The sequence below is a fragment of the Pseudomonas sp. 58(2021) genome, from assembly GCF_017491585.1.
GTDB lineage: Bacteria > Pseudomonadota > Gammaproteobacteria > Pseudomonadales > Pseudomonadaceae > Aquipseudomonas > Aquipseudomonas fluorescens_BT.
The window spans coordinates 54,691-107,897 of the sequence record NZ_JAFGYZ010000002.1 but is presented as its reverse complement, the minus strand read 5'-3'; the positions used below and the strand labels follow the sequence as shown (position 1 = coordinate 107,897).

Below are 53,207 nucleotides of genomic sequence, written 5' to 3'. Positions count from 1 at the left end.
CTTTTTGGTTACTTTTGAGGCGTTTGTCAAAAGTGACTTGCTGTAAGAGCGAAACCGCCAGCGGCAGCTCCCGAAGCAACGGATATACACTCAAAACTCAAGCACAAACCCAAAACCCAGACAAACAAAAACGCCCGGCAAATGCCGGGCGTCTTGTATTGACTTGATTAGCGAGCGCGGTAAGTGATACGCCCTTTGCTCAAGTCATAGGGCGTCAGTTCGACGCGCACTTTGTCACCGGTAAGAATACGAATGTAGTTCTTGCGCATCTTGCCGGAGATATGCGCGGTTACGACGTGCCCATTTTCCAACTCCACACGAAACATGGTGTTGGGCAGGGTGTCGACGACAGTGCCTTCCATTTCGAAGCTGTCTTCTTTCGACATGCAGTAAAGCCCTCGGTATCCAGTGAATGGCCCGGTGCAACTGCGCCAGGCAAAAGCGGCGTGCATTGTGCCCGAAAAATGGGGTTTACGCCAAGGGGTTTAGGGTTTGCATTCAGTTCAGGATGACCCAGCGCTGGTTAATCAGCAGTTCTATGGGGCGATACTGGGTCTTGTAGTTCATCTTTTTGCAGTTTTTGATCCAGTAGCCAAGGTACACGGCTTCGAGCCCAAGGCGTCTGGCTTCGGTGATTTGCCAGAGGATGGCGTAGCGTCCGAGGCTGCGCCGTTCTTCTTCCGGCTCGTAAAAGGTGTAGACCGCCGACAGGCCGTTGGGCAGGAGGTCGGTGACGGCAACTGCCAGTAACCGTCCGTCGAGCCGGAACTCGTAAAAACGTGAGAAGGGCAGATCGCGAACCAGAAAAGTCGAGAATTGATCGCGGCTCGGTGGGTACATGTCGCCGTCGGCATGGCGTTGTTCGATGTAGCGTTGATAAAGATCAAAATATTCTTCGCTGAAACCGGGCTTGACCGGCCGCACCTGCAAATCGGCGTTGCGTTTGAAAATGCGTTTCTGCTGGCGATTGGGGTTGAACTGCGCCACCGGAATACGCGCAGGCACGCACGCATTGCAGTTCTGGCAATGCGGGCGGTACAGGTGATCGCCGCTGCGACGAAAGCCCATTTCCGACAGGTCTGCGTAGACATGCACATCCATGGGCTGGCTGGGATCGAGAAACAGGGTCGTGGCCTGCTCCTCGGGCAGATAGCTGCAAGAGTGAGGCTGAGTGGCATAGAACTTCAACCGCGCCAACTCGGTCATGATCAACCCTCGGGGGTAAGCTGGTGAATTAAGTGTAAGCCACGCACGCAAAAGTCGCTCAGCAAACCCAGGTGGCGAGGTTGGGTTGGTCAAGGTGCCGGGACAGATAATCGGCAAATGTACTGCGAGAAATGGCCCGAGCACCGAGGCTGTGCAGGTGATCGGTCGGCATCTGGCAGTCGATCAGCACGAACCCGGAGTCCTTCAGATGTTGCACCAGGGTGGCGAAACCATATTTGGAGGCGTTGTCGGCGCGGCTGAACATTGATTCACCGAAAAACAGCTGCCCCATCGCCAGGCCATAGAGGCCGCCAACCAGTTCGCCTTGATCCCATACTTCTACCGAGTGGGCAAAGCCGCGCTGGTGCAGTTCGATGTAGGCATCCTGCATGGCCTGGGTGATCCAGGTGCCATCGGCGTAATCCCTTGGTGCGGCGCAGGCACGGATGACCCCCGCGAAGTCCTGGTCAAAGGTCACTTGATAGCGCTTTTTGCGCAGCAGTTTGCCCAGGCTGCGTGAGATGTGCAGTTCGTCGGGAAACAGAACGGTGCGCGGATCCGGCGACCACCAGAGGATCGGCTGACCTTCGGAGAACCACGGAAAGCAGCCGTGACGATAAGCCTGGATCAGGCGATCGGCGGACAGGTCGCCGCCGGCTGCGAGCAATCCATTGGGATCGCGCATGGCCTTTTCCAGGGGCGGGAAAGTCAGTGAATTGCGTTGTAACCAAGTCAGCATGGCGTCCAGGCTTGCAGAAGGGGAGGGCAGTGGGCGTCTGGGCCCGATGCAAAGTGTGCCGTTAAATGAGGTGAATGTCCTCCCGAACGTGCCCGATGATTGCGCTCCTGCAACTTGGCCGTATCGATGCGGTCGTAGACGGGCGATGAGTGCGGGCGCAGATGCTTCGCTACGTTCATCAAATACACCTCATAAGCCTTTGTCACAAAAGACAATGCATGCTCAAATTGCGGCGCAGGTCGCGTCTGTTTGGCTATGCTTGAGCTTGGGATGCGAAGCATGGCATCGAGCGCGCAAACCCGTACAATGCCGGGCTGTTACAGAATATTCGCAGTGTGCCGTGTTTATAAAAGACCGGACGCAGTGTTAAAAGTAGTCTCAGTTGCGCCCGTCAATTTTTTTACCTGCCTGGAATGGGCAGTTTTTATCGTCATTCAATAGATGGACGCGCCTCTGGCGCAGGAAAAGAAGCGTTTTGAAGAAATCCACGGAAGCACCAAAAACAGTCGTTCCGCTCTGGCGTCAGCAATTGCACTACCGGCTCAAGGAAGGTGCATTGATCGCCATCGGTGCCTTGTGCCTGTTCCTGATGATGGCCTTGCTGACTTACGGCAAGGACGATCCGGGCTGGAGCCACAACAGCAAGATCGACGACGTGCAGAATTTCGGCGGCCCAGCGGGTTCCTACAGTGCCGACATCCTGTTCATGGTGCTGGGTTACTTTGCCTATATCTTCCCGCTGTTGCTGGCGGTCAAGGCCTATCAGATCTTCCGTCAGCGCCACGAGCCGTGGCAGTGGAGCGGCTGGCTGTTTTCCTGGCGCCTGATCGGTCTGGTGTTTCTGGTGCTGTCCGGTGCTGCGCTGGCGCACATTCATTTCCATGCGGCCACCGGGTTGCCGGCCGGTGCGGGTGGCGCGCTGGGTGAAAGCCTCGGTGACCTGGCCCGCAATGCCCTGAACATTCAGGGCAGCACATTGCTGTTCATCGCGCTGTTCCTGTTCGGCCTGACCGTATTCACCGATCTGTCCTGGTTCAAAGTGATGGATGTCACCGGCAAGATCACCCTCGACCTGTTCGAACTGTTCCAGGGCGCGATCAATCGCTGGTGGTCGGCGCGGACCGAGCGCAAGCAGTTGGTGGCGCAACTGCGTGAAGTCGATGACCGGGTGCACGACGTGGTCGCACCGACCGTCACCGACAAGCGCGAGCAGGCCAAGGTCAAGGAACGTCTGATCGAACGCGAGCAGGCCCTGAGCAAACACATGTCCGAGCGTGAGAAACAGGTTCCGCCGGTCATTGCCCCGGCCCCGGTCAAGGCGCCTGAACCCAGCAAGCGCGTGCAGAAAGAGAAGCAGGTGCCGTTGTTCGTCGACAGCGCCGTGGAAGGCACCTTGCCGCCGATCTCGATTCTCGATCCTGCAGAAAAGAAACAACTCAATTATTCGCCTGAATCCCTGGCGGCGGTCGGCCACTTGCTGGAGATCAAGCTCAAGGAATTCGGCGTCGAAGTCACCGTGGACTCGATCCATCCCGGCCCGGTCATTACCCGTTACGAAATCCAGCCGGCTGCCGGTGTGAAGGTCAGCCGTATCGCCAACCTGGCGAAAGACCTTGCACGTTCGCTGGCCGTGACCAGTGTGCGGGTGGTGGAAGTGATTCCGGGCAAGACCACGGTCGGTATCGAGATTCCCAACGAAGACCGGCAGATCGTGCGCTTCTCCGAAGTGCTGTCGACGCCTGAGTACGACAACTTCAAATCGCCGGTCACCCTGGCCCTGGGTCACGACATCGGCGGCAAGCCGGTCATCACCGACCTGGCGAAGATGCCGCACCTGCTGGTGGCCGGTACCACTGGTTCCGGTAAGTCGGTGGGCGTGAACGCGATGATCCTGTCGATCCTGTTCAAGTCCGGTCCGGACGACGCCAAGCTGATCATGATCGACCCGAAAATGCTCGAACTGTCGATCTACGAAGGCATTCCGCACCTGCTGTGCCCGGTCGTGACCGACATGAAAGACGCCGCCAATGCCCTGCGCTGGAGCGTTGCCGAGATGGAGCGTCGCTACAAGCTGATGGCGAAGATGGGCGTGCGAAACCTGTCCGGCTTCAACGCCAAGGTCAAGGAAGCCCAGGACGCCGGCGAACCGCTGAGCGATCCGCTGTACAAACGCGAAAGCATCCACGATGAAGCGCCGCTGCTGCAGAAGCTGCCAACCATCGTCGTGGTCGTGGACGAATTTGCCGACATGATGATGATCGTCGGCAAGAAGGTAGAAGAATTGATCGCCCGTATCGCCCAGAAGGCGCGTGCGGCCGGTATCCACTTGATCCTCGCGACCCAGCGTCCGTCGGTGGACGTGATCACCGGTCTGATCAAGGCCAACATCCCGACGCGGATGGCGTTCCAGGTATCGAGCAAGATCGACTCCCGGACCATCATTGACCAGGGCGGCGCCGAACAGTTGCTTGGTCACGGTGACATGCTCTACATGCCGCCGGGCACCAGCCTGCCGATCCGGGTTCACGGCGCATTTGTATCCGACGATGAAGTTCACCGGGTGGTGGAAGCCTGGAAGCTGCGCGGCGCGCCGGAATACAACGACGACATCCTCAACGGTGTCGAAGAGGCGGGCAGTGGTTTCGAAGGCAGCAGTGGTGGCGGTGACGGTGATGATCCGGAAGCTGACGCGCTGTACGACGAAGCCGTGCAGTTCGTGCTGGAAAGCCGTCGTGCCTCCATCTCTGCTGTACAGCGCAAGCTGAAGATCGGTTACAACCGCGCCGCGCGCATGATCGAAGCCATGGAAATGGCCGGCGTCGTGACGTCCATGAACACCAACGGTTCCCGCGAAGTCCTGGCCCCTGGCCCGGTGCGCGACTGATTCAAATGCAATGGACGGTGCATGAGGCGCCGTCCACTTTCCCACGCGTATTCAAGAGGACTCCCATGCGTCTTATCCGCATGCTGCTGCCGGTACTGGCTCTGACCACCCTCACGGCTCACGCCGATGACAAGGATGTGGCTCGCCTGACCCAATTGCTGGAAACATCCAAGACCCTGACCGCCAATTTTTCCCAGCTGACCCTCGACGGCAGCGGCACCCAGCTGCAGGAAACCACCGGCGACATGACCCTGCAGCGTCCGGGCCTGTTCTACTGGCACACCAATGCGCCGGCCGAGCAGACCATGGTCTCCGACGGCAAGAAAGTCACCCTGTGGGACCCGGATCTGGAGCAGGCCACCATCAAGAAGCTGGACGAGCGCCTGACTCAGACCCCGGCCCTGTTGCTGTCTGGTGACGTATCGAAAATCAGCCAGAGCTTCGATATCAGCGCGAAAGAGGCGGGCGGTGTGATCGATTTCACCCTGAAGCCGAAAACCAAGGACACGCTGTTCGACAGTCTGCGTCTGTCGTTCCGTAACGGTCTGGTCAATGACATGCAACTGATCGACAGTGTCGGTCAGCGCACCAACATCCTGTTCACCGGGGTGAAGGCCAACGAAGCGGTCCCGGCCTCGAAGTTCAAGTTCGACATCCCCAAGGGTGCCGATGTGATCCAGGAATAAACACAGAGGTTTCAACGCTACGTGATGGATCTGTTTCGCAGTGCACCGATTGCCCAGCCACTGGCCGCCCGTTTGCGGGCGACCAATCTGGACGAGTACGTCGGTCAGGAACATGTGCTCGCTCGCGGCAAGCCTTTGCGCGAAGCGCTGGAGCAGGGTGCCCTGCATTCGATGATCTTCTGGGGCCCGCCGGGCGTGGGCAAGACCACGCTGGCGCGGTTGCTGGCAGAAGTCTCGGATGCGCATTTCGAAACGGTGTCGGCCGTATTGGCTGGCGTCAAAGAGATCCGTCAGGCGGTGGAAATCGCCAGGCAGCAGGCCGGTCAGTACGGCAAGCGCACGATCCTGTTTGTCGATGAAGTGCACCGCTTCAACAAGTCCCAGCAGGACGCCTTTCTGCCGTACGTTGAAGACGGCACGCTGATCTTCATCGGCGCAACCACCGAAAACCCTTCCTTCGAATTGAACAACGCGTTGCTGTCGCGGGCGCGGGTCTATGTACTCAAGAGTCTCGACGAAGCAGCGTTGCGCAAACTGGTGCACCGCGCGCTCACCGAAGACCGAGGTCTGGGCAAGCGGCATCTGACCCTCAGCGATGAAGGCTTCCAGATGCTGCTGTCCGCCGCCGACGGTGATGGCCGGCGGTTGCTCAATCTGCTGGAGAACGCTTCGGACCTGGCCGAAGACAACAGCGAGATGGGCACCGAGCTGCTGCAAAGCCTGCTCGGCGATACCCGTCGGCGTTTCGACAAGGGCGGCGAAGCGTTCTACGACCAGATTTCCGCGCTGCACAAATCGGTGCGTGGCTCGAACCCGGACGGCGCGCTGTACTGGTTTGCGCGGATGATCGACGGTGGCTGCGATCCGCTGTATCTGGCCCGCCGCGTGGTGCGCATGGCCAGCGAAGACATCGGCAATGCCGACCCCCGCGCCCTGAGTCTGTGCCTGGCCGCGTGGGAAGTGCAGGAACGTCTTGGCAGCCCGGAAGGTGAGTTGGCAGTGGCTCAGGCCATCACCTACCTGGCGTGTGCGCCGAAAAGCAACGCGGTGTACATGGGCTTCAAGACCGCGCTGCGCGCCGCCGCCGAGCACGGTTCGCTGGAAGTGCCGCTGCACCTGCGCAATGCGCCGACCAAATTGATGAAGCAATTGGGTTACGGCGACGAATACCGTTATGCCCACGACGAACCGGACGCTTACGCGGCCGGCGAAGACTATTTCCCGGAAGAACTCGACCCGATTCCGTTCTACCAACCGGTGCCCCGTGGCCTGGAGTTGAAGATCGGCGAGAAGCTCAACCACCTCGCCCAACTCGATCGTTTAAGCCCTCGGCAACGGAGAAAATAGTGGTTCCATTGATTGTTGCAGTCTCCGTCGGCGGGATTGCCGGCACCTTGTTGCGCTTCGCCACTGGCAATTGGGTCAACGCCAATTGGCCGCGGCACTTCTATACCGCGACGCTGGCCGTTAATATCGTGGGCTGCCTGTTGATCGGCGTGTTGTACGGCCTGTTTTTGATACGCCCGGAAGTGCCCATCGAGGTGCGCGCCGGGTTGATGGTCGGCTTCCTTGGGGGGCTGACGACTTTTTCATCCTTTTCACTGGATACGGTGCGCCTGTTGGAAAGCGGGCAAGTGCCGCTGGCCCTGGGCTATGCGGCCATCAGCGTATTCGGCGGGCTGCTCGCGACCTGGGCCGGCCTGTCCCTGACCAAACTTTGATAACGAGAAACCGACATGCTCGATTCCAAACTGTTACGTAGCAACCTCCAGGACGTAGCGGACCGCCTGGCTTCCCGTGGCTTTGCCCTGGATGTCGCGCGCATCGAAGCGCTGGAAGAACAGCGCAAGACCGTCCAGACCCGCACCGAAGCACTGCAGGCTGAGCGTAACGCGCGTTCCAAATCCATCGGTCAGGCCAAGCAGCGCGGCGAAGACATCGCGCCGCTGATGGCGGACGTCGAGCGCATGGCGGGCGAACTGAGTGCCGGTAAAGTCGAGCTGGACGCGATCCAGACCGAACTGGATTCGATCCTGCTGGGCATTCCGAACCTGCCGCACGAATCGGTACCGGTTGGCGAAGACGAAGACGGCAACGTCGAAGTCCGTCGCTGGGGTACGCCGACTGCGTTCGACTTCCCGGTTCAGGACCACGTGGCCCTGGGCGAGAAATTCGGCTGGCTCGACTTCGAAACCGCCGCCAAGCTGTCCGGCGCACGTTTCGCCCTGCTGCGTGGCCCGATTGCCCGTCTGCACCGCGCACTGGCGCAGTTCATGATCAACCTGCACGTCACCGAGCACGGCTACGAAGAGGCTTACACGCCTTATCTGGTTCAGGCTCCTGCGCTGCAAGGCACCGGTCAACTGCCGAAGTTCGAAGAAGACCTGTTCAAGATTGGTCGCGAAGGCGAAGCCGATCTGTACCTGATCCCGACCGCCGAAGTGTCGCTGACCAACATCGTGGCCGGTGAAATCGTCGATTCGAAACAGCTGCCGATCAAGTTCGTCGCTCACACTCCGTGCTTCCGCAGCGAAGCCGGTGCGTCCGGCCGTGACACTCGCGGCATGATCCGCCAGCACCAGTTCGACAAGGTCGAGATGGTGCAGATCGTCGAGCCGTCGAAGTCGATGGAAGCGCTGGAAAGTCTGACCGCCAACGCCGAGAAAGTCCTGCAACTGCTGGGTCTGCCTTACCGTACCCTGGCACTGTGCACCGGCGACATGGGCTTCAGCGCGGTCAAGACTTACGACCTGGAAGTGTGGATCCCGAGCCAGGACAAGTACCGTGAAATCTCGTCGTGCTCCAACTGCGGCGACTTCCAGGCCCGCCGCATGCAGGCGCGTTTCCGCAACCCGGAAACCGGCAAGCCTGAGCTGGTACACACCCTGAACGGTTCCGGTCTGGCGGTCGGTCGTACGCTGGTGGCCGTGCTGGAAAACTACCAGCAGGCCGACGGTTCGATCCGCGTGCCGGACGTGCTGAAGCCGTACATGGGTGGCCTTGAGGTCATCGGCTAAATGAAATATCTGCCGCTGTTTCACAACCTGCGCGGCAGTCGTGTGTTGGTTGTCGGTGGGGGGGAGATTGCCTTGCGCAAGTCCCGCCTGCTGGCCGATGCCGGTGCGCTGCTGCGGGTGGTTGCACCTGAAATCGAAGCGCAACTGCGCGAACTGGTCGCCACCAGCGGTGGCGAGTGCCTGTTGCGTGGCTACGACGAAACGGATCTGGACGGTTGCGGGCTGATCATTGCCGCCACCGACGACGAAGCGTTGAACGCGCAAGTCTCCGCAGATGCTCATCGGCGTTGCGTGCCGGTCAATGTGGTGGACGCGCCGGCGTTGTGCAGCGTGATCTTCCCGGCGATCGTCGACCGCTCGCCGCTGATCATCGCGGTCTCAAGCGGCGGCGATGCGCCGGTGCTGGCGCGGTTGATCCGCGCCAAGATCGAAACCTGGATTCCTTCGACCTACGGCCATCTGGCCGGTCTGGCTGCACGCTTTCGTGATCAGGTCAAAGGCCTGTTTCCCGATGTGCAGCAGCGTCGCGGTTTTTGGGAAGACGTGTTCCAGGGGCCGATTGCTGATCGGCAACTGGCAGGACAGGGCGCCGAAGCCGAACGTTTGCTTCAAGCCAAGATTGACGGCGAAGCCATGGTTACGACCGGTGAGGTGTATCTGGTGGGCGCAGGGCCGGGCGATCCGGATCTGCTGACCTTCCGCGCCTTGCGTCTGATGCAGCAAGCCGACGTGGTGTTGTATGACCGCTTGGTGGCACCTGCGATTCTTGAGCTGTGCCGTCGCGATGCCGAACGGGTTTACGTCGGCAAGCGTCGCGCCGATCACGCTGTGCCGCAGGATCAGATCAACCAGCAACTGGTAGACCTGGCCAAGGCTGGCAAGCGTGTGGTGCGGTTGAAGGGCGGGGATCCGTTCATCTTCGGCCGTGGCGGTGAAGAGATCGAGGAGCTGGCGGCCCACGGCATCCCGTTCCAGGTGGTGCCGGGTATCACGGCGGCCAGCGGTTGCGCGGCCTATGCCGGGATTCCGCTGACCCATCGCGATTACGCGCAGTCAGTACGTTTCGTCGCCGGGCACTTGAAGGACGGTTCCACCGATCTGCCGTGGGCCGACCTTGTCGCGCCGGCGCAGACGCTGGTGTTCTACATGGGGCTGGTGGGGCTGCCAGTCATCTGCGAGCAGTTGATCAAGCATGGTCGTGCGGCCGATACCCCGGCAGCGTTGATCCAGCAGGGCACCACGGTCAATCAGCGGGTCTTCACCGGCACGCTGGCTGATCTGCCGCGTCTGGTGGCGGAGCATGAAGTGCATGCGCCGACGCTGGTGATCGTCGGCGAGGTGGTGCAACTGCGTGAGAAACTGGCGTGGTTCGAGGGCGCTCAGGGTCAGGTCTGACCCTGAAAAAAAGATCGTTCCCACAGGGTGGGAACGATCCGGCTCTCAACCTCTGCGCCAAACCCCCTTACCGCCCAACCGGTTCCGGTCATGGGCAACATTGAAATCCTGCTTCGGCCCCTTTGGCACAACTCCGGTCGGGTTGATGGTCTTGTGGCTGCCGTAGTAGTGATTCTTGATGTGCTGGAAATCCACGGTCTCGGCCACGCCCGGCCACTGGTACATCTCCCGCAGCCAGTTCGACAGGTTCGAATAATCGCTGATCCGCCGCAGATTGCATTTGAAGTGCCCGTGATACACCGCGTCGAAACGAATCAGCGTGGTGAACAACCGCACGTCTGCCTCGGTCAGGTATTCGCCTGTCAGATATCGATTGGCGCCCAGCAGCTGCTCCAGATGATCGAGTTCGGCAAACACGTCGTCGAACGCTTCTTCATAGGCGTTCTGCGAGGTGGCAAACCCGGCGCGGTATACGCCGTTGTTCACCGCCGGATAGATGCGTTCGTTCAGCGCATCGATCTCGCTGCGCAGTGGCGCCGGATAGAAGTCCAGATCGTTGCCGGTCAAGTCGTCGAACGCGCTGTTGAACATGCGGATGATTTCCGCCGATTCATTGCTGACGATGCGCTTGAGCTTCTTGTCCCACAGCACCGGCACGGTGACGCGGCCGGTGTAGTCGGCGGTGTCAGCGGTGTAGCGCTGGTGCATGAAGTCGAGGTGGTCGAGTTTGTCGCCGCTCGAGCCGAGGGTCTGGTCGAAGGTCCAGCCGTTTTCCAGCATCAGCCAACTGACGACTGACACGTCGATCAGACTTTCCAGGCCTTTGAGCTTGCGCAGGATCAGCGTGCGATGGGCCCACGGACAGGCTAGAGAGACATAAAGGTGATAACGCCCGGCTTCGGCGGCGAAACCGCCTTCACCGCTCGGGCCGGGCTCGCCGTTGCGCGTGACCCAGTTGCGACGCTGCGCCTGTTCGCGCTGGAACGCGCCGTCCTTGCTGCTTTCGTACCACTTGTCCTGCCAGCGGCCGTCGACGAGTAAACCCATGATCAAGACTCCATAAACCCATAATCGTTGGAGCCGAGTCTACTCCGATGAGTTCGAACAAAAAGCGCAAAGATCGGGCGTTAATGATCGGCTATATCGATCTGTTCCGTGCGGCCCAGTATTTCTCGGCGGTTTCGAAAGCCTGTTCACGGCTCTGACCGAGGCCGCGCAGCGCCAACGCCATGGTCGAAATCAGCGCCATCTGCGGATAACTGTCGACCACATCGCCGCGCCAGACGGCTTTCAGATGCTCGATATCCAGCGAAGCCGGTTTGACGTGACGCTGCGCTGACAGCTGCGGCCATTCCTCATCCCAGCTTTCTCCACCCGTAGTGCCGTACAAGTGGCTGTCGGCATCCGGGTTGATCTCGATTTCGCCGCCGTCGCCCTTGATCACGATTGCCGTATCGCCGAGCAGACCGCTCGCATCGCGGTGCACCGCTTGGTAGCCAGGGTGGAAAATGCTCTGCAAACCGCAACGCGCGCCCAACGGATTGAGAATCCGCGCCAGCGAATGGATCGGCGAGCGCAGACCGAGGGTGTTGCGCAGGTCGATCATCCGTTGCAGCTGCGGTGCCCAGTCCACCAGTGGCATGAACGCCAGACCGCCGCTGTCCAGTGAGTCGCCCACCTGTTGCCAGTTGCGGCACAGCGGGATGTTCAGCTCGCCGAGCAATTGTTCGGAATACAAGCGCCCGGCGGTATGTGCGCCGCCGCCGTGCATGAAGATGCGCACACCGTTCTGCGCCAGGCACTTGGCGGCCAGCAGATACCAGGGCAGATGACGCTTCTTGCCTGCGTAAGTCGGCCAGTCCAGATCGACCTTCAGCGCCGGTGCCTGCAAGCGTTCACGCAAGGCCTCGGTGAAGCCGGCCATTTCCTCGGCGCTTTCTTCCTTGTGCCGCAGCAACATCAGGAAGGCGCCGAGCTGGGTTTCTTCGACCGCTTCGTCGAGCACCATGCCCATGGCCTCCCGGGCTTCCTCGCGGGTCAGGTCGCGGGCACCGCGCTTGCCTTTGCCGAGGATGCGTACGAACTGGGCGAACGGATGTTCGGCGGGCGTTTCGAGGGTCAGCGCTGGATAGTCGGTCATAGGCAATTCGTCGGTTTGGGCAGGCCCGCCAGTTTCGCGGCGAGTTTGGCAGGGGTGCCTTTGAACAGTCGGTTCAGGTGCAGGCTGTTGCCTTTCTCCGCGCCGAGCTTGAGCGCGGTGTACTTGATCAGTGGCCGGGTCGCGGGGGACAGCTGGAATTCGGTGTAGAAGCTGCGCAGCAGTTCGAGGATTTCCCAGTGTTCGGCGCTCATTTCGATGTCTTCGGCAGCGGCGAGGGCGCTGGCGACTTCAGCCGACCAGTCGTTGAGGTCGACCAGGAAGCCGTCCTTGTCCAGTTCGATGGCGCGGGCGCCGACGGTCAGCGCATTCATAGCCAGCTGTTGACCTTGTCGTGGCGGATCGACAGTTCGACGAAGGCCGGATAATCGATGGCTTCGGCCCAGTCCGGAACCTGCACGGCACGGGCTTGCGCGTCTTCGGCCAGGACAAAGAGTTTCACCCGACGGGTTTCCAGCGCGCTGAACGGCGCGGTGCCGGGTTGCAGCGCATAAGCGGCATCGCCAGACAGCAACAACGCGTCGGCAGCGCCCAGCAGGCGCAGGCAACTGGTCAGGCGTTCGCCGCCGAACGGGGAGTGGGACAACACATGCAAAGTCGACATCAGAGGGTGATCACCTGGTCGTAACGGTCAATGAGGGCGGTGATTTGCTCGGCGGCCAAAGGCTGCGCCTCGTCCAGCGAGCGATCGCCGAGGCCGCGAACACTGGCGCTGTCGGCGCAGTAGAACAGCTCCTCGACACCGAACATCGGCAACGCTTGCAGGTTGGCGCTCAGGTCTTTCTGTTGCAGGGCCTTGGCGTTTTGCCCGGCGGCCAGTTGCAACACGCCGTCGTCGAGAAACAGCAGGCCGATCGGCAGATCGAAGGCGCCGCCGGCCAGCACGATGTCCAGTGCTTCGCGGGCGCCGGGGCCGGACCACGGCGATTGACGGCTGATAATCAGAAGGGATTTGGCCATGTCACGCGCCTCCGAAACAGACGAGGCGGTCGGCATCCTGCACCGCGTCATGCAACTGGCCGAGGCCGGACAATTCCCACGGCGCGCTGACGGCCACTGCATCACGCTGATAACGCCCGGCTTCCTCGGCATTCAACACGCCACGGCGCAGGGCCGCGGCGATGCACACCACGCCGTCGAGGTTTTGTTCGGCAATGAAGCTGCGCCACTGCCTGGGCAGGTCCAGTTCGTCCTGGGGCGTGACCACAGCGTCGGACGCGTTGTAGACCCCGTCCTGATAGAAAAACAGCCGGACAATCTCATGCCCGCCGGCCAGCGCGGCCTGCGCGAACAGCAGGGCGCGGCGCGAGGAGGGCGCATGGGCGGCGGAAAACAACGCAATGGCGAACTTCATGACGGACTCGATCAGCAAAACTGCGGCCATGATAAAGCTTTCTCGGCAGAGCAGCGAAGTCGATGTTGCCGCAGACTTCAGCGCGGCATGTACCCCAACTGCCAGCGCCGGGGGATTTTCAGCGAGACCAGGCCGATCAACGCCGCCAGCAAACCGCTGGCGTACAGCGCTTTGAGTCCCAGATGATGCTCCAGTACGGCGCCGAGGATGGCGCCGATGAACATGCCGCTCCACGGCACCAGTTGCACGCGCCAGCCATTGCGCCGCTCCCCCATTATCCAGCGCCCCAGACCGCGACCGAACCGCGAGAGTGCACCGGTGACATAGGTCAACCCCACCGCCAGACCGTTCACTTCCTCCACCGCCGCATTGAGCATGCCCATGGCGACGATCGCCGCCAGCAGTGCCGGCAGTTGAACATCGGACGGCCAGGCGGCAGCTCCGCAGAGCAGCGTTGCGATGCACAGCAGCAACGGCAGCGCGCGGCGCCCGCCGAGGCGACCGATCACCACGCCGAGAGCGTTGCCGAAGACGAACGTGGCGACCAGAATCACCAGTCGCACCGTCAGACTCACATCGCCATCACTGATCGCCACCGCCAGTCGCGTAGTGTTGCCGCTCATGAAGGAAACGAAGTCACCACTGGCCATGAAACCGATGGCATCGGTCATCCCGGCCAGCACCGAGAGTGCGGCCACCATTGCCAGCCCTACGCGACCGCGCCATTTCTGTGTATGCAGGTGGCCGGGGCTGGCGCGGTGAGTCGAGGCGGTTGGCAGCATTGGCGTGGATGTCCTTGCGTAGAGGTCAGGGTTCTATGCCATAAAGGTCGCAATATTCCAACCAGTCCATCCCGGCCATCTCCGCCACTTCGCGGTGCACTTCCAGGCGTTGCGCCTGATACTCCTCGGGTGTGGCTGCGGTCAGTTGCAGCGTCAGTTCCCAGGCAAACAGTCCCTGGCTTTCGGCCTCGGCTTCAAAGGCTTCGTGCAGGCGTTCTTCGCGATATTGTGCCTGTGTTTCGCCCTTGGCCTGGGCCAGCAGCGGGTTGAGATGGTCGAGGGTTTCGCGCAGCTCGGGGCGTGCATCGAGAAACAGTTTCAGAGCCTGTTCATGTCGCTGATCGGTAGGCGCCATAGGGGTTCCTTGTGGGGCTGATGACCTTTAATGTGCCGCAGCTGCCGGCCGGTGTCGCGCTCTAAATGCAGTAAAGCAGAACGATTTTGCGCGTTGCGATGATACAGTCCGCTTTTTTCCGAATGAGCGAATGCAATGCGAATGCTGATGGTGGCACTGGCGGCAACCCTGCTGGCCGGTTGCGCGGGTTCGGTGATGGAAGACGCCCGCACTCAAACCCCTTACAAGGTCCTGAACTCGGACAAACCCGAGAAAGTCGTGGCCCAGTGCGTGCAGTTCGCCTGGCAGGACGAAGCGGTGTTCGGTGTGGATGCGGCGGCGTATCTGCAACCGGGCAAGAAGGGTGGCTCGACGGTCTACACCCGTTCGGCGGAGTCGTTCGTCGACTTGACCACTGATGCGTCCGGCACGGTGCTGAATTACTACGCGCAGAAGGACGACTTTGTCGCCAAGCGGCGGTTGGCAGCGCTGGCGACCTGTCTGTAAACCTGGCGATCCGTGGGGCTCAGGCGTCCAGACGTTTCTGGAAAAACATTCGTTTGTGCCCCGGCGGGTAGTCCGCCAGCTCGCCAAACTGGCTATACCCCAGCTTTTTGTAGAACTCAGGCGCCTGGAAATCGAAGGTGTCGAGCCACGCCCCGATGCAACCTTTCTCCCGCGCCAGGTCTTCGGCCATGCGCATCAGTTTGGAGCCGATCCCCTGATGGCGACCTTGCTCCGGCACCGACAACAGATCGACGAACAACCACTGGCAGACCAACCGGCCATAGAGCCCACCCAGAATGGTGTCGTGTTCATCGCGTACCAGCAACGTGAGCGGCTCCGATACGGCAATTCCGGCCTGAGCGACGTTATAGGCGTGCAGGGGCGCCAGAATGGCCCGGCGTTCTTCTTCCGTGGAGTCTTGCGACAGCTCGATCCGTAAACTCATGTGCAACATCCTTATGGCAGTGAACCGGCAGACTATCGCGCCTCGGTCAATTGATCCATCCCGGCATCGAACAGTTGGAACCGTCGCTCCAGCGTTGGGGTCTAGCCCTTCAAAGGCGTTCATTCCGAATGCGTTTGTCGAGGAGAGTCCATGAACATTTTCGAAGCCCTTCGCCAGAGCCACGACCGCCAGCGCGGCTACGCCAGGGCATTGATCGAGACCAGCGGCGACACCCCGGAACGCGTCGAAGCCTACAAGCAACTGAAAGCCGAGTTGCAGGCCCACGAGACAGCCGAAGAGCGCCACTTCTATATCCCGCTGATGGAATTCGACAATGGCGTCGACCTGAGTCGCCACGCCATCGCCGAGCACCATGAAATGGACGAAATGATGGAGGAACTCGACGAGACCGAAATGTCCAGCCCGGCCTGGCTGGCCACGGCGAAAAAGCTCTCGGACAAGGTTCATCACCACTTGAAGGAAGAGGAGCAGAAGTTCTTTCAGATGGCCGGAAAGCTGCTCGATGACAAGCAGAAAGAACAGCTCGCCGGGCAGTATGAAAAAGAGTTCAAGGCGCAGCTGGCCTGAGCCGGTGAATGCAGGTGTTTGTAATAACGCCGTGTAGTCTTTTTGCCATGCGCAGGGTGAGAAACATCGCAATGTACTGTATTTATATCCAGTATTATCGGGGTTTTCCGAGCCTGTCCGCGACAGGCTGCGACAAAACCGCCGATGGACAAAAAATCCCCCTCCGTTAGTTTCAAGGCCTCTCCTCGGACAGGAGAGTTCTTAAATCAACGGAGTGAAAAACATGAACCAACCACAAGCTCAAACCCAACTGCGACACGGTCGCGTCATTTCCCCTGCAAGCCGCGGTGCGGTGGCCATCGAGCAAGGATTGCTCGGCGGCTGGCAGGTCAACGAGATGGAGGGTGGCAAGAACTTCCCGGCACTGGTGGCCGGCCCGTTTCCGGCACCTTTCGAGTCGGATAACCCGAGTGTCGTGCCGCCGGCCGACGGTCACATTCTCAGCGGCGGCAAGGACGACGCCCGTGATTGCGTGAACTTCACCGACGAGGAAATGAGCAAGAAACTCGGTCGTCCATTCACCTGGCCACTGCTCAATGTCACCCCTGGCCAGACCCTCGAAGTGAAATGGGAATACACCGCGCCCCACACCACCCGCGGCTACCGCTGGCTGATCACCAAGGATGGCTGGGACCCGAAACAACGCATCACCCGTGCACAACTGGAAGCAAAACCGTTCGCCGAGGACTTCTATCCGCAAGTGCCGTACTACAGCCATTCGGCGGAGCTGAAGGCCAAGGTCAATCATGCGGTCACACTCCCGGCCAACAAGCACGGGCGTCACGTCATTGTTCTGATGTGGATCGTCGCCAACACCGGCAACGCCTTCTATCAGGCCTTCGATGTGGACTTCAAATAAGTCTGCAACCTCCAGCCACACGTTCTGAAGGATTAGAACATGTCAAACATCGACTTCACCTTAATGCAAAACCAGGCGAGCGACGCTGCCTCGCTGATGCCGAGCATCGCCGGCAAGAAGATCCTCATGGGCTTCTGGCACAACTGGCCCGCCGGCCCGAGTGATGGCTATCAGCGTGGTCAGTTCGCCAACATCGCCCTGACGGACGTCCCCAAGGACTACAACGTGGTCGCCGTGGCGTTCATGAAGGGCAGCGGGATTCCGACCTTCAAGCCGTACAACGTCTCCGACGCCGAGTTCCGCCGCCAGGTCGGGGTGCTCAACAGCCAGGGTCGGGCGGTGCTGATTTCCCTCGGCGGCGCAGACGCGCACATCGAATTGCGTGCCGGCCAGGAGCAACCGCTGGCCAATGAAATCATCCGTCTGGTGGAAACCTACGGCTTCGACGGTCTGGACATCGATCTTGAACAGAGCGCGATTGATTTCGCTGCCAACAAGACCGTCCTGCCGGCCGCCCTGAAACTGGTCAAGGATCACTACGCAGGCCAGGGCAAGCATTTCATCATCAGCATGGCGCCGGAGTTTCCGTACCTGACCACCTCCGGCAAATATGTCGGTTACCTGCAGGCGCTGGAAGGCTATTACGATTTCATCGCGCCGCAGTTCTATAACCAGGGAGGCGATGGCGTCTGGGTACCGGAGGCCAACAACGGTAACGGGGCGTGGATCGCGCAAAACAACGACGCGATGAAGGAGGACTTTCTCTATTACCTGACGGAAAGTCTGGTGACCGGCACGCGCGGTTTCACGAAAATCCCTGCGGACAAGTTTGTCATTGGCCTGCCAGCCAACAACGATGCGGCGGCCACCGGTTACGTGATTGACAAAAACGTGGTCGGCAACGCGATGAAACGTCTGGCCGTCAAAGGGCACCCGATCAAGGGCCTGATGACCTGGTCCGTGAACTGGGACAACGGCACCAGCAAGGATCGGGTGCCATACAACTGGCAGTTCAGTCGGCGTTACGGGCCGCTGATCAATGGCGTGGCGGCTGTCGCACAGGAGCCCGATGTCGCAATGGCCGACATGGCCCGTCAGCAGTAAACGAATGAAAAAGCCCGGTAGCGCTGCCGGGCTTTTTTTCGCCTAACATGGGGACTTTTCCGATGACAGAAAAGGATCGATCGTCATGCCCGACACCGCCGAACGGATCAACATCGTCGACACTCAGGTGTTGTCCCACGACTGGTACCTGCTGAAGAAAATCACGTTCGATTACCTGCGCAACAACGGTGAATGGCAACGCCAGACTCGCGAGGTTTACGACCGTGGCAATGGTGCAGCGATTCTGTTGTTCAACCGCGAAAAACGCACCGTGGTGCTGACCCGCCAGTTCCGTCTGCCGGTGTTCGTCAACGGTCATGACGGCTTGCTGATCGAGGTCGCTGCAGGATTGCTGGAAGGCGCGGCGCCGGAGCAGCGAATCCGTGACGAGGCTGAGGAAGAAACCGGTTACCGCGTACATGACGTGAGGAAGGTCTTCGAGGCTTACATGAGTCCGGGATCTGTGACCGAGAAATTGCACTTCTTCGTGGCCGAATACGATGCAGCGTCGAAGGTCAGCAGTGGCGGCGGGCTGGAAGAGGAAACCGAAGAGCTGGAGGTGCTGGAGTGGCTTTTCGATGACGCGCTCAAGGCGTTTGCGCGCGGCGAAATCTGCGATGCCAAGACCATCATGCTGTTGCAGTACGCGGCGATGAATAATTTCTTTGATGCTTAAAACAGCTCGCCGGTTTTGCCGATGTCTGATCCCGGACCGCTCTCCAGCGTCAACAATCGCTCCTTGGCCTCCAGGCCTCCGGCAAATCCGGTCAACTGGCCCGACGCGCCGATGACCCGGTGGCAGGGCGCGATGATCGAAATCGGATTGCGCCCGTTCGCCGCGCCGACGGCGCGCACTGCGCTCGGGTGGCCGATCTGCTGCGCAATCTGGCTGTAGGTGCGGGTCTCGCCGAATGGAATGGTCAGCAATGCGGCCCAGACCTTTTTCTGGAACTCGGTGCCGGCAAAGTCCAGCGCCACATCGAACGCATCGCGCGTGCCGGCAAAATATTCTTCCAGTTGTCGTGCAGTTTTCATCAACACCGGATTGTCCGGCGCTTCGCTCATCGGTCCAAGGCGCACCCGGTTCGGTTTGTCGTTTTCCCAGAGGATGGCGGCCAGTCGTGAACCGTTCGCGACCAGCTTCAACTCGCCGACGGGCGAGGGCAGGGTGATGAACGTGTAGGCCATAAGGAAAACTCCGGGGCGGGTCGGCAACAGCGCCCAGCATACTGCCGGATCGGGGAGGCGCAAACCGCAATCGCGACCATACTGGCTGTTGCTTTTGAAGCGTTTTCCTACCTTATAAAAAGAAGAGACCGACTCATGAAGTACGAACCTTTTGCCAAATCGCTGATTGCGACCTCATTGGCGCTCAGTTGCCTCATGGCCCACGCCGCCTCCGTGGCACCGGTGGCCGCCGAAAACGGCATGGTGGTCACCGCCCAGCATCTGGCGACTCACGTGGGTGTCGATGTACTGAAAAGTGGCGGCAACGCGGTGGATGCGGCAGTCGCGGTGGGCTACGCGCTGGCGGTGGTTTACCCGGCAGCGGGTAACCTCGGCGGTGGTGGTTTCATGACCATCCAGCTGGCGGACGGACGCAAGACCTTCCTCGACTTCCGGGAGAAAGCCCCATTGGCTGCGACGGCCGACATGTACCTCGACAAGCAGGGCAATGTCATTCCTGATCTGAGCACCCGTGGTCACCTCGCGGTGGGCGTTCCGGGCACCGTGTCCGGCATGGAGCTGGCGCTGAGCAAGTACGGCACCAAACCGCGCAAGGACATGATCGCCCCGGCGATCAAACTGGCGGAGGAAGGTTTCGAACTGGAGCAGGGTGATGTCGATCTGCTGGACTACGCCACTGATGTGTTCAAGAAGGACATGAAAGACTCCGGCGCTATATTCCTCAGTAATGGCGAACCGATGCAGGTCGGGCAGAAACTGGTGCAGAAGGACCTGGGCAAAACCCTGCGCACCATTTCCGAGAAAGGCGCCGATGGCTTCTACAAAGGCTGGGTGGCCGACGCCATCGTCACCTCCAGCCAGGCCAACAAGGGCATCATCACCCAGGCCGACCTCGACAAGTACAAGACCCGCGAGCTGGCTCCGGTGGAGTGCGACTATCGCGGCTACCACGTCGTGTCGGCGCCACCACCGAGTTCCGGCGGGGTGGTGATCTGCCAGATCATGAACATTCTCGAAGGCTATCCCATGAAGGACCTGGGCTTCCATTCGGCCCAGGGCATGCACTACCAGATCGAAGCGATGCGCCACGCCTACGTGGATCGCAATAGCTATCTGGGTGACCCGGATTTCGTGAAAAACCCGATCGAGCACCTGCTGGACAAGAACTACGCCACCCAATTGCGCAACGCGATCCAGCCGCAGAAGGCCGGCGTTTCCGCTGAGCTGAAACCTGGCGTTGCGCCTCACGAAGGCAGCAACACCACGCACTATTCGATCGTCGACAAATGGGGCAACGCGGTGTCCGTCACCTACACCCTCAACGACTGGTTCGGCGCGGGCGTGATGGCGAGCAAGACCGGGGTGATCCTCAACGATGAAATGGACGACTTCACCTCGAAAGTCGGCGTGCCGAACATGTACGGCCTGGTGCAGGGCGAAGCCAACGCCATCGCGCCCGGCAAGGCGCCTCTGTCGTCGATGAGCCCGACCATCGTGACCAAGGACGGCAAAGTGGTGATGGTGGTCGGTACGCCGGGCGGCAGTCGCATCATCACGGCAACCTTGCTGACCATGCTCAATGTCATCGACTACGGCATGGGCCTGCAGGAAGCGGTCGATGCGCCGCGTTTCCACCAGCAGTGGATGCCGGAACAGACCAACCTCGAAGACTTCGCCGCCAGCCCCGACACGAAGAAGATTCTCGAGAGCTGGGGCCACAAGTTTGCGGGCCCGCAGGACGCCAACCACATCGCCGCGATTCTGGTCGGCGCACCGTCGCTGGGTGGTAAACCGGTCGGCAAGAACCGCTTCTACGGCGCCAACGATCCACGGCGCAACACCGGGTTGTCATTGGGTTACTGAGCAGAGTAAAAAGGGGGCGGGCACACGTCCGCCCCTGTCTCAAGGACCGATCAAGGAAGGCTCACCATGACCACCGCATTGCTGATCATCGATGTCCAGCGCGCACTGTGCACAGGCGAATACGAGTGTCACGACATCAAACGGGTGATCGACACCATCAACGGCCTCAGCGCCCGGGCGCGCAAGGCTGGCGTTACAGTCGTACTGATCCAGCATAATGAAAAGGACAGTCCGCTCGCCCACGGCGCCGAGGGCTGGCAACTGGCTGACGGCCTGGCCACCGCGCCCGGCGACCTGCGCGTCGACAAGACCGCCAACGACTCGTTCTACCAGACCAACCTGCTGAAACTGATCCCCCGGGAAGACTTCGATCGCCTGGTGATCTGCGGTCTGCAGACCGATTACTGCGTCAACGCCACCGTGCGTCAGGCCCATCAACTGGGCTACGACGTGGAGCTGGCGGCCGACGCGCATTCCACCGTCGACAACGGCAACATGAGCGCCGAAGACATCATCGCCGAACACAACAAGGACTGGGCGCACCTGACCGGCTCCGTGGCGCGGATCGATGTGAAGCCCGCGGCGGAAATCGCGTTCTGACTCTCTCTTGCAGAAGATCCCGGTAACCGGTGAAAAATCCAGAGCATCGATAGCCCGGCCCCGGCATACTGCCGCCGCCTCAGGAATGGAATCTGTCGATGCTCGCTTTCAATCTCCGTCACGCCTTGCTGCTGACGTCTCTCGTTTTTGCTGCCAATACACACGCTGCCAGTTTCGACTGCGCTGGCGCTTCCAGCCCGGTTGAAAAAGCCATTTGTGCCGATCCGTATACCTCGAGTCTTGATGAGAAACTTGGGGTGCTTTGGCGGACAACGTTGGCGCAGGTGGCTGACCCGCAAGCGCTCAAGGCCGATCAAAGAGCATGGTTGAAGAACCGCAGCCTTTGTGGCGCTGAACTGGCGTGCTTGAGTCGTGAATATCTGATGCGCCTGACTGAGCTGAAATATGCGACCAGAACGTTCTCATGGGATGCCACATGGCAGTTGATTCCTCACGGGGTGAACTCGGGATCTGAAGTGATCATCAAGCGTCAGGACGCCACACACATCCGCTTTGAGGTTTCAGCACAGGAGGGCGCCAATTCTGGTGATCTGGAAGGTATTGCTGTGTTGAACGGTGGTGAAGCCCGTTTCGAGGAGGGTAGTTGCACGCTTGTTTTTCGAGCGATCAATGGTGTACTGGACGTCACACAGAATGGCGATGACGTTGATTGCGGTGCCGGGATGGGTGTCTTTTACTCAGGTCGTTATGTGGCGTCTGATAAACCACTTTCGATGAATTACAACTTGCTCAGCGTTGGACTTGCTCGTACGCAGCAAGAGGATCAGGCGTTGCATAAACTGCTCAAGGGTGATTATCAGAAGCTGGTGGACCGTACGAGTACCATGACTGTCGGCGACCCGGCGGTTGACGTGCCTGATGCAGAGGTCATCGAGATGTGGGTGCGCGGACTGGGCAATGTGAACGCGGCCATTCTGATGCGTGCGGCCAGTAATCGTTTCTGGGTGTTGATGTTGGTGCCTGATAAAGAGGGCCATACGCGAGCCCGTTACTACACCAATGTACCGGAATGGAAAAAGCGCCTGCCTGCTCAGTTCCAGGCATGGTACGAGCGGATGGAAGGCGACCGCGCGCTACCGCTGGATTTCATGCCCTGAACCTTCAGGTCGCAAACAGCACGCCACGGATTTCCCCCGTCCGTGGCGCCACCACGCCCTCCAGCACCAATCGCGTAATCGTCTCCGCCGCCACCGCATAGTCCTCATCCTGCGGCACTTCCCGACCGGTGATGTGCCCCATTTGCCAGCCGATATTGGTGTAGGTCCGCGTCGCCGACCAGATAAACAGCATCAAATGCTCGGGATCCACCGGGGCCAGTAAGCCGCGCCCGATCCAGCTGCGCAGGCACTCGACGTTGCGCCGGGCTTCAGCGTGCAGCAGGTCGCGGCATTCGTCCGGCAACTGGCGACCGCCCAGCAGCAGTTCACCACTGAACACCTTGGCAATCGCCGGATGTTCGCGGGCGATGCGGATGCGCGCCGCGACGTAGGCGCGCAGACCGATCAGCGGGTCGTCGCTTTCGCGCAGCACCGCCGAGGCTTCGAGCAGCGGTTCGACAAAACCGAGCAACACTTTGCCGTAGAGGTTTTCCTTGCTCTGGAAGTAGTAATAGAGATTGGCCTTGGGCACACCGGCCCGGGCGGCAATGTCGCGGGTCTGGGTCGCGTCGAAGCCGTTGGCGGCAAACTCTTCGCTGGCGGCGGCCAGGATCAGTTGCTGGTTGCGTTCGCGGATGCTGCTCATGGAAGGCGTTGAACGTCTGGCGATTTCGGATTCGAAATATACAAAACTATATAGCGAATAGGCCAGCGAACTCGCTTCTCAACGCTATGCTGGTTCCAATTTCGATAACCTCAGGAATATGGCAATGACCCTTCAGGCACTGCGCGCCACGACGATTCACCTCGACGCGTTGGCGAAGCTGTTCGACGCTTATCGCGGTTTTTACGGCCAGCCGTCGAATCTCGAGCAATCGCGGGCCTTCATCGCCGAGCGTATGGCCGGCAATGAATCGGCGATTTTTCTGGTTGAGGATGAAAGCGGGGAGGTGCTGGGATTTGTGCAGCTTTACCCGACGTTCTCTTCGATAGACGCCCACCGGACCTGGCTGCTCAGCGACCTGTTCACCACGCCGGCCGCCCGTGGCCGTGGAGTGGGGCGACTATTGATGAACACCGCCCGCGACTTCGCCGTCGAAACCGGTGCCAAGGGGCTGATGCTGGAAACCGCCACCGACAATTTCACCGCCCAGGGTTTGTACGAGTCGCTCGGTTGGGTTCGCGACACCGGTTATTACACCTACCTGCTGGATCTGCGACAGGGCTGATCCGCTCATTCGGTCCGCGCCAGCAACCGTTCGATCTGCGCCAGTTCCCAGGTGCTGAGCAAGCTGACCGGGTCGGTGCCGAAACGTTGAGTCGTGTCGAGTCGCCATTCACGATCTTCCGGGCACCGGCATTGCAGGCAGTGGTGCAGGCGTTGACCGTCAAAATCGAGCGACAGGTGCCAGCCGTCGATCTCGACCGAGATCTGGCCGGTCCCGGATTCCTGTGCAATACGCCGTAATGCGCAAACGCCCAATGCCGCCTCACGCAAGCGCTGGCAGACTTCGCGGGTGGATAGCGGTGACATGTTCAGACCCGTCGATCAACGAAGTGCGCAAGCATAGAGCGCCGGGCTGCCCCTGTCAGCGATCGCTGGCCCGCTCCCCGGCATTTGCGTAACATCCGCAACCCTCTTTTTCCGCGAATACAGCGGCCGCCAGTCTCGGTCGCGTTGTCAGGTAAGCCATGAAACCTATTCGTCTGCGCGCCGATGTCCTGGCCGGACTCACTACCTCGTTCGCCCTGTTGCCCGAATGCATTGCGTTTGCGCTGGTGGCTCACCTCAATCCGCTGATGGGCCTGTATGGCGCCTTCATCATTTGCACGTTGACCGCGTTGTTCGGCGGCCGGCCGGGCATGGTCTCCGGAGCGGCCGGTTCGATGGCGGTGGTGATCGTCGCGCTGGTGGTCCAGCACGGCGTGCAGTACCTGCTGGCGACGGTGTTGCTCGGCGGTTTGATCATGATGGCGTTCGGGCTGTTGCGCCTGGGCAAGCTGGTGCGCATGGTGCCGCATCCGGTGATGCTCGGGTTTGTCAACGGTCTGGCGATCATCATTGCGCTGGCGCAACTGGAGCATTTCAAGAGTGGCGAGCAGTGGCTCAGCGGCACGCCGTTGTACCTGATGACCGGGCTGGTGCTGCTGACCATGGCCATCGTCTACATTCTGCCGCGTCTGACTCGCGCCGTGCCGCCGGCGCTGGTGGCGATCCTCGGCGTCGGCTTGCTGGTTTATCTGCTCGGTCTGCCAACTCGCACCCTCGGTGACATGGCGCACATCGCCGGTGGTCTTCCGAAGTTCGCGCTGCCGGACATCCCGTGGACGCTGGACACCCTGCGCATCATCGTGCCTTACGCCATCCTGATGGCGCTGGTCGGCCTGCTGGAAACCCTGCTGACCCTCAACCTCACCGATGAAATCACCGAAAGCCGTGGTTATCCGGATCGCGAGTGTGTAGCGCTGGGGGCGGCGAACATGGTCTCCGGTGCGTTTGGCGGCATGGGCGGTTGCGCGATGATCGGCCAGACCGTGATCAACCTCAGTTCCGGCGGGCGCGGACGGTTGTCCGGGGTGGTGGCGGGGGTGTTGATCCTGCTGTTCATTCTGTTTCTGTCGCCGCTGATCGAGCGGATTCCGCTGGCGGCGCTGGTGGGGGTGATGTTCGTGGTGTCGCAGCAGACGTTTGCCTGGGCCTCGTTGCGGGTGCTGAACAAAGTGCCGCTCAACGATGTGCTGGTGATCATCGCGGTGACCATCATTACGGTGTTCACCGATCTGGCCACGGCAGTGTTGTGCGGGATCATCATCGCGGCGCTGAATTTTGCCTGGCAGCAGGCACGCGAGCTGTACGCCGATGAGCATCTGGAAGCGGACGGCAGCAAACTCTATCGCCTGCATGGCACGCTGTTTTTTGCCTCGACCACGCCGTTCCTCAATCAGTTCGACCCGCCCAATGACCCGCAACGCGTGACGCTGGACTGTCGGCACCTGAGTTTTGTCGATTACTCGGCCATCGCCGCACTGAAAACCCTCCGCGAACGCTACGCCAAGGCCGGCAAGCAGTTGCAGGTGTTTCACCTGTCCGAGCGTTGCAAGAAATTGCTGAAACGTGCCGGGGTCGATCACGACTGAGATCGACCCCGGTCACTGATCAGGCGTCGATGGCCGGGAAATCGATGTCGGTCAGCGCCACGTTGTTGAGGTAGTTGGTCAGGGTTTGCGCGGCGACGATGGCGATCACTTCGATGATCTTCTTGTCGTCGATGCCGGCAGCGCGGGCGGCGCCGATCTGTTCATCATTCAGGTGACCACGGGTTTGCGTCAGTTGATGGGCGAGGGTGGCGAAGGCATTCAGCCGACCATGACGCGCCTCGATGATTTCCTCTGCGGCCAGCCCGGCCTTGCCGGCAAACAAAGTGTGCGCCGCCAGGCAGTAATCGCAGCCGTTGACCTGCGACGTGGCGAGGTACACCGCTTCTTTTTCCTTGGCGCTCAGGGACGTTTTGCCCAGCGTCGCGGAGATTTGCACGTAGGCATCCAGCGCAACCGGCGCGACGGCCAGGGTCTTGAACAGGTTCGGCAGGAAACCGATTTTTTTCTGCACGCCTTCCAGTGTCGGGCGAGTGGCGTCGGTGGCGTTTTCAATGCTGATCGGGGCGATACGGCTCATGGTGATTCTCCGAAGTTCCGGTGCGAAGTGCGCCGGGGATGGAGGTCATGTTATTCAGCGCGACTGGTGCTTTGGATGCAAATCGTCGAGGATATGCGACAGATCGTCCAAACCTGTTGCCCCGGAGTTGCTCTCATGGATCGCTTGTCCACGTTGCTCAGTCACTTCGGTGTGAATGCCGGCACCTTCCACAGCGGTACTTTCTGCGGCATCAGCGCGTACGGCGGCGATCAGGTCTGTGGCCATGTGCATCTGTTGCAGGCCGGGCAAGTGCTGCTCAAACCGGGAAATGAACCGGAACTCACCCTCAATGAACCGACGCTGATTTTCTTCCCTCGACCGTTTGCCCACCGATTGTTCGCCGACGAGGCGATGAACACGCAATTGGTGTGCGCCTCGCTGACATTTGACGGCGGCGCGGGCAACGCACTGGAGGCGGCGCTGCCGGATTATCTGGTGCTGAAACTTGCCGACCTTCCGGAAATGGCCAGTACCCTGGAGTGGCTGTTCAAGGAAGCATTCGACGGTCATTGCGGGCGCGAGGCCGTGATGGATCGGCTGTTCGAATTGCTGGTGATTCTGCTGCTGCGCCACCTCATCAGCAGTCACAACCAGCAGCCGGGCATGATGGCGGGGTTGGCGGATCCGAAGATTGCCCGCGCATTGAGCCTGATGCACGACCAACCGGCCAAGGCCTGGAGCGTCGCCGAACTGGCCGCGACCGCACATTTGTCCCGTGCCGGGTTTGCCGAGCATTTTCGGCGAGTGGTGGGGCAGACGCCGGTGGATTATCTGGTGAGCTGGCGGATCAGCCTCGCGCAGAAACGCCTTCGCGAGGGGCGGCCGATTGCCTTGATTGCCGAAGAGGTTGGCTATGAAAGTCCTTCGGCGCTGGCCCGGGCGTTTCGGCGCAAGACCGGGCTCAGTCCACGGGAGTGGAAAGCGGGAGTGAGCTGAAGATTATCTGGCGAATTTTTTCGCCCCGGCCACGCACAGGATCACCCCAAGCGTAACCACCAACATGCCGACACTGACCTGCTCATGCAGCAACGTTGCCGCCAGTGCCAGTCCGAAGAACGGCTGCAACAACTGCAACTGTCCGACCGCCGCAATCCCGCCCTGGGCCAGGCCGCGATACCAGAACACAAAACCGATCAGCATGCTGAACAGCGAAACGTAAGCCAGGCACACCCACGCCGAGACGCTGAAACCGCTGAACGAGGTGGGCGCCCGCCATACGCTGAGCACGGCCATCACCGGCAACGACAACACCAGCGCCCAGCAGATCACCTGCCAGCCGCCGAGGGTGCGCGACAGTTTTGCGCCCTCGGCATAGCCGAGTCCGCAGGCAAGAATCGCCGCCAGCATCAACAGATCCCCGGTGGGCGAGGCGGTCAGTCCCTGGGAAACCGCAAAACCGACCACCAGCGAACTGCCCATCACCGAAAAAACCCAGAACACTGGGCGCGGCCGTTCACCTCCGCGCAGCACGCCAAAAATCGCCGTTGCCAGCGGCAGCAGTCCTACAAACACGATGGAATGCGCCGACGTCACGTATTGCAGCGCGAGGGCGGTCAACAGCGGGAACCCCACGACAACGCCCAGCGCGACAATCAACAGCGACATCCACTGATTCCGCGCCGGGCGACGTTCGCGAAACAGCCACAACAGGCACAGCGCCAGCACCCCGGCGAGGGTGGCGCGGATGACGGTGAGAAATACCGGGTCGAATTCCAGCACTGCCAGCCGCGTGGCCGGCAGCGAGCCGCTGAAAATCACGACGCCGATGAAACCGTTGATCCAGCCACTGGTTTTTTCCAGGGTTGGCGCGGGCAGATCCGTGGTTCGTTCCATGTTCGGTCATGCTCAAGGGTGGGGTTGCCTGGGGTTCATCCTAGGGTTGAGAATCAGCACAATCAAAGAATTGTCATGGATACATCCCGACATGCCGCGCTCCCGTTACAAGACGCTCGTTGATACCTACGCCGCCGATATTCGCAGCGGTCGCCTTTTACCCGGCACGCGTTTGCCGACCCACCGGCAACTGGCGGCGAGTGAAGGGCTGGCGCTGGTCACGGCCTCGCGGGTGTACGCCGAGCTTGAGGCCATGGGCCTGGTCAGCGGCGAAACCGGGCGGGGCACGTTTGTCCGGGAAACCTCGTTATTGCCGGGGCAGGGGATCGACCAGAAAGACATTGCCGTTGGCATGATCGACCTTAACTTCAACTACCCGTCGCTGCCGGGGCAGGCCGATCTGCTGCGCACTGCTTTGCGGCAATTGGCGTTGTCCGGCGATCTCGAAGCGCTGCTGCGTTATCAACCTCACGCCGGGCGCCAGCATGAAAGGGCCTCGGTTGCCCGGCACTTGCAAGCCCGAGGCCTGAGTGTCGACGCCGAGCAGGTGTTGATCGTCAACGGCGCCCAGCAAGGTCTGGCGGTGACGTTGATGGCACAACTCAATCCCGGCGATGTGATCGCCGCCGATGCGCTGACCTATTCCGGCTTCAAGGTGCTCGCCGAAGCGCTGCACCTTGAAGTGGTCGCGCTCCCCGTGACCGAGCACGGTCCGGATCTGGCGGCGCTCGACAAACTCTGTCGCAGTCGCCCGGTGCGTGCCGTGTACAGCATGCCGACCCTGCACAATCCGCTCGGCTGGGTGATGCCTTTGGCGCAGCGCGAACAATTGGTGGCGATTGCACGACAGCATGATCTGACGATCATCGAAGACGCTGCCTACGCCTTTCTGGTCGATAACCCGCCACCACCGCTGGCGGATCTGGCGCCGGAGCGCACGGTGTACGTCTCGGGGCTTTCGAAAAACATCGCCACGGGCCTGCGCGTCGGCTTCATCGCCGCGCCGCTGAAAATCGTCCCGGCACTGGAACGCATCATCCGCGCCACCACCTGGAACACCCCCGGAGTGATGACCGCGATTGCCTGCGGCTGGCTCGACGACGGCACCGTTACCTGGCTGGAGGCGCAAAAGCGCGCTGACGCCCGGGCCCGTCAGGTGCTGGCCGCGGAAGTCCTGCAAGGCTTGCCGAGCATGGGCCATCCGTCTTCGTATTTCCTGTGGCTGCCGCTGCCGGAAGACGCCCGATCCGATCAGGTGGTGATCGAGCTGATGAAGGCGCAGATTTCGGTCACCAACGCCGAGCCGTTCACCGTGTCGGCCCATGTGCCCCACGCGATCCGGCTGGCGCTGGGCTCGGTGGACATGCTTGTCCTGCGTCAAGCCTTGCTCAAAGTCCGGCAGGTGATCGCGGCTTACCTGTAGCGCAACGCTCCCCGCAGGATTACCCTTGGCGCCGCCGAAGATCTGGATACTCCCGATGAAAAACACCGCGTTACTGCCCCTCGCTCTGATCCTCAGCGCAGGCCTGCTCAGCACAGCCACCTATGCGGCCGGCGACGCCGAGGCCGGCGGCAAAATCTTCCCGCGCCTGTGCGGCGGCTGCCATCAGGTCGGCGAATCCGCCCGCCCGGGATTCGGCCCACAGCTCAACGGTATCATCGGCCGTCCGGCGGGAACGTCGGCGAACTACGTGTACTCCGATGCGATGAAGAACTCTGGCATCACCTGGAACCGCGAAACGCTGACGGCGTATCTGAAGGACCCGAAAGGTGTGGTGCCAGGGACGCGGATGATCTTCTGGGGGCTGAGTGACGAGGAGAAGATCGACAATCTGTTGGCGTATCTTCAGACGTTTCAATCCGAGTAGGACGTGTAGCTCATTCAGCTGCCAGGCTGCCGAAAGAATGGACAAATGGTTCAGAGCTGCCGGCGGCAATTGCCCGTCTGACGACGCGGTTGTGGACCCAACTGAAAACCAATACTTGAAGTGACTCATGAGGCGCTGTGCCGATGGCGCTTCATGAAAAATGTCGTGGCTGATACTAATGTGCCACTATCTCCGGTAGAGTGTGCGCCGCCCGAGAGATGGATCCCGGGCGTTTACCCATGGAGTCTTGCAGTGAAATACCTCAGCAAAGTCGTCGCCGCCGCACTGTTCGGTGTGGTTCTGGCAGGTTGCACCGGCACCCCGATGAACACCAAACAATACGACAGCAGCCAGTACACCGTGATTGGCCACAGCGAAGCCACCGCTACCGGTCTGCTGCTGTTCGGCGTGATCCCGATCCGCCAGAACAGCCGTTTCGTCCGCGCACAGGATGCCGCGATCAAAGCCCGCGGCGGCGATGCGATGATCAACACCCAGGTTCAGGAAAACTGGTTCTGGGCATGGGTTCTGACCGGCTACACCACCAAAATCTCCGGTGACGTGGTCAAGCTGAAAACCGCTCAGTAAGCGACGGTTGGATGTGAAAAAGCCCGGCTGATCAGGCCGGGCTTTTCTTTGTCTTGCGAAAGAGCGTTCAGGTCATGCGACGCGACGTTCGATCAGACGATCCGAGCCACCTTCAGCTACGCGACGTTCCAGCAGACGATCAGCGCCACCTTCAGCTACGCGACGTTCGATCAGACGATCCGAGCCACCTTCGGCAACGCGACGTTCTTGCAGACGCTCAGCGCCACCTTCGGCAACGCGACGTTCTAGCAGACGATCCGAGCCACCTTCAGCTACGCGGCGTTCTTGCAGACGATCCGAGCCACCTTCGGCAACGCGACGTTCCAGCAGACGATCCGAACCCCCCTCAGCTACACGGTGTTCGATCAACCGATCCGAACCGCCTTCGGCGATCAGGGTGTGAGCGGGTTTGGCTGCAAAAGCGTTGACTGCAAGAACCGAGAAAGCGATGCCGAGAAGGATTTGGCGTTTCATGATCGTGTGCTCCGGGGTGTTGTTTGTTGGGTATGGAGCCGATCTTACGCCCGGGATTTTTTATGAGAACTTCATTGGCGTGATGGTGACTATCGATGCCGGCGATGGATGCCCAAGCCCCGGTTCACGGGGCGGTTGCCCGGATACATAGCTCGCCGGTGGCGCGAGTCAGGGCCAGTTCGTGCAGTGCATCTTGAGTCAAACCGCTACGTGCCTTGGCCAGCCATACCGGGCAGTTCGGGTCGTGGCGATAGGGCGAGAAGTCGGCGTATTGCTGCAACAGGCGGGATTGCAGCTCATCCAGGCGCGGCCGAATCTGCTTGCCCAGATCCGGACGCGGCGTGTCCGGCGCAGCACCGGCCGCTTGCCACTTCGCGAGCAAACCGTATTGCACCAGTTTGTTGGCTTCCATTTGCGCGGCGATCAATTGCGCGACGTCTTCCGGGTCGAGTTTGCGTTCGGTGGCCAGCGTTCGGGCATTGGCAATGACCTGGGCTTCGCGGGGACTGTCCTGGATCGGCTTGCCACTGTCCCATTTGGTCAGGGCGACGAGGTCGCCGATGTTCAGGCGTTCGTTCAGGGTTGCCACCAATGGCTGCAGAGTCTTGGGAGCTGGAGAGGGCGCGGCTGCGCCGGCGATACCGGCACACAGAGACAAAAGAACGACTGCAGATAAACGCAAGGCGCGAGGCATGGGGCATGATCTCAATGGTTATGAACAAGCCTGCGGTTTATCACGGTTATGCAGAAGAGGGCACCTGCAACTTGCATTCAACTCCCTTCGTTGGCGACCGATACAGGCTTGTCTCTATTAATGGCTCGGTGGTGATCTCCGAGAAAAAAAGGAATTTCGATGCTGCGCAATCTGATGTCACTGATGATTTTCTTTGTGTGTTCAACCGCTGTTGCCGAGACGGAGCCGCCCGGTACTGACTCGTTCAATCAATACCTCACGGCATACTGGGACGGACAAGCGTTGTCGAAAGAGCTTCTGTTGATGGCGACCGAAGACTCGCCGGACAAGGCAAAAGCGAAAGTTGTGGGTGAAAAAATTCTTGAGAACAAAAACAAGGCTGAACGCTACCTGGCTCAGTCCATCACCGAAGGTAATGCCGCCGCTGTATTTTACAAAGCGCGGATGACAGAGTTCGGCGACCCGATGAATCCCGATCTGCAACAAAAACGTGAGAAGGCCTGCGCCCTCTATGGCGACTCCGCCAGAAAAGGTCTGCTGGTCGGCGCCATCGTTTATGCAAAGTGCAGTGACACGGTTCCCAAGACGCCTCGTTACGACGAGAGCCGGATGCTTTTGCGCAATGTGTTGAACGCCGAGGATGCCTACCTGGGCTATTACCCGTTTGCTGTTAGCCATGCGTACTGTTTCGAACGCACGGTTGAACCACCCAAGACGGATGAAGATCCATTCGCACGGATAAGATTGTTGGGGCAACCGACGTTGCTTGAAGCGCAACAGGCACGTGCCGAAGGCTTCTATTATCTGGCCGCCGATTACTCGTCCCCTGTCAGCGCTCAATCGCAACAGGATCTGCAGCACGCACTTGAAGCCGGGTGCCAGACAGACGGTTTACGGCTGCAAAAAAAGAGTCAAAACCCGAAGCAGCCATAGCTGGGGGTGAGGGAAAACAATCAGCGATGAGGATGAATCTGTCGAGCCTTGAGGGGCGCAGATGAAAACTTCTGCAATATCCGAGAAGTTCATTGCTCATCGCTCGGAACTCGCCGAAGCTACCCTCAATCTGTTCCCGGCTGTCGAGATGGATCTCCCTGCAATGCAAACCACCGCCCCAACACCGCTCTGGAAAACCTACTTGCTGTTCCTCGCCCCGATGGTGCTGTCGAACTTCCTGCAGTCGATGTCGGGTACGGTCAACAGCATCTACATCGGCCAGATGCTCGGCACTCAGGCGCTGGCGGCGGTGTCGGGGATGTTTCCGATCATCTTTTTCTTCATCGCGCTGGTCATCGGTCTGGGGGCCGGGGCCGGGGTGTTGATCGGGCAGGCGTGGGGCGCGCGCGAGTCGCACATGGTGAAGGCGATCGCCGGGGCGACGCTGTTGCTGGGGGTGTTGATCGGGCTGGTGGCGGCGGTGTTTGGCAGTGTGTTCGCGCGTCAGGCGCTGCAGGGGTTGGGCACGCCGGCGGATGTGCTGGATGACGCGGTGGCCTATGCGCGGGTGATGATGTGGACGTTGCCGTTTGTGCTGGTGTACGTGCTGTTCACTCAGCTGTTGCGCGGGGTGAGCGACACGCTGTCACCGATGCTGGCGCTGCTGCTGTCGACCATTGTCGGTCTGGCGCTGACCCCGGCGTTCATTCGCGGCTGGATCGGCTTGCCGCAACTGGGGATCCAGAGCGCGGCGGTTGCAGGTCTGGCCGGCACGCTGACATCGATGGCGTGGCTGTCATGGAGTCTGATTCGCAAGGGCCATCCGCTGGCGCCGGACCGGGAGTTCTTCGCGGCGCTGCGCCTGGACGGCGAGATTCTCGGCAAGGTGTTGCGCATCGGCCTGCCGACCGGGGTGCAGATGATTGTGCTGTCGCTGTCGGAGCTCGTCATTCTGGCGCTGGTCAACCAGCACGGCTCCCAGGCGACGGCGGCCTATGGCGCGGTGACGCAGATCGTCAACTACGTGCAGTTTCCGGCGCTGTCGATTGCGATCACCGCGTCGATCCTCGGTGCCCAGGCAATCGGTGCCGGGCGGCTGGAGCGGATGGGGCCGATCCTGCGCACCGGGCTGTGGATCAACGTGTGCCTGACCGGTGGCTTGATCGTGCTCGGTTATCTGTTGTCGCACTGGCTGCTGGGGCTGTTCCTGACCGAAGACTCGACCCGGGCGATGGCCGAGCACTTGCTGCACATCATGCTGTGGAGCCTGTTGATCTTCGGCTTCCAGGCGATCGTCGGCGGCATCATGCGCGCCAGCGGCACGGTGCTGGTGCCGGTGGCCATCGCGATCATTTGCGTGGTCGGCGTGCAATTGCCGGCGGCGTACTGGCTGGACGGGCAGTTTGGTTTGCAGGGTGTGTGGATGGCGTTTCCGGTAGCGTACCTCGGGATGCTGGTCTTGCAGACGCTGTACTACAAACGGGTCTGGCAGCATCAGAAGATCGAGCGGCTGGTTTGAATGAATAACCGGTGTGGGCGCTGGCATTAGCGTCGGATGTTTGCTTAAGTCAGTCGAGGTCCACCGAGGCACCGGAGCATCCCATGTCGATTCGATTGTTGTTGGCTGCCGTGTGTTGCCTGATCGTCATGCCGGCGGCGCAGGCCGTGGAGTACACCCGGGTCAACACCACCGCCAGCCAGATCAGTTTCACCTACAACCAGATGGGCTCGCGGATGTACGGCACGTTCGGCAAGTTCGACGCGACGCTGGATTTCGACACTGCGAATCTGAGCAACGCCCGCACCACGTTGCACATCGACCTCACCAGCATCGACGCCGGCAGTGAAGACGCCAACACCGAGCTGGTGAAACCCGCATGGTTCGACACGCAAAAATTCCCGGTGGCGGTGTTTGAATCGACCCGTTTCAGCCGGGTCGATGACAACCACTATCTGGTTGCCGGCCAGCTCACGCTCAAAGGCATCACCCATGAAGTACAGGTGCTGGTGCATGTGAAACCGGACAGCAGCATCGGCATCTTCGACGGTGAACTGGTGCTCAAGCGCGATGCCTTCGGCCTCGGTGCCGGGGAGTGGGCCGACACCGTGGTTTCGAACGACATCGCGATCAAGTTCAAGGTGGTTGCACCGGCCCAGTGAGCGGCCTCAATACGCCCGCCAGTGCCCCGGCACCCAGCGCCATTGGTTGCCGGCCCAGCGGTAATGCCCGGCGACCCAGTGATAACCCGGCGCAGGCATGGCCGGTACGACCTCCACCACCGGCGGTGGGCGATGCGGGCGCACCGGTTCGACGACGCAGCCCGACAGTGTGATTGCCACCAGCGAGGCGGCGAGCAAGGTTTTTATGGTTTTCGACATGATGATTTTCCTGGTGTATGACGTTGGCGGGCTGGCGAGCGATCAACGCACCCAATGACCTTCAATCCAGTACCAGTTCGGCCCGCGCGCCTGCCAGTGGCCCGGTTCCCAGCGTTCGCCGTGGTGACGTACCGGTTGCCAGTGACCGGGCATCCAGACATAACCCCGGCCTTCCCAGCGCCAGTGGCCGCGATCCCATGCATAACCAGGCCGTGGGCCGGGCATCGGTTCCATGCGCATCGGTGGCGGTGCTTCGCGGATGATCATTTCGGGTTGGGCAAACACAGGGGAACTGGCCAGCGTGGCCAGCGTCACCGGCACCAGCAGCAGGGCTTTTCGCCATTTGAACAGGGAACGCAGAACGTTCATGACAACTCCTCAGGGCCTGCGTCGGGAATTGAACGCAGCTGAAGAATTGGACGCCAAATCGGCGAAATATCCGTTCTCGGGCAGATGAAATTTTTGTCAGGCTTGCACAGGGTATGATGTCGCGGTTCGCCGGCCGCTCAACCCGCCCGGCAACTTGTGTTTTACCGCCGGAGTTCACCCGTCATGCCCCGCATCACCCACTACAAATCCCCGTGCCCCGAAGGCGTCAACAGCCAGATCCTGCAAATGGTGGTCGATTACCTGACCGACATCAGCGCCATCGGTCTGGGCCCGAGCAACCTGCTGTACAACGTTTATCAATACGCGGTCGGCTACGAAGTGCATTTGTATCTGGAGGCGCTGAACGGCGAGAAGGGCACCGAAGTGGAACTGCTGGTGGCCACTGATGAGGATGACCCGGAGCAGGTGATCGGCTTCCTGTTGTACTTGCCGGTGCAGGGCGATTGGGAGGCATGCAATGTGGCGTATCTGGCGGTCCGGCAGCCGTACCGACGTCAGGGTGTGGCCCGGGCTTTGATCGCCGACATGGTGACGCGTTACCCCCATGCCGAGTTGACGTGCAGCGTGGGTAAAGTCCCGTATTTCGAGGCGCTGGGCTTTGAAGTGCTGGGCCAGCTGGAGACTCAGGTGCTGATGAGCACCCGGCATTACCGCAGCAACGGCTTGCGCGGCTTCATCGACACCACGCCGATCTACCGCTCGCTGGAAGTGCAGCAGATTCACACCTACCTCCTGCACAAACATGGCAAGCGGGCGATGGTCGATGCCGAAAAACAGCGCGACCGGCACCTGGATCAAGTCACGCGCCATACCGAGGAATTTGTCCGCCAGCGCCTGACCGTGCACTGATCCGGCCAACGGCAAAAAGCCCTTGTTGCGATGACGGCAACAAGGGCTTTTTTGTGCCCGTGATTTCAGGACAGCTTCACGTTCATGGTGATCCGCGCCGTGAACACTTTCTTGCCCTCGGCATCGTGAATGTCGACCGGCACGATCTTGTCGCCTTCGGTCTGCCAGTCCAGTCCTTCGCCATTGGCCACGGCGGTCACGTCGGATTTGGCTTTGGCCAGGTACTCGACCGTCATGCCCTTTGGAATCCAGCGTGCGCCGGCGGGAATCGACACGTCGGTCATCATCCCGGCGGCCAGCTCGGCGGCGTTGCACATGGCGATGGCGTGGACGGTGCCAAGGTGGTTGGTGATCTCGCGGCGAAACGGCACTTGTACAGTCGCCGAGCCTGCCCGCAGCTCGCTGACCAACGGATTGATGCTGCTGAAATACGGCGCGACCTGACAGGCCATCTGGCTGAACGCTTGTGGGCCGGCGCTGGTGAACATGGCGAGAAACTGACTCATGGGAAATCCTCGTGATTGGATGAATTTACAGAATGATATTCCGTTACAGAATATTGTTCTGTAACGGAACGGTATTCTGTCAGCGGGAAATCTGTCAACCTAGGCGCGTTTCGATTACCGGCACGGGTGTGCCTTTCAACAGGATTTACCAGGCCTTCAACCCCATGGACACCGCAGATCTACTCGAGCGCAGCTACCCCGGACGACGGGCCGAACTCAAGCGCGACATCTTTCGCAAAGCCTTGCGCCTGTTCAATGAACAAGGTATCGAGGCCACGACCATCGAAATGATCAGGGCCGAGTGCGACACCAGTGTCGGCGCGATCTACCACCATTTCGGCAACAAGGAAGGGCTGGTGGCCGCGTTGTTTTTTACCGCACTGGAAGATCAGGCGCGTTTGCGCGATGCGTATCTGGCCGACGCGACGACCACCGAAGAGGGCGTGCAGGCCCTGGTTTTCAGTTATGTGGACTGGGTCGAGAACCAGCCTGAATGGGCGCGATTCCAGTACCACGCGCGTTATGCCGTGACCCGGGGGCCGCACAAGGACGAACTCGCCGCTCGCAACAAGACCCGCAATCTGGGGCTGCGCACCTGGCTGGCCGAATCCGGGCGCGCCGCCGAACTCAACGATTGCCCGGCCGAATTGCTGCCATCGCTGATCGTCGGTCAGGCCGACAGCTATTGCCGGGCGTGGTTGTCGGGAAGAGTGCAGGGCAGTCCGAAGGCTTATCGCGAGCTGCTGGCGCAAGCCGCGTGGCGTTCGATCCGTCGCGAACCGGAGCGCTGATTTTCGGAGACAAAAAAAGAGCCTCAAGACTCTTTGATGGGGAGGAAGTAGAGCCCGTGAGGCTCAAGATGCGCATGAACAAGGTGCGGGCTTGATTGGGGTTCAGGACACCCGCACCTACGCAGCGGTTTGGCAAACCAAGCGACTGCGTATCTCCATCCTAGGAAGGTGCACGGACGGTCTCAAGTACCGTCAGTCACTTGCTTTTGCGGCATTGGCGGCGGCCCTTTCGACCATCGCTGCGATGCTCGCAGACAGCTCCTCACGGGCCTCGGCCGGGCTGATTTCGCCGGTGGCCGCCGCTTGGGACAACGCCTCGGCGGCGCCGAGCATGGCACGCAATCCCGCCTGGGTAATGTCACCACCGTCAGCGAACGGCGACAGCACACTGCGGCATTTCTCCAGGAAAACCGCCTCGTATTCGCGTTTGATCTTCTCCAGTTCCGGCGTGCTGGCCAGGGCGGCGATCACCCCCGGAATCTCGTTGCCCTGGGTCAGCACGCAATCGACATACGCCGTGGCAATCACCGTCGCGGTGCCACTCAGGGTCGCCTCGGCATCGGCCAGCGCCGCATCCATCAACGCCGTCTGGCGCCTGTCGAAATCCTGATACAGCGCAGCCAGCAAACCGGCGCGGGTGATGAAGTGGTCATACACCACCGGTTTGGTCACGCCGGCCTTTTCCGCCAGGTAACCCAGCGTCAGGGCATCGGTGCCTTCTTCGCGAATCAATTGCCAGGCCATGTCGAGCAACTGGCGCTGACGGTCTTCCCGGGACAGGCGTCGGCGCGGTTGAGCGGGTTCGGGGATTTCAGTGGTTGACATTGCTTATATACCAAACGTAACTTACTGAAGGTAACTTACTAACTGTAGCTTACCAAGTGTAACTTATCGAAAGGATAAGCCCTTGGTCAGCAATCACCAACCGGAGATTTCCCCCATGCATGCATTGATTGTTGTAGACCATGATGATCCCCGCTCGCTGACTCATGGGCTGGCGCATCAGATTGCCAAAGGCCTGTCGGAGAGTGATTCGTCCAACACCTTCGAAATCGCTGACCTGCACGCCGAGGCATTCGATCCGCGTTTCGGTGTGGCCGACTGGGCCGTGCACCACCGCGAGTCCGCACCGCCGGCAGACGTTCTGGCCGAGCAAGCGCGAATCGATCGCGCTGATGCGCTGGTGCTGGTCTATCCGGTTTTCTGGTGGTCGATGCCGGCCCTGCTCAAAGGCTGGATTGAGCGGGTGTTCAGCAATGGCTGGGCGTTTGATTTCGACGGCGATTCGACCCTGAAAAAACTCGGACGACTGCGTGTGCAGTTGGTCGCACTCGGCGGGGCGGATGCACGTACTTACGAACGCCACGGCTACGGCGCGGCGATGAAGGCGCAGATCGATCACGGCATCTTCGATTACTGCGGTGCAACGGTGACGGGCTCGGCGTTGTTGCTGGAGTCCGAGTCGGGCGATCCTGCGATCCAGCTGCAGGCAGCGCGCGAACTCGGACAAGGGCTGTTTCGCTGAAGCTCTTTGCGAACGGTTTCAGCGAGTGCCCGGCCAGCCGGCTTTTTCGAGAGCGGCGAGCAGGGTGGCGGCATCCAGCCCCAGCACCGAATGCCCGTTGCCTTCGGTGCTGTCGCTGGCCAGCAAGGCGTTGATGATCGCCTCTTCAACGGCCTCGGTCGCCGCCAGAAACAGCTCGCTGATGTGGTCGTTGTTGACCATCCGCAAGCCGTCGCAGGTGGGCGCGCCTTTGCCCTCGTAGGCGGCGGGCGGGATGTGGCCGTTGCCAGTGGCGAAGGCGAGGAAGATGTCACCGCTGTGGTCTTCGTTGCCACCTCCGGTACGCGCCAGACCGAGACTGGCCCGTTGCGCCAGCCGCGTGCATTGATGCGGCAGCAACGGTGCATCGGTGGCCAGGCACACCACGATCGAACCCATGCCCGGGTGCGGCAGCGAAGCGCGCAGGAACGGCGAATCCACCTGTTCCATGTACCGCCCGACCGGGTAGCCATCGACCCGCAGTTCGCTGCGAATCCCATGGTTGGCCTGGACGATGGCGCCCACCGTCCAGCCGCCCTGAGCCTTGCTCAAGCGGCGCGACGCGGTGCCGATCCCGCCCTTGAATTCATGGCAGATCATGCCGCTGCCACCGCCCACTGCGCCTTCCTGCACCGGGCCGTCAACGGCATTGCTCATCGCCTCGGCCACGTGCCCGGGCTTCACGTGAAAGCCGTTGATGTCGTTGAGCAATCCATCGAAGGTCTCCAGCACCACGGGCATGTTCCAGTAGAGACGACCGTCGTCCGGTTGCTGCGCTCGATCCAGTTCGATCAAGGCGTCGCGTACTACGCCGAGGCTATGGGTGTTGGTGAAGGCGATCGGACTGGTCAGCAGGCCGGCTTCGCGAATCCATTCCAGCCCCGTCGCATCACCGTTGCCGTTGAGTACGTGAACACCGGCAAAACACGGTTGCGCATTGGTCGATCCGGCGCGAGGTTCGATCAGGGTGACGCCGCTGCAGACATCACGACCGCTGGCGCTGCGGCCGCGCACATTGCTGTGGCCGACCCGCACGCCGGGTACGTCGGTGATGGCGTTGAGCGGGCCGGGCTGCAGTTGGCCGATGCGGATGTGGAGATCGCGGGCTCTTGGTTTCATGGTGTTTTCTTCTCTGTTCAATGTTGATTATTGGCCGTTCTTGACCTTGCTCCAGACCCGCGTGCGTACCCGCTCGGTGGCTTTGGGCAGGGGCTCGAGGGTGAACAGCGTGGCCATCGCCGTGGCCGACGGATACACCGCCGGGTTGTCGCGGGTGGCTTCGCCGACCAGCGCGGTGGCGGCCCGATTGCCGTTGGGGTAAGACAGGTGATCGCTGACCGGCGCAATCACCTCGGGCCGCAGCAGGTAGTCGATGAACGCCAGGCCCTGGGTCGGATGCGGTGCGTCCTTGAGCAGCACCAGCGTGTCGAACCACACCGGCGCGCCTTCCTTCGGCAGGCTGTACTGGATCTTCACGCCGTTGCCGGCCTGCTCGGCGTTGGTCTTGGCTTCGAGCATCGCGCCGGACCAGCCGACTGCCACGCAGATGTTGCCGTTGGACAGATCACTGATGAATTTGGAGGAATTGAAGTAGGCGATGTGCGGGCGCAGTTTCAGCAGCAGCGCTTCGGCTTTCTGATAGTCCTCGGCGCTGGTGCTGTTGGGCGGCAGGCCAAGATAGTGCAACGCGACCGGGAGCATTTCCGACGGCGAGTCAAGCATCGCCACGCCGCACTCGCCGAGCTTGGCCAGGTTCTCTTCCTTGAACACCAGATCCCAGGAATCCACCGGGGCCTTGTCGCCCAGCGCGGCGCGCACCTTGTCGACGTTGTAGCCGATGCCGTTGGTGCCCCACAGATACGGCACGGCGTACTGGTTGCCGGGGTCGTTGTTGGCCAGTTTGCGCAGCAGATCGTTGTCGAGGTTCTTCCAGCCCGGCAGTTGATCGCGGGGCAGCGGGGCGAGGGCGCCGGCCTTGATCAGGGTCGGCAGGCTGAAGTTGCTCGCCACCACCACGTCGTAGCCGCTGCGGCTGGTCATCAGTTTGCCTTCCAGCACTTCGGCGCTGTCGAAGGTGTCGTAGACCGGTTCGATACCGCTGTCACGCTTGAAGTCATGCAGGGTGTTCGGGCCGATGTAGTCGTACCAGTTGTAGACATGCACGCTCGGCGCATCGGCCGCCTGCGCGCTCAGTGCTGCGGACAAAACGCCCATCAGACCCAGGTTGATATACCCACGATGACCACGCATGATGCGGCACTCCTGGCCTGTTGGCAGGCCGGTGATGAACAGGAGTGGTCAGCCTATCGGGCGGGCTGCGCCACACCCATTCCCATCATGGGTTACTCGAAAGGGGTAGTGCGTGGACGCGTTGCTGCAGGAATTGCCGGTGCATCAGAGTCTGTCGCGAGTGTTCGCCACGGTGGGGCAGGACGGTTTCTGGCGGGCGCTGGTCGATACGCTGCGATTGCTGGTGCCGCTGGACAATGCGCTGGTGGCGGTGATGCAGGCGGGGCGGCCGCCGCAGTTGCTGATCGACTTCGACAGTCAGGGCCGTGCCGACGAGCAGGAAGAACTGGCCGGTTACTGTGCCGGCATGTACCTGCTTGATCCCTTCTACCAGGCCGCCGTCTCCGGGATCGCCGACGGTTTGCACAGCCTCGCGTCCGTGGCGCCGGACCAGTTTCTGCACAGCGAGTACTACCTGAGCTACTTCCGTTCTGTGGTCGGCGCGGATGAACTGCAATTTCTGGTCAACACCGATGACGGTGTGCTCGGCTTGTCGATGGGCCGGGCGACGGCGTTCGGTTTGCAGGAGCAGGGGCGTCTGCTCTGCGTGCGGGACTGGGTGCTGTCAGCAATGCGTCGGCATGTGCAATTGATGCCGCCGCAAGGCGCAGTCGTTGAGGCGCCGGTCGGTGATCTGGCCGCATTGCTGGATCGTTTCGACGCCCGCCTGACCGTGCGCGAAATCGATACGGCGCGCCTGATTCTTCAGGGCTTTTCCAGCAAGGCCATCGCCCAGCGCATGAACATATCGCCGGAGACCGTGAAGGTGCATCGGCGCAATCTCTATCACAAGCTCAATGTCACCGGGCATGGCGAATTGTTTGCGCTGGTGTTGCGGCCGCGCTGACCAGGTCAGCCGATCTGCTTGAACAGCAGCGCCTTCAGGCCGCTTTCAGGATCGACGTCGGGAAACTCCGGCGGATTTTCCAGCCGTTGCTCGAAACGCAGGCTCGGCGCCTCCTGGGTCACGCCGTCGATCAGGAAATCCGAACCGAACGAAGGATCGTTCATGCACGCCAGCACCGTGCCCTGTGCCGTCAGCAGTTCCGGCAGGCGGCGCAGTACGCGCTGGTAATCCTTGGTCAGCAGAAAACTGCCTTTCTGGAACGACGGCGGGTCGATGATCACCAGATCGTACGGGCCGCTGTTGATCACCTTGCCCCAGGATTTGAACAGGTCGTGGCCGAGGAAACTGACCTTGCTCAGGTCATGCCCGTTCAGGCGGTGATTGTCGCGGCCCCGGCTCAGCGCGGCGCGGGACATGTCGAGGTTGACCACATGGCTGGCGCCGCCCTCGATGGCCGCCACCGAAAAACCGCAGGTGTAGGCGAACAGGTTCAGCACCCGTTTGCCCGCCGCTTGTTCGCGCACCCAGTTACGCCCGTAGCGCATGTCGAGGAACAGCCCGGCGTTCTGCTTGCGGCCCAGATCCACGCGGTATTTCAGCCCGCCCTCGACGATGGTCATCTCATCAATCTCTTCCCCCAGCAGCCATTCGGCAGTGCTTTGCGGCAGGTATCGGTGCTGGATCAGCAGGGTGTGGGCGCCGGACTGCTGCCATGGCGCCGAGCCGGTGATTTCCAGCAGCAGGCGCTTGAGGTCTTCCAGCTGCGAAGCCTCGGGTTCCTTGAACAGCGACACCAGCACCACGCCTTGCAGCCAGTCCACGGTGACCTGTTCCAGCCCCGGCCAGCAACGCCCGCGCCCGTGGAACAGACGCCGGGTTTCGGCCGGTGCCGAAGTCAGCGCAGTGAGCAGGTGGGCGTGGAGAACGGCGAGGGCTTGAGGGTTCATCAATCGGGATCGGCCAGCAAAAGGGCGGGCATTTTAACCACAAATGCGCCATGGCGATGGTCCGCCGACCGACGTTATCGAAAAGACCTGTATCAAAAATGAATTTATGTACGAGGCGCCGCTCATACCAGATAAGCAGCGGGATCATGCCGCTAAATCGTTCATGCAATTCAGGGAGTGCCAGTTCATGTGTCCAATTCCGACGTCGAGCGCGCACCTTCCTGGCGGGTTGATTCTGGTAGTGGAAGACGATCCGTTGATTCTGGAGTTTCTGTGCGAAATTCTTCAGGAGGAAGGTTTCAAGGTCGAGCCGCAGACCAGTGCCGATGCGGCGTCGCTATACCTGGAAAAGCACGCGCCGGAAGTCGCGCTGCTGCTCACCGACATCACCATGCCCGGCACCCTCAATGGGGCGGACCTGGCCAATCTGGTGGGCGAACGCTGGCCGGAAAAACCGGTGATGGTCATGTCCGGTTATGAAACGCCGGAGACCTCCGGCGTCCGCCATCCGGTGGCGTTCATCAAGAAGCCCTGGGCCATCGGCCAGTTGCTCGATTGTGTGGACGACGCGTTCAAATCCAAGGCGCCGCGTTTGCACTGAGGCCAGCGGCAAATGCTACATTGCCGGGCACATTTGCCCGGCTCTGCCTAAGGATGCGATCCCTTGTCCGCTCAAGATGCTGTTTTCAATCGCGCGTTCGGCGCGTTCCTGTTCGACATGGACGGCACCGTCCTCAACTCCATCGCCGCCGCCGAGCGGATCTGGGCTGCCTGGGCCGAGCGTCATGGCGTGGATGTCGAGACGTTCCTGCCGACCATCCATGGCGTGCGCGCCATCGATACCATCACGCGTCTGAACTTGCCGGGCGTGGACGCCGAGGCGCAAGCGGCGTTCATCACCCAAGCGGAAATCGAAGACGTTGAAGGCATTGTCGAGATTCCTGGTGCGGCGGCGTTTCTCAAGTCGTTGCCGGCAAATCAGTGGGCCATGGTGACTTCGGCGCCACGGGATCTGGCGTTGCGGCGGATGGCGGCGGCGGGGATTCCCGAGCCTGCGGTGATGATCACGGCCGAAGATGTGAGCGCCGGCAAACCTGATCCGGCCGGTTACCGACTGGCTGCCAGGCGTCTGGGGCTGGACCCGGTCGATTGCCTGATATTCGAAGATGCGATCGTCGGTATTCAGGCGGCTGAAGCGGCGGGTGCGCCGTTGATGATCATTACCGCCACTCACCAGCATCCGGTCGAGACGCGGCACGCGACCATCGCCAGTTACTGCGACGTTACGCTGAGCATCGACAGCGACGGCCAGTTGCGTCTGCAACCTCAGTAAACCCCCGGCAACAACCGCCAGCTGCGTGCGCAATAGGCATCGTATTCGGCGCCGAACCGGGTGCGCAGCAGGGCCTCTTCTGAGTGGATACGGGCAATCAGCGGGATCAGGGTCAACGCTGCCAGCAGGATCCCGACCACCGACCGAAACGCCAACGCCCAGCCTAAAGCATTGACGACCAGCCCCAGATAGCTGGGATTGCGCAGATGCGTGTAGATGCCATCGGTCACCAGACGATGCCCCGGTTGAATCGCCACCAGGCCGCTGAACCGATGCCCCAGCACAAACACCGGCCACAACCGCAACGCACCGCCGGCAATGAACAGCAACGCTCCCAGCCAGCGGGTGCCTTCGCGACCAATGGTCCAGAAACCGATGCGGTCGCAGTAAGCCGGCAGAAACGCACTGACCAGACCGATCACGCCGAACGCCGGGATCACCCAGCGATTGGCCCGGTCTTCACGTTCACCGGAGCTCAGGTTCACTTCGCTGAACAACGACACCACCACCATCACCAACGTCGCCAGGGTCACGACCACCAAGGCCCCGTGGGAAAAGAACACCGCCACGCCACCGATGCCCCACATCGCCAGACCCAGATAGGCAAGAGTGGCAAGCACCGCGACGACGGTCATTTGCGCTGACATTTTCATAGGCACCTCACGGCTGATCCGTTCAGTGTAGATCCCGGCACGATCCCCGGCGTTCAACGTTGGGGGCGGGGTGAACTAAGCTTCAGGCAGGGACGTTCACCTTGCATTCGTCCACGCTCCGGCGCAGCGGTCGTCCGGACGTGACCTCAACAGGAGCCCGCCATGTTGCACATCCGCACGCCGTTGATCCTCCATCCGACCCTGTCGACCACCTCCCGGCGTATCTGGCTGAAACTGGAAAACCTGCAACCCAGCGGCTCCTTCAAGCTGCGGGGCATGGGGCTGTTGTGCAGTCAGGCGGCGGCGCAGGGCAAGCGCAAAGTCGTCTGCCCGTCCGGCGGCAATGCCGGCCTCGCCACGGCGGTGGCGGCGGCCAGCCTGGGTCTGCAAGCCTGCATCGTGGTGCCGCACACCACCCCGGAAGCGACCCGCGCGCGCATCCGCCGCACCGGCGCCGAAGTCATTGTGCATGGCAAGGTCTGGGACGAGGCCAACCAGCGCGCCCGTGAATTGGCCGGTGCGACGGACACCGAATATGTTCCGGCCTTCGACCACCCGGTGTTGTGGCAAGGGCACAGCACGATGATCGATGAAATCCTCGAAGACTGCCCGCAGGTCGACACGGTGGTCACTTCTGTGGGCGGCGGGGGACTGCTGGCAGGGATCCTTACCGGACTGCTGCGCCATGACCGGCGTGACTGCCGGATCATCGCCTGCGAAACCCGCGGCGCCGCCTCGTTTGCCGCCGCCGTCGAGGCCGGTCACCCGGTGCGTCTGAGCAAGATCGACACCGTCGCCACCTCCCTGGGTGCCGCTCAGGTAGCGGATTGGCCGGTGCAGCACATCGGCGAGTTCGATCACGAATGCCTGGTGCTGTCCGATGACGACGCGATCATGGGCGTGGTGCGTTACGCCAGTGATTTGCGGCAACTGGTGGAGCCGGCGTGCGGGGTGTCGCTGGCGGTGGCCTACCTCGATCACCCGGCGTTGGCGGGGGCTCGGGATGTGGTGATTGTGGTGTGTGGCGGGGTGAGTATCAGTGCGCAGTTGGTGGCGGGGTGGGCGCGTTTCGGGATTTGAATGCTCGGATTTCTGCGTCGACCGCTTTCCCTCACCCCAGCCCTCTCCCGGAGGGAGAGGGGGCCGACCGAGGTGTATTGAGGGATACATCGACCTGAAAAACCGAGTCGATTATGGATTCACTGCAGATCTTTCAGGTCGATGTATTACGGCAATATCCCCCAATCAGTTCCCTCTCCCTCTGGGAGAGGGCTAGGGTGAGGGCGCTTTCCGGATCAGGACCGCGATCTCAAATCCTCTGCGATCCTGACAATCTGCTCCAACACATCCCCCATCTGCCGAATCACCTCCAGATTACTGAACCGCACCACCTCAATCCCAAGCCGCTGAAGATAGAGCGTACGCCGCCGATCATGAACCTCTCCCGCCTCCTCATAGTGCTGCCCCCCATCCAGCTCCACCGCCAACCTCAACTCTACGCAATAAAAATCCAGCACAAACGGTGGGATCGGCACCTGCCGCCGAAACTTCAGTCCCGCCACCTGCCGCGCACGCAGCCGTTGCCAGAGCATCTGCTCGCAATCGGTCTGGCTGGCGCGTAAACGGCGGGCGAACCGGCGTTGGTCGAGGGTAGGGCGATTTTGCATGCTTCACGTCCTTGTGAAGTGGGATGAAAAATTCACTGTAGACCGGACAAACCGTCAGTGCCAGATCAACCTGATTATGGATTCACACTAGATTTTTCAGGTCGCTGCATCACGTCAATATCCCCCGATCAGTTCCCTCTCCCTCGGGGAGAGGGTTAGGGTGAGGGGCCAGCAGATTATCTGGCGCCCGAGATGTCCGGCCCCGTCAGCATCGTCCTGAATGTCTCCACCAACGGCCGCAAATTGACCCGGTGCCACGCCGCCCACAACGGCGTGGTAAACGCCAGCCACGGCACTTCCCGCAACACCACACCTGGCGGCGCGTTGTGGCTCAGGCCTTTCTGGATCATCGCAATCCCGAGCCCCGAAGCGACCAGCCCCAGCGCGGTGAACGGCTCGGTCGCCTGCATCCGCACATCCGGGGTGAAGCCAGCGCGCAGGCAGGCGCTCAGGAAGTCGTCGCGCGCCTCCTGGCGCGGTTGCACGCCGATCCACTCCTGAGTGGCCAGATCCTGTGGGGTCAGCGATGCCTGTGCGGCCAGTGGATGCTGCTCCGGCAGCGCCAGCAGCATCGGGTCGTCCAGCACCTGAAAGCCCAGCAAGTCAGGATCGTCGGTCGTCGGCGGTTCGCTGACCAGGGCGATATCGAGGCTACGCTGACGCAGCCCTTCGAGCTGTTCGGCGGAGTTGAGGTTGTACAGCGCGACATGCACATTCGGTCGATCCACCCGCAGCACGCGCAAGGCGTTGGGCAGGACGCCCGCGTGCATGGCGTTCTCGATGTAGCCGATGCACAAGCCACCTTCCTCTCCACGGCCCAGGCGTTTGCCGAGGGATTCGAGGCGATTGGCGTGGGTCAGCAGGGCGCGGGTTTCGGCGAGAAACGTCTGGCCGTCACGGGTCAGGCGGATACGTTGCTGGCTACGTTCGAACAGGGTCAGGCCCAGGCGTTCTTCAAGCTGGGCGATCTGCCGGCTCAGGGGCGACTGGGAAATGTGCAGGCGCTCGGCGGCGCGGCCGACGTGTTCTTCCTCGGCGACGGCGACGAAGTAACGCAATTGGCGGATGTCGATCATGTCAGACCTTCAGGGACTCAAGTGCTGCGGATTATGTCTTGGACGGTCTGAGTGGCGCAATCTAGGATCTGCTCAACGGTCAACCACGACCCAGACACTACGAGGAAATCCCCAATGAGTTTGAATGACAAATTGCCCGGCCAACTGGGCTTCGGCACCGCTCCACTGGGCAACATGTTCCGTGCCATCCCCGAGGAAGAAGCCCAGGCCACCGTGCATGCGGCGTGGGATGCCGGCGTGCGTTATTTCGATACCGCGCCGTTCTACGGCTCGGGCCTGTCGGAAATACGCCTCGGCGAAGCACTGTCCCGCTACAAGCGCGACGACTATGTGCTCAGCACCAAGGTCGGCCGGGTGATTCTCGACGAAGTCGAAGACGCCGCCGCCCGTGATCTGGGCGAAAAGAGCGGGGTGTTCGAACACGGCCGCCCGAACAAGATCGTCAACGACTACAGCGCCGATGCCACCTTGCGCTCGATCGAAGACAGCCTCGAACGCCTGAAAACCGATCGCCTGGACATCGTCTGGGTCCACGACATCGCTCAGGATTTCTACGGTGACCAATGGCTGGAGTATTTCAATCAGGCCCGTACCGGCGCCTTCAAAGTCCTCACCCGCCTGCGTGAAGAAGGCGTGATCAAGGGCTGGGGGCTGGGCGTGAACAAAGTCGAGCCCTGCGAATTGACCCTTGATCTGACCGAGGCGCAGCCCGACGGCTTTCTGCTGGCCGGCCGCTACACTCTTCTCGACCACGAGCGGGCCCTGCAACGCCTGATGGATTCGGCGCGGGCGCAGAACGTTGAAGTCGTCGTCGGCGGCCCTTATAGCTCGGGGATTCTGGCCGGTGGCGCGCACTTCGAATACCAGAAGGCCAGCCCTGAGATCGTTGCCAGGGTCGAGCAGATCAAACGTATCGCGGCGGCCCATGGTGTGGATGTAAAAGCGGCGGCGCTGCAATTCTCCCTGGCCAATCCGGCGGTGGCAGCGGTGATTCCCGGCGCGAGCAAACCCGGGCGGATCGCCGAGGACGTGGCGGCGCTGTCAGCGGTGATTCCTGCCGGTTTCTGGCAGGCCATGCGAGAAGCGAAACTGGTGTCCGAACGTGCACCATTACCTATTGATGAGGTGAAAGCATGAAGATCGATCTGAGCGGAAAACTGGCGATTGTCAGCGGCAGTACGGCGGGCATCGGTTTGGGCATCAGCCAGTCGCTGGCCGAGGCGGGCGCCACGGTGGTGGTGATCGGTCGCGACGCGGCCAAGGTCGAACAGGCGCTGGCAAGCATTCGAGACAAGGTGCCGGGCGCGCAACTGCGCGGTCTGACGGCGGATCTGGGCACGGCCGAAGGCGCGCAGAAACTGTTCGCCGCCGAACCGAAAACCGACATCCTGGTGAACAACCTCGGCATCTACAACGCCGTGGATTTCTTCGACGCGCCGGACGATGAGTGGACGCGCTTCTATGAAATCAACGTGATCTCCGGTGTGCGTCTGTCGCGGCATTACGTGCCGGCGATGGTCGAGCAGGGCTGGGGCCGGGTGATTTTCCTGTCTTCGGAATCCGGCGTGGCCACCCCGGCGGACATGATCAACTACGGCGTGACCAAAAGCGCCAACCTGGCGGTGTCCCATGGTCTGGCCAAACGGCTGGCCGGCACTGGCGTCACGGTCAATGCAATCCTGCCGGGGCCGACCTTCACCGACGGCGTCGAAGAGATGCTCAAGGATGCCGCCGCCGAGTCCGGCCGCAGCCTGCGGGACGAAGCCGACGCCTTTGTGCGCCGGGCACGCCCGACCTCGATCATCCAGCGCGTGGCCAATGTCGAAGAAGTCGCGCACCTGGTGACCTACATCGCTTCACCGCTGTCCTCGGCCACCACCGGCGCAGCATTGCGTGTCGACGGCGGTGTGGTCGACAGCCTGGCAATCTGAACCTGAATTCGTTGAGAGAGACATTTATTTATGGCAACAGCATCAGCATCCATCGACATCCCGGCCTCGGCCGATCAGGTCTGGCAATTGATCGGCGGCTTCAACACGCTGCCGGACTGGCTGCCGTTCATTCCCAAGAGTGAACTGAGCGAAGGCGGGCGTGTGCGCAGCCTGCAAACCGCCGACGGCGGGGTGGTGGTCGAGCGTCTGGAAAGCTTCGATAACGCGGGCAAGACCTACAGTTATTCGATCCTGCAGGCACCGTTTCCGGCTACTGATTATCTGGCGACGATTCGCGTCGAAGCTCAGGGGCAGGGCGCGAAGGTGACGTGGTCGGGACGCTTCACCGCCCAGGGCGTAAGCGATGAGGAAGTGGTGGCGCTGTTCAGCGGCATCTATCAGGGTGGACTCGAGGCGCTACGCGCGAATTACCCAGCCTGAGTTAGATCGCTGATCGTTCCCATGCAGAGCGTGGGAACGATCGCTTTCACGACTGTGAAATCAGCCTCTGCCGGCAATCCAGCACCAGTTTCGCCCCGCCCAGATCGCTGTGACCCACCTCAAGACTGAACCCGTGCAGGCTGACAATCGCCGCGACGATCGACAGCCCCAGCCCGAAACCGCTTTGCGGTTGCCCACCCTCTGCTCGATAGAAGCGCTGGAACACCGCTTCGCGTTCCGACTCGGGAATACCGGGGCCGGAGTCGTGCACTTCGATCCGTGTATGCCCCGCATCATTCACCCCACGCAAAATTACCGTGCCTCCTGGCGGGGTGAACTTGATCGAGTTGCTCAACAGGTTGGCCAAGGCTTCAAACAACAGCGCCCGGTCACCGTTCAGCTGCGGCAGGGTTTCCGGCATGTTCAGTTTGAAATGCAGTTCGTCTTCCTCGGCCAGCGGCAGATAAAACTCATGCAGTTCCTGCAACAGCCGCACCGGATCGAGCTCGACGAATCCCGAACGCCGCTGGCGATCTTCCAGTTCGGAAATCCTCAGCAAACCCCGAAAGCGCGCCATCAGCGTATCCGCTTCGGCCAGCACCAGATCCAGTTGCGCGGCCTCCGGCGAGCCTTCGCCGGCCTGCTGCTGCATGCGATACAACTGCGCCCGCAGGCGGGTCAGCGGGGTGCGCAGGTCGTGGGCGATGTTGTCGCACACACCTTTGACTTCATTCATCAAGCGCTCGATGCGATCGAGCATGGCGTTGACGATGGCGGCGAGCATGTCCAGTTCGTCACGGCGATTGGACACGGGCAAGCGGTGAGTCAGGTCGCCGGCGACGATCGATTGGGCACTGGCCTGAATCGCGCGGATGCGTCGCAACGGCCGACGACGCAGCAAATGCCAGCCGATGACCCCCGGCACGATCGTCAGCGAAACACCCCAGAGCAGTGCGCGCAGAATGATTCGGGTCACGGCGAACAGCGAGCCGTTGTCGCGCACCAGTACCAGCCAGCGACCGTCGCGGGTCGGGGTGGCGACCGCATCGCAGCTGTCGGCGGGCAGGGTCGGGTCGTCGGATTCGGAGCAGTCGCGCAATTCGTGGATCTTGCCGTCCAGCGGCAGGCCGGCAGGCATCTGCTGCAAGGCCCCGCCGAGGTAGGTGTGGTCGGCGGCGAACAGGCCGTAGGCATCGATGCCGCGAATATCGAACGTCATGCTGGCGGCGAGTGCGTCTTCCAGCTGGTCGCCACGAAAGTGCGAGAACAGATGCTGACGCTGCATCAGCGAATGCTTGGCCAGGTTGTCGAGGTAACCGGAGACCTCGAAATACATGACCCCCATGAGGATCCCGCTCCAGGCCACGAACAACGAACTGTAAAGCGCCAGCAACCGGCTGCTGGAGGAGCGCCAGCCGTCAGACGGGTTCGGCAATGACATAACCCGAGCCTCGCACCGTGCGGATCAGCGGGACGTTGCCCGGCGGGTCGATCTTCTTGCGCAGACGGCCGATGTGCACGTCGATCAGGTTGGTGCCGGGATCGAAGTGATAACCCCAGACCTCCTCGAAAATCATCATCCGCGACAGGATCTGGCCGCTGTTGCGCATCAGAAATTCCAGCAGTTTGTACTCGGTCGGCAGCAGCGTCAGCACCTGCTCGGCGCGGCTCGCTTCGTGGCTGATCAGGTCCAGTTCCAGGTCCGCCACACGCAGGGTGGTGGGCTGGGCGCCACCGTTGTTCTGCCGGCGCAGCAATACTTCGACCCGGGCGGCCATCTCGTCGGTGGCGAAGGGTTTGGTCAGGTAATCGTCACCGCCGGCGCGCAGCCCGCGCACGCGTTCGTCGACATCGGACAGGGCACTGATCATCAGGATCGGCGTGGACACACCCATGGTGCGCAGGGTCGTGACGATGGCGAGGCCATCGAGTTCGGGCAGCATGCGGTCGAGGGTGATCAGGTCGTAATTGCCGCTGACGGCGCGGTCAAGGCCTTCGCGGCCATTGTCGACCCAATCCACGTCAAGGCCGTGGCTGCTCAGTTCGGCGACGATTTCCCGGGCGGTCACGGCGTCGTCTTCAATGGTCAAGATGCGAGTCATGGGAGGCCTGCTGATCGGTTCAAACGGAATGGCAGCATTTTGCCAAGATTTTGCAGTAACGCTTTAAATTAACTTTCATGTTTTAACCGCCATTGGCAGCGGTTGCCGAATTATTTTCCGAAACGTTGATATCATCTGGCCATATTTCAACGGAGTGATGACGTGAGCAAGTTGATTCGCGGTGGCTGGAGGCCGGTGGCTGGCATGTTGCTGATGTTGTTGAGTACGTTGACATGGGCGGCCAACACGCCCTGTTCCGGGAAGAAGGGCGGGATCGATCGCTGCGACGGTGATTTGTTTCTGTGCAATGACGGCTCCATCAGCGGCTCGAAAAAGAGCTGCGCCGCGATGTTCGGGATTCGTGAACAGGCGCAGCCGCAGCGGTTCCTGCAAAGCGATGATGGCTGTGATTGCGGCACCGGTTCGTTCTGCACCGGCCCTCGTGGTGGCGTGTATTGCCTGACGCCTGGTGGCAAGAAAAGCTACAAGCGCAAATGACCGGTTTTTGTGCCAATGCATAAAACCCGCTGTTATCGGGTATTTGTTGCA

General features: G+C 61.0%; 64 protein-coding genes and 1 pseudogene. 34 read left to right on the top strand and 31 right to left on the bottom strand.

Going from position 1 to position 53,207, the window contains the following annotated elements; genetic code table 11:
• Positions 1-167: 167 nt before the first annotated feature.
• The 3 genes from infA to aat form a co-directional block, all read right to left on the bottom strand.
• Complete coding sequence (infA, locus tag J5M72_RS02610; RefSeq protein ID WP_002553999.1) at positions 168-386, bottom strand: translation initiation factor IF-1; 219 nt, start codon at positions 384-386, stop codon at positions 168-170.
• A 112-nt stretch (positions 387-498) separates the two neighbouring features.
• Positions 499-1,206 (bottom strand): arginyltransferase, encoded by a 708-nt coding sequence (locus J5M72_RS02605; protein WP_085732140.1) that lies wholly within the window; start codon positions 1,204-1,206, stop codon positions 499-501.
• Between the two features lie 58 nt (positions 1,207-1,264).
• The gene (gene aat, locus J5M72_RS02600) at positions 1,265-1,945 is read right to left on the bottom strand and encodes a leucyl/phenylalanyl-tRNA--protein transferase (protein ID WP_207863935.1); all 681 of its coding nucleotides are present in this window, start codon (positions 1,943-1,945) and stop codon (positions 1,265-1,267) included.
• Positions 1,946-2,420: 475 nt separating this feature from the next.
• Here aat and J5M72_RS02595 point away from each other — a divergent pair, with 475 nt between their 5' ends.
• The 6 genes from J5M72_RS02595 to cysG all read left to right on the top strand — a co-directional run bounded on the left by J5M72_RS02595 (position 2,421) and on the right by cysG (position 9,927).
• Positions 2,421-4,829, top strand: coding sequence for a DNA translocase FtsK (locus J5M72_RS02595; RefSeq protein WP_207863934.1), 2,409 nt, complete (start codon positions 2,421-2,423; stop codon positions 4,827-4,829).
• A gap of 65 nt (positions 4,830-4,894) precedes the next feature.
• Entirely contained in the window at positions 4,895-5,515 is a 621-nt protein-coding gene (lolA, locus tag J5M72_RS02590; RefSeq protein ID WP_007958184.1) for an outer membrane lipoprotein chaperone LolA, read from the top strand.
• Between the two features lie 24 nt (positions 5,516-5,539).
• Entirely contained in the window at positions 5,540-6,862 is a 1,323-nt protein-coding gene (locus tag J5M72_RS02585) for a replication-associated recombination protein A (RefSeq protein ID WP_207863933.1), read from the top strand.
• Positions 6,862-7,236 carry a fluoride efflux transporter CrcB gene (crcB, locus tag J5M72_RS02580; protein ID WP_007958188.1) on the top strand — a complete coding sequence of 125 codons (375 nt, stop codon included), beginning with the start codon at positions 6,862-6,864 and terminating at the stop codon, positions 7,234-7,236. Before J5M72_RS02585 ends, crcB begins: the two co-directional genes overlap by 1 nt.
• 15 nt (positions 7,237-7,251) lie before the next feature.
• Positions 7,252-8,532 carry a serine--tRNA ligase gene (gene serS, locus J5M72_RS02575; protein WP_169430933.1) on the top strand — a complete coding sequence of 427 codons (1,281 nt, stop codon included), beginning with the start codon at positions 7,252-7,254 and terminating at the stop codon, positions 8,530-8,532.
• On the top strand, positions 8,533-9,927 hold the full coding sequence (gene cysG / locus J5M72_RS02570; RefSeq protein WP_207863932.1) for a siroheme synthase CysG: 1,395 nt from the start codon (positions 8,533-8,535) through the stop codon (positions 9,925-9,927). It abuts the gene before it with no gap.
• Between the two features lie 45 nt (positions 9,928-9,972).
• Here the strand turns inward: cysG and J5M72_RS02565 are convergent, their stop codons facing one another.
• From J5M72_RS02565 to J5M72_RS02530, 8 genes are all read right to left on the bottom strand, one after another.
• Positions 9,973-10,974, bottom strand: coding sequence for a glutathione S-transferase family protein (locus tag J5M72_RS02565; protein ID WP_169430931.1), 1,002 nt, complete (start codon positions 10,972-10,974; stop codon positions 9,973-9,975).
• Between the two features lie 91 nt (positions 10,975-11,065).
• A complete protein-coding gene (locus tag J5M72_RS02560) occupies positions 11,066-12,067 on the bottom strand; it encodes a glycosyl transferase family protein (RefSeq protein WP_207863931.1) in 1,002 nt (333 codons plus the stop codon).
• On the bottom strand, positions 12,064-12,399 hold the full coding sequence (locus tag J5M72_RS02555; protein WP_207863930.1) for a TusE/DsrC/DsvC family sulfur relay protein: 336 nt from the start codon (positions 12,397-12,399) through the stop codon (positions 12,064-12,066). The genes J5M72_RS02560 and J5M72_RS02555 overlap by 4 nt, the downstream gene beginning before the upstream one ends.
• Positions 12,396-12,689 (bottom strand): sulfurtransferase complex subunit TusB, encoded by a 294-nt coding sequence (gene tusB / locus J5M72_RS02550; RefSeq protein WP_207863929.1) that lies wholly within the window; start codon positions 12,687-12,689, stop codon positions 12,396-12,398. The genes J5M72_RS02555 and tusB overlap by 4 nt, the downstream gene beginning before the upstream one ends.
• Positions 12,689-13,045: a sulfurtransferase complex subunit TusC gene (gene tusC, locus J5M72_RS02545; protein ID WP_039767393.1), complete on the bottom strand. Its 357-nt coding sequence runs from the start codon at positions 13,043-13,045 to the stop codon at positions 12,689-12,691. The genes tusB and tusC overlap by 1 nt, the downstream gene beginning before the upstream one ends.
• Before the next feature lies 1 nt (position 13,046).
• Entirely contained in the window at positions 13,047-13,439 is a 393-nt protein-coding gene (gene tusD / locus J5M72_RS02540) for a sulfurtransferase complex subunit TusD (protein WP_169432669.1), read from the bottom strand.
• Between the two features lie 77 nt (positions 13,440-13,516).
• The gene (locus J5M72_RS02535; protein WP_207863928.1) at positions 13,517-14,221 is read right to left on the bottom strand and encodes a YoaK family protein; all 705 of its coding nucleotides are present in this window, start codon (positions 14,219-14,221) and stop codon (positions 13,517-13,519) included.
• A gap of 25 nt (positions 14,222-14,246) precedes the next feature.
• Complete coding sequence (locus tag J5M72_RS02530; RefSeq protein ID WP_085687398.1) at positions 14,247-14,576, bottom strand: DUF6388 family protein; 330 nt, start codon at positions 14,574-14,576, stop codon at positions 14,247-14,249.
• 135 nt (positions 14,577-14,711) lie between these two features.
• Between J5M72_RS02530 and J5M72_RS02525 the strand changes: the two genes are divergently transcribed.
• Positions 14,712-15,062 carry a hypothetical protein gene (locus J5M72_RS02525; protein WP_169430925.1) on the top strand — a complete coding sequence of 117 codons (351 nt, stop codon included), beginning with the start codon at positions 14,712-14,714 and terminating at the stop codon, positions 15,060-15,062.
• 19 nt (positions 15,063-15,081) lie between these two features.
• Here the strand turns inward: J5M72_RS02525 and J5M72_RS02520 are convergent, their stop codons facing one another.
• Complete coding sequence (locus tag J5M72_RS02520; protein ID WP_207863927.1) at positions 15,082-15,507, bottom strand: GNAT family N-acetyltransferase; 426 nt, start codon at positions 15,505-15,507, stop codon at positions 15,082-15,084.
• 150 nt (positions 15,508-15,657) lie between these two features.
• Here J5M72_RS02520 and J5M72_RS02515 point away from each other — a divergent pair, with 150 nt between their 5' ends.
• The 4 genes and pseudogenes from J5M72_RS02515 to J5M72_RS02500 all read left to right on the top strand — a co-directional run bounded on the left by J5M72_RS02515 (position 15,658) and on the right by J5M72_RS02500 (position 18,734).
• The gene (locus tag J5M72_RS02515; protein WP_207863926.1) at positions 15,658-16,095 is read left to right on the top strand and encodes a hemerythrin domain-containing protein; all 438 of its coding nucleotides are present in this window, start codon (positions 15,658-15,660) and stop codon (positions 16,093-16,095) included.
• Between the two features lie 223 nt (positions 16,096-16,318).
• Positions 16,319-16,954: a lytic polysaccharide monooxygenase auxiliary activity family 9 protein gene (locus J5M72_RS02510; RefSeq protein WP_169430922.1), complete on the top strand. Its 636-nt coding sequence runs from the start codon at positions 16,319-16,321 to the stop codon at positions 16,952-16,954.
• A gap of 39 nt (positions 16,955-16,993) precedes the next feature.
• Positions 16,994-17,995: pseudogene (locus J5M72_RS02505) on the top strand (chitinase); the annotation flags it as partial.
• 148 nt (positions 17,996-18,143) lie between these two features.
• Positions 18,144-18,734: an NUDIX domain-containing protein gene (locus J5M72_RS02500; RefSeq protein ID WP_169430920.1), complete on the top strand. Its 591-nt coding sequence runs from the start codon at positions 18,144-18,146 to the stop codon at positions 18,732-18,734.
• Here J5M72_RS02500 and J5M72_RS02495 read toward each other — a convergent pair.
• On the bottom strand, positions 18,731-19,246 hold the full coding sequence (locus tag J5M72_RS02495; RefSeq protein ID WP_169430919.1) for a methylated-DNA--[protein]-cysteine S-methyltransferase: 516 nt from the start codon (positions 19,244-19,246) through the stop codon (positions 18,731-18,733). The two genes, J5M72_RS02500 and J5M72_RS02495, sit on opposite strands and share 4 nt — an antisense overlap.
• A gap of 135 nt (positions 19,247-19,381) precedes the next feature.
• On the opposite strand from J5M72_RS02495, the gene ggt reads away from it, so the two are divergent.
• The 3 genes from ggt to J5M72_RS02480 all read left to right on the top strand — a co-directional run bounded on the left by ggt (position 19,382) and on the right by J5M72_RS02480 (position 22,827).
• The gene (gene ggt / locus J5M72_RS02490; RefSeq protein WP_169430918.1) at positions 19,382-21,109 is read left to right on the top strand and encodes a gamma-glutamyltransferase; all 1,728 of its coding nucleotides are present in this window, start codon (positions 19,382-19,384) and stop codon (positions 21,107-21,109) included.
• Positions 21,110-21,175: 66 nt separating this feature from the next.
• A complete protein-coding gene (locus J5M72_RS02485; RefSeq protein WP_169430917.1) occupies positions 21,176-21,709 on the top strand; it encodes a cysteine hydrolase family protein in 534 nt (177 codons plus the stop codon).
• 98 nt (positions 21,710-21,807) lie between these two features.
• Positions 21,808-22,827 carry a hypothetical protein gene (locus tag J5M72_RS02480; RefSeq protein ID WP_207863924.1) on the top strand — a complete coding sequence of 340 codons (1,020 nt, stop codon included), beginning with the start codon at positions 21,808-21,810 and terminating at the stop codon, positions 22,825-22,827.
• A gap of 4 nt (positions 22,828-22,831) precedes the next feature.
• Here the strand turns inward: J5M72_RS02480 and J5M72_RS02475 are convergent, their stop codons facing one another.
• On the bottom strand, positions 22,832-23,473 hold the full coding sequence (locus J5M72_RS02475) for a TetR/AcrR family transcriptional regulator (protein ID WP_207863923.1): 642 nt from the start codon (positions 23,471-23,473) through the stop codon (positions 22,832-22,834).
• Positions 23,474-23,597: 124 nt separating this feature from the next.
• Here J5M72_RS02475 and J5M72_RS02470 point away from each other — a divergent pair, with 124 nt between their 5' ends.
• Positions 23,598-24,056 (top strand): GNAT family N-acetyltransferase, encoded by a 459-nt coding sequence (locus tag J5M72_RS02470; protein ID WP_207863922.1) that lies wholly within the window; start codon positions 23,598-23,600, stop codon positions 24,054-24,056.
• Positions 24,057-24,061: 5 nt separating this feature from the next.
• Here J5M72_RS02470 and J5M72_RS02465 read toward each other — a convergent pair whose 3' ends face one another.
• Positions 24,062-24,361 carry a hypothetical protein gene (locus J5M72_RS02465; protein WP_207863921.1) on the bottom strand — a complete coding sequence of 100 codons (300 nt, stop codon included), beginning with the start codon at positions 24,359-24,361 and terminating at the stop codon, positions 24,062-24,064.
• 158 nt (positions 24,362-24,519) lie between these two features.
• Here J5M72_RS02465 and J5M72_RS02460 point away from each other — a divergent pair, with 158 nt between their 5' ends.
• Entirely contained in the window at positions 24,520-25,965 is a 1,446-nt protein-coding gene (locus tag J5M72_RS02460; RefSeq protein ID WP_207863920.1) for a SulP family inorganic anion transporter, read from the top strand.
• A 19-nt stretch (positions 25,966-25,984) separates the two neighbouring features.
• On the opposite strand, the gene J5M72_RS02455 is transcribed toward J5M72_RS02460, so the two are convergent.
• Complete coding sequence (locus tag J5M72_RS02455) at positions 25,985-26,503, bottom strand: carboxymuconolactone decarboxylase family protein (RefSeq protein WP_169430911.1); 519 nt, start codon at positions 26,501-26,503, stop codon at positions 25,985-25,987.
• Positions 26,504-26,638: 135 nt separating this feature from the next.
• Between J5M72_RS02455 and J5M72_RS02450 the strand changes: the two genes are divergently transcribed.
• Complete coding sequence (locus J5M72_RS02450) at positions 26,639-27,460, top strand: AraC family transcriptional regulator (protein ID WP_207863919.1); 822 nt, start codon at positions 26,639-26,641, stop codon at positions 27,458-27,460.
• A gap of 3 nt (positions 27,461-27,463) precedes the next feature.
• Here J5M72_RS02450 and J5M72_RS02445 read toward each other — a convergent pair whose 3' ends face one another.
• The gene (locus tag J5M72_RS02445) at positions 27,464-28,357 is read right to left on the bottom strand and encodes a DMT family transporter (RefSeq protein WP_207863918.1); all 894 of its coding nucleotides are present in this window, start codon (positions 28,355-28,357) and stop codon (positions 27,464-27,466) included.
• A gap of 91 nt (positions 28,358-28,448) precedes the next feature.
• Here J5M72_RS02445 and J5M72_RS02440 point away from each other — a divergent pair, with 91 nt between their 5' ends.
• The 3 genes from J5M72_RS02440 (at position 28,449) to J5M72_RS02430 (ending at position 30,813) form a co-directional block, all read left to right on the top strand.
• A complete protein-coding gene (locus tag J5M72_RS02440) occupies positions 28,449-29,780 on the top strand; it encodes a PLP-dependent aminotransferase family protein (protein ID WP_207863917.1) in 1,332 nt (443 codons plus the stop codon).
• 55 nt (positions 29,781-29,835) lie between these two features.
• Complete coding sequence (locus J5M72_RS02435; RefSeq protein ID WP_169430907.1) at positions 29,836-30,225, top strand: cytochrome c family protein; 390 nt, start codon at positions 29,836-29,838, stop codon at positions 30,223-30,225.
• A 252-nt stretch (positions 30,226-30,477) separates the two neighbouring features.
• Positions 30,478-30,813 (top strand): hypothetical protein, encoded by a 336-nt coding sequence (locus tag J5M72_RS02430; RefSeq protein ID WP_169430906.1) that lies wholly within the window; start codon positions 30,478-30,480, stop codon positions 30,811-30,813.
• 72 nt (positions 30,814-30,885) lie between these two features.
• On the opposite strand, the gene J5M72_RS02425 is transcribed toward J5M72_RS02430, so the two are convergent.
• A complete protein-coding gene (locus J5M72_RS02425) occupies positions 30,886-31,287 on the bottom strand; it encodes a hypothetical protein (protein WP_207863916.1) in 402 nt (133 codons plus the stop codon).
• Between the two features lie 124 nt (positions 31,288-31,411).
• Positions 31,412-31,981 (bottom strand): chorismate mutase, encoded by a 570-nt coding sequence (locus tag J5M72_RS02420; protein WP_207863915.1) that lies wholly within the window; start codon positions 31,979-31,981, stop codon positions 31,412-31,414.
• A 159-nt stretch (positions 31,982-32,140) separates the two neighbouring features.
• Between J5M72_RS02420 and J5M72_RS02415 the strand changes: the two genes are divergently transcribed.
• The 3 genes from J5M72_RS02415 to J5M72_RS02405 all read left to right on the top strand — a co-directional run bounded on the left by J5M72_RS02415 (position 32,141) and on the right by J5M72_RS02405 (position 35,074).
• Positions 32,141-32,914, top strand: coding sequence for a hypothetical protein (locus J5M72_RS02415; protein ID WP_207863914.1), 774 nt, complete (start codon positions 32,141-32,143; stop codon positions 32,912-32,914).
• 163 nt (positions 32,915-33,077) lie between these two features.
• On the top strand, positions 33,078-34,433 hold the full coding sequence (locus J5M72_RS02410; protein ID WP_169432668.1) for an MATE family efflux transporter: 1,356 nt from the start codon (positions 33,078-33,080) through the stop codon (positions 34,431-34,433).
• Positions 34,434-34,516: 83 nt separating this feature from the next.
• Positions 34,517-35,074 (top strand): YceI family protein, encoded by a 558-nt coding sequence (locus J5M72_RS02405; RefSeq protein WP_207863913.1) that lies wholly within the window; start codon positions 34,517-34,519, stop codon positions 35,072-35,074.
• A 6-nt stretch (positions 35,075-35,080) separates the two neighbouring features.
• On the opposite strand, the gene J5M72_RS02400 is transcribed toward J5M72_RS02405, so the two are convergent.
• Positions 35,081-35,293 carry a YXWGXW repeat-containing protein gene (locus J5M72_RS02400; protein ID WP_169430901.1) on the bottom strand — a complete coding sequence of 71 codons (213 nt, stop codon included), beginning with the start codon at positions 35,291-35,293 and terminating at the stop codon, positions 35,081-35,083.
• A 42-nt stretch (positions 35,294-35,335) separates the two neighbouring features.
• Positions 35,336-35,662, bottom strand: a complete 327-nt coding sequence (locus J5M72_RS02395) for a YXWGXW repeat-containing protein (protein ID WP_207863912.1) — start codon at positions 35,660-35,662, stop codon at positions 35,336-35,338.
• Positions 35,663-35,845: 183 nt separating this feature from the next.
• On the opposite strand from J5M72_RS02395, the gene J5M72_RS02390 reads away from it, so the two are divergent.
• A complete protein-coding gene (locus J5M72_RS02390) occupies positions 35,846-36,532 on the top strand; it encodes a GNAT family N-acetyltransferase (protein WP_169430899.1) in 687 nt (228 codons plus the stop codon).
• A 65-nt stretch (positions 36,533-36,597) separates the two neighbouring features.
• Here J5M72_RS02390 and J5M72_RS02385 read toward each other — a convergent pair whose 3' ends face one another.
• A complete protein-coding gene (locus J5M72_RS02385; RefSeq protein WP_169430898.1) occupies positions 36,598-37,038 on the bottom strand; it encodes a hotdog fold domain-containing protein in 441 nt (146 codons plus the stop codon).
• A gap of 164 nt (positions 37,039-37,202) precedes the next feature.
• Between J5M72_RS02385 and J5M72_RS02380 the strand changes: the two genes are divergently transcribed.
• Positions 37,203-37,829: a TetR/AcrR family transcriptional regulator gene (locus J5M72_RS02380; protein WP_169430897.1), complete on the top strand. Its 627-nt coding sequence runs from the start codon at positions 37,203-37,205 to the stop codon at positions 37,827-37,829.
• A 192-nt stretch (positions 37,830-38,021) separates the two neighbouring features.
• On the opposite strand, the gene J5M72_RS02375 is transcribed toward J5M72_RS02380, so the two are convergent.
• On the bottom strand, positions 38,022-38,654 hold the full coding sequence (locus tag J5M72_RS02375) for a TetR/AcrR family transcriptional regulator (protein WP_207863911.1): 633 nt from the start codon (positions 38,652-38,654) through the stop codon (positions 38,022-38,024).
• Positions 38,655-38,769: 115 nt separating this feature from the next.
• On the opposite strand from J5M72_RS02375, the gene J5M72_RS02370 reads away from it, so the two are divergent.
• The gene (locus tag J5M72_RS02370) at positions 38,770-39,354 is read left to right on the top strand and encodes an NAD(P)H-dependent oxidoreductase (RefSeq protein WP_207863910.1); all 585 of its coding nucleotides are present in this window, start codon (positions 38,770-38,772) and stop codon (positions 39,352-39,354) included.
• 18 nt (positions 39,355-39,372) lie between these two features.
• Here J5M72_RS02370 and J5M72_RS02365 read toward each other — a convergent pair whose 3' ends face one another.
• Positions 39,373-40,491, bottom strand: a complete 1,119-nt coding sequence (locus J5M72_RS02365; RefSeq protein ID WP_207863909.1) for a P1 family peptidase — start codon at positions 40,489-40,491, stop codon at positions 39,373-39,375.
• Between the two features lie 27 nt (positions 40,492-40,518).
• Positions 40,519-41,622, bottom strand: coding sequence for a polyamine ABC transporter substrate-binding protein (locus J5M72_RS02360; protein ID WP_207863908.1), 1,104 nt, complete (start codon positions 41,620-41,622; stop codon positions 40,519-40,521).
• A gap of 112 nt (positions 41,623-41,734) precedes the next feature.
• Here J5M72_RS02360 and J5M72_RS02355 point away from each other — a divergent pair, with 112 nt between their 5' ends.
• Positions 41,735-42,508 (top strand): helix-turn-helix transcriptional regulator, encoded by a 774-nt coding sequence (locus J5M72_RS02355; RefSeq protein ID WP_169430892.1) that lies wholly within the window; start codon positions 41,735-41,737, stop codon positions 42,506-42,508.
• 5 nt (positions 42,509-42,513) lie between these two features.
• On the opposite strand, the gene J5M72_RS02350 is transcribed toward J5M72_RS02355, so the two are convergent.
• Positions 42,514-43,455, bottom strand: coding sequence for a class I SAM-dependent methyltransferase (locus J5M72_RS02350; RefSeq protein WP_169430891.1), 942 nt, complete (start codon positions 43,453-43,455; stop codon positions 42,514-42,516).
• 187 nt (positions 43,456-43,642) lie between these two features.
• Between J5M72_RS02350 and J5M72_RS02345 the strand changes: the two genes are divergently transcribed.
• On the top strand, positions 43,643-44,056 hold the full coding sequence (locus J5M72_RS02345) for a response regulator (protein ID WP_169430890.1): 414 nt from the start codon (positions 43,643-43,645) through the stop codon (positions 44,054-44,056).
• A gap of 63 nt (positions 44,057-44,119) precedes the next feature.
• Positions 44,120-44,788, top strand: a complete 669-nt coding sequence (locus J5M72_RS02340; protein WP_207863907.1) for an HAD-IA family hydrolase — start codon at positions 44,120-44,122, stop codon at positions 44,786-44,788.
• Here J5M72_RS02340 and J5M72_RS02335 read toward each other — a convergent pair.
• Positions 44,782-45,441, bottom strand: coding sequence for an isoprenylcysteine carboxylmethyltransferase family protein (locus J5M72_RS02335; RefSeq protein ID WP_207863906.1), 660 nt, complete (start codon positions 45,439-45,441; stop codon positions 44,782-44,784). The genes J5M72_RS02340 and J5M72_RS02335 overlap by 7 nt on opposite strands.
• A 162-nt stretch (positions 45,442-45,603) precedes the next feature.
• On the opposite strand from J5M72_RS02335, the gene J5M72_RS02330 reads away from it, so the two are divergent.
• A complete protein-coding gene (locus J5M72_RS02330) occupies positions 45,604-46,521 on the top strand; it encodes a pyridoxal-phosphate dependent enzyme (protein ID WP_207863905.1) in 918 nt (305 codons plus the stop codon).
• Between the two features lie 215 nt (positions 46,522-46,736).
• On the opposite strand, the gene J5M72_RS02325 is transcribed toward J5M72_RS02330, so the two are convergent.
• Both J5M72_RS02325 and J5M72_RS02320 read right to left on the bottom strand, forming a co-directional pair.
• Complete coding sequence (locus tag J5M72_RS02325) at positions 46,737-47,108, bottom strand: endonuclease domain-containing protein (RefSeq protein ID WP_207863904.1); 372 nt, start codon at positions 47,106-47,108, stop codon at positions 46,737-46,739.
• 176 nt (positions 47,109-47,284) lie between these two features.
• Positions 47,285-48,184, bottom strand: a complete 900-nt coding sequence (locus J5M72_RS02320) for a LysR substrate-binding domain-containing protein (RefSeq protein WP_169430885.1) — start codon at positions 48,182-48,184, stop codon at positions 47,285-47,287.
• 114 nt (positions 48,185-48,298) lie between these two features.
• Here J5M72_RS02320 and J5M72_RS02315 point away from each other — a divergent pair, with 114 nt between their 5' ends.
• From J5M72_RS02315 to J5M72_RS02305, 3 genes are read left to right on the top strand one after another with little or no spacing between them, the layout of a single operon-like run.
• Complete coding sequence (locus tag J5M72_RS02315) at positions 48,299-49,321, top strand: aldo/keto reductase (protein ID WP_207863903.1); 1,023 nt, start codon at positions 48,299-48,301, stop codon at positions 49,319-49,321.
• Complete coding sequence (locus J5M72_RS02310; RefSeq protein ID WP_207863902.1) at positions 49,318-50,115, top strand: SDR family oxidoreductase; 798 nt, start codon at positions 49,318-49,320, stop codon at positions 50,113-50,115. The genes J5M72_RS02315 and J5M72_RS02310 overlap by 4 nt, the downstream gene beginning before the upstream one ends.
• Positions 50,116-50,145: 30 nt before the next feature.
• A complete protein-coding gene (locus J5M72_RS02305; protein ID WP_207863901.1) occupies positions 50,146-50,556 on the top strand; it encodes an SRPBCC family protein in 411 nt (136 codons plus the stop codon).
• Positions 50,557-50,602: 46 nt separating this feature from the next.
• Here J5M72_RS02305 and J5M72_RS02300 read toward each other — a convergent pair whose 3' ends face one another.
• The gene (locus J5M72_RS02300) at positions 50,603-51,997 is read right to left on the bottom strand and encodes a HAMP domain-containing sensor histidine kinase (protein ID WP_169430881.1); all 1,395 of its coding nucleotides are present in this window, start codon (positions 51,995-51,997) and stop codon (positions 50,603-50,605) included.
• A complete protein-coding gene (locus J5M72_RS02295; RefSeq protein ID WP_169430880.1) occupies positions 51,975-52,658 on the bottom strand; it encodes a response regulator transcription factor in 684 nt (227 codons plus the stop codon). The genes J5M72_RS02300 and J5M72_RS02295 overlap by 23 nt, the downstream gene beginning before the upstream one ends.
• A gap of 204 nt (positions 52,659-52,862) precedes the next feature.
• Here J5M72_RS02295 and J5M72_RS02290 point away from each other — a divergent pair, with 204 nt between their 5' ends.
• Positions 52,863-53,156 (top strand): hypothetical protein, encoded by a 294-nt coding sequence (locus J5M72_RS02290; RefSeq protein WP_169432667.1) that lies wholly within the window; start codon positions 52,863-52,865, stop codon positions 53,154-53,156.
• Positions 53,157-53,207 lie beyond the last annotated feature (51 nt).

Coding starts and splice junctions, on each gene's coding strand:
- J5M72_RS02480 (WP_207863924.1), top strand. CDS start 21,808: ATGCTCGCTTTCAATCTCCGTCACGCCTTGCTGCTGACGTCTCTCGTT.
- infA (WP_002553999.1), bottom strand. CDS start 386: ATGTCGAAAGAAGACAGCTTCGAAATGGAAGGCACTGTCGTCGACACC.
- J5M72_RS02385 (WP_169430898.1), bottom strand. CDS start 37,038: ATGAGTCAGTTTCTCGCCATGTTCACCAGCGCCGGCCCACAAGCGTTC.
- J5M72_RS02320 (WP_169430885.1), bottom strand. CDS start 48,184: ATGATCGACATCCGCCAATTGCGTTACTTCGTCGCCGTCGCCGAGGAA.
- J5M72_RS02520 (WP_207863927.1), bottom strand. CDS start 15,507: ATGAGTTTACGGATCGAGCTGTCGCAAGACTCCACGGAAGAAGAACGC.
- lolA (WP_007958184.1), top strand. CDS start 4,895: ATGCGTCTTATCCGCATGCTGCTGCCGGTACTGGCTCTGACCACCCTC.
- J5M72_RS02435 (WP_169430907.1), top strand. CDS start 29,836: ATGAAAAACACCGCGTTACTGCCCCTCGCTCTGATCCTCAGCGCAGGC.
- J5M72_RS02475 (WP_207863923.1), bottom strand. CDS start 23,473: ATGAGCAGCATCCGCGAACGCAACCAGCAACTGATCCTGGCCGCCGCC.
- tusB (WP_207863929.1), bottom strand. CDS start 12,689: ATGTCGACTTTGCATGTGTTGTCCCACTCCCCGTTCGGCGGCGAACGC.
- J5M72_RS02585 (WP_207863933.1), top strand. CDS start 5,540: ATGGATCTGTTTCGCAGTGCACCGATTGCCCAGCCACTGGCCGCCCGT.
- J5M72_RS02360 (WP_207863908.1), bottom strand. CDS start 41,622: ATGCGTGGTCATCGTGGGTATATCAACCTGGGTCTGATGGGCGTTTTG.
- J5M72_RS02465 (WP_207863921.1), bottom strand. CDS start 24,361: ATGTCACCGCTATCCACCCGCGAAGTCTGCCAGCGCTTGCGTGAGGCG.
- J5M72_RS02510 (WP_169430922.1), top strand. CDS start 16,319: ATGAACCAACCACAAGCTCAAACCCAACTGCGACACGGTCGCGTCATT.
- J5M72_RS02440 (WP_207863917.1), top strand. CDS start 28,449: ATGCCGCGCTCCCGTTACAAGACGCTCGTTGATACCTACGCCGCCGAT.
- J5M72_RS02555 (WP_207863930.1), bottom strand. CDS start 12,399: ATGAATGCGCTGACCGTCGGCGCCCGCGCCATCGAACTGGACAAGGAC.
- J5M72_RS02375 (WP_207863911.1), bottom strand. CDS start 38,654: ATGTCAACCACTGAAATCCCCGAACCCGCTCAACCGCGCCGACGCCTG.
- J5M72_RS02295 (WP_169430880.1), bottom strand. CDS start 52,658: ATGACTCGCATCTTGACCATTGAAGACGACGCCGTGACCGCCCGGGAA.
- J5M72_RS02405 (WP_207863913.1), top strand. CDS start 34,517: ATGTCGATTCGATTGTTGTTGGCTGCCGTGTGTTGCCTGATCGTCATG.
- J5M72_RS02380 (WP_169430897.1), top strand. CDS start 37,203: ATGGACACCGCAGATCTACTCGAGCGCAGCTACCCCGGACGACGGGCC.
- ggt (WP_169430918.1), top strand. CDS start 19,382: ATGAAGTACGAACCTTTTGCCAAATCGCTGATTGCGACCTCATTGGCG.
- J5M72_RS02365 (WP_207863909.1), bottom strand. CDS start 40,491: ATGAAACCAAGAGCCCGCGATCTCCACATCCGCATCGGCCAACTGCAG.
- J5M72_RS02390 (WP_169430899.1), top strand. CDS start 35,846: ATGCCCCGCATCACCCACTACAAATCCCCGTGCCCCGAAGGCGTCAAC.
- J5M72_RS02400 (WP_169430901.1), bottom strand. CDS start 35,293: ATGTCGAAAACCATAAAAACCTTGCTCGCCGCCTCGCTGGTGGCAATC.
- J5M72_RS02455 (WP_169430911.1), bottom strand. CDS start 26,503: ATGAGCCGTATCGCCCCGATCAGCATTGAAAACGCCACCGACGCCACT.
- J5M72_RS02425 (WP_207863916.1), bottom strand. CDS start 31,287: ATGAAACGCCAAATCCTTCTCGGCATCGCTTTCTCGGTTCTTGCAGTC.
- J5M72_RS02315 (WP_207863903.1), top strand. CDS start 48,299: ATGAGTTTGAATGACAAATTGCCCGGCCAACTGGGCTTCGGCACCGCT.
- serS (WP_169430933.1), top strand. CDS start 7,252: ATGCTCGATTCCAAACTGTTACGTAGCAACCTCCAGGACGTAGCGGAC.
- J5M72_RS02335 (WP_207863906.1), bottom strand. CDS start 45,441: ATGAAAATGTCAGCGCAAATGACCGTCGTCGCGGTGCTTGCCACTCTT.
- J5M72_RS02415 (WP_207863914.1), top strand. CDS start 32,141: ATGCTGCGCAATCTGATGTCACTGATGATTTTCTTTGTGTGTTCAACC.
- J5M72_RS02530 (WP_085687398.1), bottom strand. CDS start 14,576: ATGGCGCCTACCGATCAGCGACATGAACAGGCTCTGAAACTGTTTCTC.
- J5M72_RS02345 (WP_169430890.1), top strand. CDS start 43,643: ATGTGTCCAATTCCGACGTCGAGCGCGCACCTTCCTGGCGGGTTGATT.
- J5M72_RS02350 (WP_169430891.1), bottom strand. CDS start 43,455: ATGAACCCTCAAGCCCTCGCCGTTCTCCACGCCCACCTGCTCACTGCG.
- J5M72_RS02420 (WP_207863915.1), bottom strand. CDS start 31,981: ATGCCTCGCGCCTTGCGTTTATCTGCAGTCGTTCTTTTGTCTCTGTGT.
- tusC (WP_039767393.1), bottom strand. CDS start 13,045: ATGGCCAAATCCCTTCTGATTATCAGCCGTCAATCGCCGTGGTCCGGC.
- J5M72_RS02370 (WP_207863910.1), top strand. CDS start 38,770: ATGCATGCATTGATTGTTGTAGACCATGATGATCCCCGCTCGCTGACT.
- J5M72_RS02535 (WP_207863928.1), bottom strand. CDS start 14,221: ATGCTGCCAACCGCCTCGACTCACCGCGCCAGCCCCGGCCACCTGCAT.
- J5M72_RS02330 (WP_207863905.1), top strand. CDS start 45,604: ATGTTGCACATCCGCACGCCGTTGATCCTCCATCCGACCCTGTCGACC.
- J5M72_RS02410 (WP_169432668.1), top strand. CDS start 33,078: ATGCAAACCACCGCCCCAACACCGCTCTGGAAAACCTACTTGCTGTTC.
- aat (WP_207863935.1), bottom strand. CDS start 1,945: ATGCTGACTTGGTTACAACGCAATTCACTGACTTTCCCGCCCCTGGAA.
- J5M72_RS02495 (WP_169430919.1), bottom strand. CDS start 19,246: ATGGCCTACACGTTCATCACCCTGCCCTCGCCCGTCGGCGAGTTGAAG.
- J5M72_RS02565 (WP_169430931.1), bottom strand. CDS start 10,974: ATGGGTTTACTCGTCGACGGCCGCTGGCAGGACAAGTGGTACGAAAGC.
- J5M72_RS02560 (WP_207863931.1), bottom strand. CDS start 12,067: ATGACCGACTATCCAGCGCTGACCCTCGAAACGCCCGCCGAACATCCG.
- J5M72_RS02525 (WP_169430925.1), top strand. CDS start 14,712: ATGCGAATGCTGATGGTGGCACTGGCGGCAACCCTGCTGGCCGGTTGC.
- tusD (WP_169432669.1), bottom strand. CDS start 13,439: ATGAAGTTCGCCATTGCGTTGTTTTCCGCCGCCCATGCGCCCTCCTCG.
- J5M72_RS02485 (WP_169430917.1), top strand. CDS start 21,176: ATGACCACCGCATTGCTGATCATCGATGTCCAGCGCGCACTGTGCACA.
- J5M72_RS02460 (WP_207863920.1), top strand. CDS start 24,520: ATGAAACCTATTCGTCTGCGCGCCGATGTCCTGGCCGGACTCACTACC.
- J5M72_RS02300 (WP_169430881.1), bottom strand. CDS start 51,997: ATGTCATTGCCGAACCCGTCTGACGGCTGGCGCTCCTCCAGCAGCCGG.
- J5M72_RS02605 (WP_085732140.1), bottom strand. CDS start 1,206: ATGACCGAGTTGGCGCGGTTGAAGTTCTATGCCACTCAGCCTCACTCT.
- cysG (WP_207863932.1), top strand. CDS start 8,533: ATGAAATATCTGCCGCTGTTTCACAACCTGCGCGGCAGTCGTGTGTTG.
- J5M72_RS02500 (WP_169430920.1), top strand. CDS start 18,144: ATGCCCGACACCGCCGAACGGATCAACATCGTCGACACTCAGGTGTTG.
- J5M72_RS02450 (WP_207863919.1), top strand. CDS start 26,639: ATGGATCGCTTGTCCACGTTGCTCAGTCACTTCGGTGTGAATGCCGGC.
- J5M72_RS02470 (WP_207863922.1), top strand. CDS start 23,598: ATGACCCTTCAGGCACTGCGCGCCACGACGATTCACCTCGACGCGTTG.
- J5M72_RS02445 (WP_207863918.1), bottom strand. CDS start 28,357: ATGGAACGAACCACGGATCTGCCCGCGCCAACCCTGGAAAAAACCAGT.
- J5M72_RS02325 (WP_207863904.1), bottom strand. CDS start 47,108: ATGCAAAATCGCCCTACCCTCGACCAACGCCGGTTCGCCCGCCGTTTA.
- J5M72_RS02515 (WP_207863926.1), top strand. CDS start 15,658: ATGAACATTTTCGAAGCCCTTCGCCAGAGCCACGACCGCCAGCGCGGC.
- J5M72_RS02395 (WP_207863912.1), bottom strand. CDS start 35,662: ATGAACGTTCTGCGTTCCCTGTTCAAATGGCGAAAAGCCCTGCTGCTG.
- J5M72_RS02305 (WP_207863901.1), top strand. CDS start 50,146: ATGGCAACAGCATCAGCATCCATCGACATCCCGGCCTCGGCCGATCAG.
- J5M72_RS02290 (WP_169432667.1), top strand. CDS start 52,863: ATGTTGCTGATGTTGTTGAGTACGTTGACATGGGCGGCCAACACGCCC.
- J5M72_RS02310 (WP_207863902.1), top strand. CDS start 49,318: ATGAAGATCGATCTGAGCGGAAAACTGGCGATTGTCAGCGGCAGTACG.